Here is a 56416-nt window from a genome sequence, read left to right as displayed (position 1 = left end):
CGTCCCACTGGATTTCGCCGAAGTCGTAGTGGCCGCGCTCGGCGTTCCACTTCAGCTCGGGGTCGGGGGCGGTGCAGCCGAGCAGTTCGAGCTGCGGCACGGTCTGGTCGATGAAGCGCTGGCGCAGTTCATCGTTGGTCTGGCGCTTGATCTTCCAGGCCATGGACTGGGCGCTGTTGGGGGAGTGCTCGTCGCTGGGGCCGAACATCATCAGTGCCGGCCACCACAGGCGGTCGATCGCGTCCTGGACCATGTCGCGCTGGGCCTGGGTGCCGTGGCGCATCATGGTCAGGAGGATTTCGTAGCCCTGGCGCTGGTGGAAGCTCTCTTCCTTGCAGATGCGGATCATCGCGCGCGAATACGGGCCGTAGGAGGTGCGCTGCAGCACCACCTGGTTGACGATGGCGGCGCCGTCCACCAGCCAGCCCACTGCGCCCATGTCGGCCCAGCTGAGGGTGGGGTAGTTGAAGATGCTCGAGTACTTGGCCTTGCCACTGTGCAGCTTGGCGATTTCTTCGTCACGGTCGGCGCCCAGGGTTTCCATGGCGCTGTACAGGTAAAGGCCGTGGCCGGCTTCGTCCTGGATCTTGGCCATCAGCTGCAGCTTGCGCTTGAGGCTGGGGGCACGGGTGACCCAGTTGCCTTCGGGCAGCATGCCGACGATTTCCGAGTGGGCGTGCTGGGAGATCTGCCGGATCAGGGTCTGGCGATAGGCCTCGGGCATCCAGTTCTTGGCTTCGATCTTGATTTCGGCGTCGATCTTTTCCTGGAAGTTGCGCTCCTCGGGCGACATCTCTTCCAGCGACTTGACGCGCTTGACTCCGGTTTCCACTAGCTGTGCGTACATGTGTTCCGACTCCTGCTAAGGCATGAGTCATTTGTAAGCGATACAAAACATAACGTCAAACAGTTTTATGTGTATCGAATAAGATTTGTGTATCGCATTCCGGCCTCTTCGCGGGCTCGCCCGCTCCCACAGGGACCGCGCAGGCCTGGGCTTCACTTCATTTCCTGTGGGAGCGGGCGAGCCCGCGAAGAGGCCAGCCGAAAAAGCGCAAAAAAAAAGCCCCGGACGATGCCGGGGCCGAAAAGGCAGCCGAATGAATCAGCTGGCCAACCGTTTGTCGAACACGTGGCAGGCCTTGCCCTCGGAACGCTTGAGCGTGCCGCAGGGCTGCAGGCGCACCTGGGTGCTGATGCCGATGTAGGTCTTGATCTGCTTGGTCAGCTCCCCGGTCAACAGCTTGCGCTGGCCTTCATCAAGGTGCTGGCACTCCGCACGCAGTTCCACGTGCACCTCGACGCTGTCCAGGTTGCCATTGCGATACAGATGAATCTCATAAAGCTCGGAAAGCTGTTTTATTTTTAGCACCTGCTCCTCGATCTGGGTCGGGAACACGTTGACCCCGCGAATGATCAGCATGTCATCGCTGCGGCCGGTGATCTTGCCGATCCGCCGCATCGGCCTGGCGGTACCGGGCAGCAGGCGAGTGAGGTCGCGGGTGCGGTAGCGCACCATGGGCAACGCTTCCTTGCTCAGCGAGGTGAACACCAGTTCGCCCAGTTGGCCGTCCGGTAGCACCGCACCGGTGACCGGGTCGATGATCTCGGGGTAGAAATGGTCCTCCCAGATGGTCGGGCCATCCTTGGTTTCAATGCACTCCATCGCCACCCCAGGCCCCATGATTTCCGACAGGCCATAAATGTCGAGGGCATCGATGCCCAGCCTTTGCTCGATCGAGCGGCGCAGCTCATCGGTCCACGGCTCGGCGCCGAATATGCCCAGGCGCAGCTTGAGGTCTTGCGGGGCGATGCCCTGGCGCTCGATCTCGTCGGCCAGGTTGAGCATGTAGGAGGGGGTGACCATGATGATGTCGGGCTGGAAGTCGCGAATCAGCTGCACCTGCTTTTCGGTCTGGCCACCGGACATGGGGATCACCGTGCAGCCCAGGCGCTCGGCACCGTAATGCGCGCCGAGCCCGCCGGTGAACAGGCCGTAGCCGTAGGAGACATGCACCTTGTCCCCCTTGCGCCCACCCGCGGCACGGATCGAGCGGGCGACCACATTGGCCCAGGTGTCGATGTCGTTCTGGGTGTAGCCCACCACCGTCGGCTTGCCGGTGGTGCCACTGGAGGCGTGCAGGCGCACCACCTCTTGCTGGGGCACGGCGAACATGCCGTAGGGGTAGTTGTCGCGCAGGTCGTTCTTGCCGGTGAAGGGGAACTTCGCCAGGTCTTCCAGGCACTTGAGGTCGTCGGGGTGGGCGCCGCACTCGGCAAAGCGCTGGCGGTACAGCGGCACGTTGTCGTAGGCGTGCTTCAGGCTCCAGCGCAGGCGCTCCAGCTGGTGCTGGCGCAGGGCGTCGACACTGGCGGTTTCCATCGGGTCCAACAGGGCACGATCGGCATCATGGTACATGTTCATGGCTTCACTCAAATTGTTCTTGTACGCCGCGCGGTACCGGTTGCAGGCCGCGCGGTGAGTGTCATGGAAGCAGCATATACGGCTGCGTTCGGTTCGGTAACAAGCCGATGGTCTGAGCCGCTCAGAGGCGTTCGATGACCATCGCGATGCCTTGGCCAACGCCGATGCACATGGTGCACAGGGCGTAGCGTCCGGCGGTTTCTTCCAGCTCGTGCAACGCGGTGGTGACCAGGCGTGCACCGCTCATGCCCAACGGGTGGCCCAGGGCGATGGCACCGCCGTTGCGGTTGACCCGCTCGTCGTCGTCAGCCAGGCCGAGCTCGCGCAGTACCGCGAGGCCCTGGGCGGCAAAGGCCTCGTTGAGCTCGATGACGTCCATGTCGGCCAGCGACAATCCGGTAAGCTCCAGCACCTTGCGGGTAGCCGGCACCGGGCCGATGCCCATCAGCCGTGGTTCGACCCCGGCCACCGCCATGCCGACGATGCGGCCGCGAGCCTTCAGGCCATGACGGCGGGCGGCGGCGCTGCTGGCGAGCAGCAGGGCGCAGGCACCATCGTTGACCCCGGAGGCATTGCCGGCGGTGACGCTGCCGCCGTCGCGGAACGGGGTACCCAGCCTGGCCAGTTGCTCCAGGGTGGTGTCGCCGCGGGGATGTTCGTCGTGATCGACCACTTTGGCCGGGCCTTTGCGCTGCGGGATCTCGACTGGCACGATTTCCCGTGCCAGGCGCCCGCGTGCCTGGGCGGCGGCGGCCTTGTGCTGGCTGCGCAGGGCAAAGGCGTCCTGGTCGGCGCGGGAAATAGCAAATTGCTGCGCAACGTTCTCGGCCGTTTCCGGCATCGAATCGGTGCCGAAGGCCGCCTTCATCAGTGGGTTGACGAAACGCCAGCCGATGGTGGTGTCGAACAGTTCGGCCGCACGGCCGAACGCCTGCTCCGACTTGCCCATGACGAACGGTGCGCGTGACATCGACTCCACGCCGCCGGCCAGCATCAGCCCGGCTTCGCCGCAGCGCAGGGCGCGGGCTGCATTGCCGATGGCGTCCAGGCCGGAGCCACACAGGCGGTTGATGGTGGTGCCCGGCACTTCGATCGGCAGCCCGGCCAGCAAGCTGGCCATGTGCGCGACGTTGCGGTTGTCCTCGCCAGCCTGGTTGGCACAGCCGAGGATGACGTCGTCAATGGCTTTCCAGTCCAGTTCGGGGTGGCGCTGGATCAGGGCCTTGAGCGGGATGGCGGCCAGGTCATCGGCGCGCACGCCGCTCAAGGCGCCGGCATAACGGCCGATGGGGGTGCGCACGGCGTCGATGATCAAGGCATCGGCCAGGGTGTGTTCAGTCATCTTGTGTCTCCTGCGCCAGCACGGTGCCGCGCACTTTGTAGGATTTGCCATGGAACATCGCCACCAGCTCACCGCGCTGGTTCTCGATGCGGACGTGGTACAGGCCGGTGCGGCCCTTGCGGCTGACCTCGCTGGCGCGGGCGGTAAGCACGTCATCACGCAGCGCCGGGGCCAGGTAGTCGATGCTGCAGCCCAGGGCGACGGTGGCCTGGTCGTGACTGTTGCAGGCGAAGGCAAACGCCGAGTCGGCCAGGGCGAACAGGAAGCCGCCATGGCAGGTGCCATGCCCCTGGATCATGTCGGCGCGTACCGGCATGCGCAGGCGTGCCTGGCCCGGGCCGGCCTCCAGCAGGCGGATGCCCAGGCCCTGGGTGGCCTGGTCGCGGGCGTACATGGCCTCGGCACAGGCTTGTGCCAGTTCGACTTCAGTCATGCAGGGTGCCTCCTTTGGCTTCGCAGCGGCGTAACAGCAGGGAAGGGCGGTAACGGCTCTCGCCGTAGCTGCGCTGCAGGTTGTCGAGCACGCGCAGGGTGTGGGCGATGCCGATGTTCGCGGCCCAGGCCAGCGGGCCGCAGGGGTAGTTGACGCCGGCGCGCATGGCCAGGTCGATGTCGGCGGCGCTGCCGACACCTTGCAACACGGCATCGGCGGCCTCGTTGGCGAGCATCGCCACGGTGCGCAGCACCACCAGGCCGGGCAGGTCGGCGACCGCCGTTACCTTCAGGCCGGCACGCCGCAGCAAGGCCACCGCCTGGTCACGAGCGTTGTCGCTGGTGTCGGCCGACCAGCTGATGGCGAGGCGGGTGGCGGTGGTGTAGTCCAGGGCCAGGTCGAGCAGCACCAGGTTGCGCAGGCCGTCTTCCCGGGCGCGCTGGCTGGCCAGGCGGCCATCGGACAGCGCCAAGGTGGCATCGCCCACCTGGATCAGGCCGCTGCCGGCGCGCTGGGTCACGGCGACGCCGCTTTGGCGCAGGCGTTCGATTAGCGGCTGCATCACCCCCAGGTCGCCTTCGACGACGCAGGCATCGACGATGGCGGGGCTGTGCAATTCGGCTGGCTGCGGGCGTTCGGCGCCTTCGGCATAGCTATAGAAGCCTTGGCCGGTCTTGCGCCCGAGGCGGCCTGCGTCCACCAGTTCTTTTTGCACCAGCGAAGGCTGGAAGCGGAAGTCGCCGTAGAACGCATCGAAGACCGAACAGGTAACGGCGTAATTGACATCGTGGCCGATCAGGTCGGTGAGTTCGAACGCGCCCATGCGGAAACCGCCGGCATCACGCAGTAGCGCATCGAGGCTGGCGCAATCGGCTGCGCCTTCCTGCAGCAGGCGCAAGCTTTCGGCGTAGAACGGCCGCGCCACACGGTTGACGATGAAGCCCGGCGTGGAGCGCGTGTGCACCGGCTGCTTGCCCCAGGCCTGGGCGGTGGCATGAATGCACGCGGCAACGGCCGGGGCGGTGGCCAGGCCCGAGACCACTTCAACCAGGGCCATCAGTGGCGCCGGGTTGAAGAAGTGCATGCCAACCACCTGGTGCGGGCGTTGCAGCCCGGCGGCGAGGCTGGTGATAGACAGCGACGAGGTGTTGCTGGCGAGGATGCAGTCGTTGGCGCACAAGGCTTCCAGCTGGCTGAACAGCGCCTGCTTGACCTGGAGGTTCTCGACGATGGCCTCGATCACCAGGCGGGCATCGGCCAAGGATTCGAGGTCGTCTACCGGGCACAGCCGGGCGCTGATGGCTTCCCGCTCGGCAGCCTGCAACTTGCCTTTTTCCACCAGGCGGGCAAGTTGCCGGTCTATGCCGGCCACCGCCTGGGCGGCAGCGCCCGGGCGGTTGTCGTAGAGCTTTACCGGGTGGCCGGCCTGGGCCGCAACCTGGGCGATGCCTGCGCCCATGGCGCCCGCACCGATCACCGCCACCTGGGCATTGCTTGCGAGTGCGCTCATGATCAACGCCCCTTGAATGCCGGCGTGCGCTTGTTCATGAAGGCACTCACGCCTTCGCGATAGTCCTCGCTGCGCCCGGCCAGGCGCTGCAGGTCGCGCTCCAGCTCCAGCTGTTCATCGAAACCGTTGTCGAAACTGGCGTTCAGGCTGCGCTTGATCAGGGCCAGGCCGTAAGTGGGCTGGGTGGCGAGCTGGCGGGCGAGGGTGAGGGCTTCGTCGCGCAGCGCGGCATCGTCCACCACGCGGTGGATCAGCCCCCATTGCTGGGCCTGTTCGGCGCCCAGGCGCTCGCCCAGCATGGCCAGGGCCTTGGCCCGCGCCATGCCGACCAGGCGCGGCAGCAGCCAGGTGCCGCCGGAGTCGGGTACCAGGCCGATCTTGCAGAAGGCCTGGATGAAGCTGGCCGAGCGGGCGGCCAGTACCAGGTCGCAGGCCAGCGGGATGTTGGCACCGGCGCCGGCAGCCACGCCGTTCACCGCGCAGACCACCGGCAGCGGCAGGTCGCGCAGGGTGCGCACCAGCGGGTTGTAGAACTTGTCGATCGATTCGCCCAGGTCCGGCATCTCGGCGCCCGGGGCGACGTTGCGGTCGGACAGGTCCTGGCCGGCGCAGAATCCACGGCCTTCGGCAGTCAGCAACAACACCCGTGCTTCGCTGCTCTGGCGTACTTGCTTGAGTGCCTCGCGCACTTCCAGGTGCATGGCGGTATTGAAGCTGTTCAGCTGCTCGGGGCGATTCAACGAGAGGAGGGCGACGCCGTCCTCGATGGAAAACAGGATGTGCTGGAAAGTCATGACAGACTCGCTCCGTCAGTCGAGGGAAAGATGATCAGCGGCCTTGGAAGCGGGCATGGCGCTTCTCCTGGAAGGCACGGATGCCTTCGTCGCGGTCGGCGGTGCCGGCCAGCAAGGTGAAGGCATGGCGTTCGAAGCGCAGGCCGCTGGCCAGGTCGGTATCGCCGGCCTTGAGCAGCGCTTCCTTGGCCAGGCGCACCGCCAGCGGGGCCTTGGCGGCGATGCTGCGGGCGATGTGCAGGGCGCGTTCTAAGGTGAGTTCCGGCTGGGTGATTTCGCTGACCAGCCCGGCCTGCAAGGCATGTCGGGCGGTGATGGCTTCGCCGGTCAGCACCATTTGCATGGCCAGCGGCTTGCCTACTGCCCGCAGCAGGCGCTGGGTGCCACCGGCGCCGGGGATGATGCCGAGGTTGATTTCCGGCTGGCCGAAACGGGCGTCGCAGCCGGCGATGACGATGTCGGCACACATCACCAGTTCGCAGCCGCCACCCAGGGCGTAGCCGTTGACGGCGGCGATCAGTGGCTTGGCGAAGGCGGCGATGCTTTGCCAGTGGGCCACCCGGGGGTCGTTGAGGATGCCGACCAGGTCGCGTTCGGCCATCTCGCGGATATCGGCGCCTGCGGCGAATGCCTTGCGGCTGCCGGTGAGCACCACCGCACGGATCTGTTCGTCTCGCCCGGCCGCTTCCAGCGCAGCGGCCAGCTCTGCCAGTAGCTCAGTGCACAGGGCGTTGAGCGCCTCGGGCCGTTGCAGGGTAATGAGCTGGACGCCGTGTTCGGGCGCCTGCACATCGAGATATCGCGGCATGTCGGGTTCCTCTGGCTGCACGCACGGCACATCGTGGGGCCGGCATTTCTTGGAATTGTTTGCAGGGGCGTGATCCGGGGATCACGTCCAGTTGGAACCAGTATATGCATTACGCGATACAATTATGCAACATTCAAAATTGTTTCATGTATCTCTTTTTGCGTGAATGACAACTGCATCAGCAAAGGGTTTCATGATGTTGAATCGCTTCATCACCTCGCATTCAATGCATAATGCTGAATTTATGGGAGCGCGATGACCCCAGCAAAAGCGATACACGACCATGCTGATTGACGCATCACAATATTGTGATACAAGATCAGGGCGCATTTGAAATCATTTCAGGAGCTTTGCCATGCCTTGCTATCGACTGGACGGCCTGACGCCCGTGGTTCATCCGACAGCCTACGTGCACCCCAGCGCCGTGCTGATTGGTGATGTCATCGTCGGCCCTCGTTGCTACGTCGGCCCGCTGGCATCACTAAGAGGAGATTTCGGCCGAATCGTGCTGGAGGAGGGCGCCAACCTGCAGGACACCTGCGTGATGCATGGTTTCCCGGGTGGCGATACGGTGGTCGAACGCAACGGGCATGTTGGGCATGGGGCCGTGCTGCACGGCTGCCGCGTGGGCGAAGACGCCTTGATCGGCATGAACGCGGTGGTGATGGATGGTGCCCATGTGGCACCGCGCTGCATCGTCGCGGCCACGGCATTCGTCAAGGCGGGCTTCGAATGTGCGGCACAAAGCCTGGTGATGGGCTCGCCAGCCCAGGTCAAGCGCCCACTGACCGAACAGGAACTGGCCTGGAAGCAACGCGGCACGGCGGAGTACCAGCACCTGGCGCAACGCTGCATGAACAGCATGGTCGAATGCCCACCACTGACCGAGATCGAGCCCGAGCGCCCACGCATGGAAGACACTGGCGTCAGGCCCAAAGGCCAGGCATCGGCATGAGCCTGGCAGCGTCACGCAATGGTCAGGCGGCCCGCCGCGCAGGTATAGTCGGTGCTTTAACCGCGCACAGTTCGCCCATGAGCAATCTCGCCCCACTGAACAACCTGATCACCCGCTTCCAGGAACAGACGCCGATCCGCGCCAGTTCCCTGATCATCACTTTGTACGGCGACGCCATCGAGCCCCACGGCGGAACCGTCTGGCTGGGTAGCCTGATCAACCTGCTGGAGCCGATCGGCATCAACGAGCGCCTGATCCGCACATCGATCTTCCGCCTTACCAAGGAAGGCTGGCTCACCGCCGAAAAGGTTGGCCGCCGCAGTTACTACAGCCTGACAGGGGCTGGCCGCCGGCGGTTCGAGAAGGCCTTCAAACGGGTCTACAGCCCCAGCCAACCAGCCTGGGACGGCGCCTGGACGCTGGTGTTGCTCTCGCAACTGGAGGCCGGCAAGCGCAAGGCTTTGCGTGAAGAGTTGGAGTGGCAGGGCTTCGGGGCCATGGCGCCGAACCTGCTGGGCTGCCCACGGGCAGACCGCGCCGACCTGGCCGCCACCTTGCGTGACCTGGAGGCGAGCGACGACAGCATCGTCTTCGAAACCCACACCCAGGAAGTGCTGGCATCCAAGGCCATGCGCGCCCAGGTGCGGGAAAGCTGGCGTATCGACGAACTGGGGCAGCAGTACAGCGAGTTCATCCAGCTGTTCAGGCCGCTATGGCAAGGTTTGAAAGAGCAGCAACAGCTTGATGCGCAGGATTGTTTCCTGGCACGTACGCTGCTGATTCACGAATACCGCCGGCTGCTGCTGCGCGACCCGCAGCTGCCGGACGAGCTGCTGCCTGGGGATTGGGAGGGACGGGCCGCGCGACAGTTGTGCCGTAACCTCTATCGGCTGGTGTTTGCCAAGGCGGAAGAATGGCTGAATGCAGCGCTGGAGACGGCTGATGGGCCGTTGCCGGATGTGAATGAAGGCTTTTACAGGCGTTTTGGCGGGCTTGTTTGAGGATTGGGTGCAGAGGCGGGTTTTATATAACTACGCTAAATACTCATTTAGTGTAGTTATACCTTATTTGCATATATAGCATGGCAAATGGGGGTATCGCGCGGTCCTCATGTATCTTTTGTCGCTTGTACTGATCACATCGCTTGCAGGCCAGCACCCACAGGGATGGTTCGTGGCTTGAGGTCTGCAAGAGATGTAAACAACTGTCTTCTCAATCCTGCGGGCCCTTGTAGGAGCGGCCTTGTGTCGCGATGGGCTGCGCAGCAGCCCCCAAGGTTTCAAAGCAGACGCATAATTGCTGGGGCTGCCTTGCAGCCCATCGCGACACAAGGCCGCTCCTACAATTGACCGCGTTAACCGATCGACCGGGAGTTGGGTTGCCGGCGATGGGCAGCGTGGCAACAGTCGTCAGTGTGGTCATGCATGCGCCGAATTTGTACTGGTAAACAAGGTCGAGGGTAACCGTACCAGGTTTCTTTCAAGCACTCAGGGTACAGGTGCAAATGGCTGGCCTGATATCCAAGTCGCGGTAGCCAACAGTCCAAAAGGCAAGGCAACGCATCTGGCACCAGGTCGGCGCTTGTGATGGTAAGCGAGCGATGGATCAGGACAGATTATCTAGACCAGGGAGCTTTCCCTGGTCCCAAAGTGCCTCACTCGTGGTCCGGTGACCAAATATAGACTAGCGCATAATGAGTATTATGTTAAATCAGGTGCGATGTTAGAAATGTTCATGAGTTGTCCAATCCCACATACCTACGGTCAACCCCCCACAAACCCCCGTTTCCCAGAAATTCAAAAGCTTGGGTTCCATTCATAATCCTATCTCTGCGCATGGCCCTTCATTAACCTCCGGTTGACCCCACTCGACCCTGAACCCCATTCGACCACGACATCCACCATGGCAATGCTGCAGCTTTCTGCTACAGGTTAAAGGAGCCATCACTCATTCTAGCCCCCTGGTTCTGTCATGACTCGGTCGTTCATCCCATTCCCGATTTTCCCTCCCTACGTTTACGGGGGGCCAAATCAGCTTCGATCCTTTCCTACGAATCTGGCTGTGGCTGATCGGCTAGCCCAGATAGACCCGGCAGCCCATCCCTTCATCAACATCTGGTACGTCGACAGGAATGTGAATTGGATTGCTCACAGTTGGGGCGCAGAAAATCCTCACCGTCAGTACCACAGCTGCATTATGGGTCTGGAGAAAATGCTCAATTGGAGCTTTGCTCATGGCCTGTCACTCGTTGACTGGCGCCGCAACGACTTTGAGAACTACGCAGAGTTTGTGCTCAACCCGCCAAAAGCTTGGACTGTGTACGGCAAACAGGTGAACCACTTCAACCTAGGCGAGATAAGTGACTAAGGCAGGCGCCTCAAACGGCCCGGCCCTTGCCTTCCAACCTGACAATCAACTAACCGCGCTTCTGACTGGAAGCGCGGCTAACAGTGGCTGATTTTCAGTAATCACTCATCGGTTGAGGGAGGCAAAAACTCCTTGGATTTTCCGTTTGCCTCATTTTTGACCCATTGAGTCATCTTAGGTTTACCGCGATCAAGCCAAATCGCACCCTCAACACGTCTCCAGGCTGCGTTTTCATTTGCTCCGCCAGGCCAAACGCCCCTCTCAGCAATGAAGACCCAAACACAAGTAAGCTCATTTTGTTTGAGGTAGGCCTCAAACATTGACTTATCAATGAATGCATAAGACCCCTCACTACCAGCATCACTACTAATAAACTGAACTTTGCCATCATTGGTACCGTAGCGACCCAATGCACCGGGAACTGGATTCAGTGTAAGCTGCCGCGCAAGCCAAGGGGCAGGCAATATAGCACTCGCTCCATTTGGCAACGAGCAGTCCAAGTGTGACTCCCACAAGTACCTCACACAAGGTATCGCCGTCTTTACAGACTTTCCAGTTCTGAATTTATCCTCAGTGTACATTTCCTGAGGCCAGGTATGCCGCCATGGAGCCTCAAGAAGAAACCCGGCATCAGTACGCTGACTAGGAGACCAGGTGTCAACATCAATGCTTTTCTCGCCTTCAAGAATTTGAATAAATTTACGCTTATTCTTATTTTCCAGAACGACCGGAAGCAGGAAGCGCCACTCTTCCTGCCTTAATCCATGCTGAGTTACTCGACCATCGTCGTACCTGATACTGCTCGAGGCATGTTCGTACATCGTCAACCACTGCCGGCCGTCCTCACCAACTCGAGAAATATAGGTCGGAAACTCAGACGTAAAATCTGCAGAAAATGGCCATGCAGACAACTCATCTTCCTCTGTAAAGCCAAGATCTACCGAGCAGAGATCTATACCATAGATCTTTAAAGGAGCTGTCTGCTCGTCCGTTGGTGATGTGAGCATTGTAGGATCAATATCTCTATGAAAGCCTACATCGAGCGGATTCTTATAGGCTTTGGCGTCGTCGTTGAATGTTTCAGCGAGCCAGTAGTTATCTGAAATCCGGCAAAGCAATTCATCAAGAGCAATCCACTGATATTTCTTACCGATCCGTTCAGTTAACGCCCGCTGTCTCGTATGGCCGCCGTAGCTCCTAGAGCTATCATCTGGAAATAGCTCGGCTGTCCAGCCAAACTTGTAGGCTCTGTGAGCAACCCACCGTTGCGCGCCTTCTACATCTATTCTGGCCAGTTGACGAGTGCCTCTGAACTCAAAATCAAATTTGTGACTATATTCTGCAGTATATCTAGCTTGTTCCTCCTCGGACAAAAGAGCCAGGAGTTCTAGCTGACAGGCCTCCATAGCCTTCCTAGTTTCATCAAGCCTCCTCTTTTTATCACCGGGCTTTTCACTAGCGCGCTTAAGCAGGTCGACGAAGGGATTGCTACCCCACCTCAGCTCTTGCATCCTTTCAAGTATTTTAACCCGCTTAGAGTGCGGCGCTATAACCTCTGTTTCGAATGATTCTTCAATTTTCTTAGGTGACCGCGGTGCAGGAGAGCAAAGTGGAGCATCCAAAAAATCTCTAACTCTAGGTTTAACTTCGTAGCTTGCAAAATCTCCCATCAGACACGCGCACGAATAGTAGATTGTGTCGTCGCCGGCAGCAGAGGCTACACCCCTAAGCTTTGCGTCCGAAACATTTAGTTTTGCAGGTGAGGACGAATATGGAGGTTGGCAGGCCTCCAAGTCCACGCCTTCATCTAAACAATCCAGTGATACCGCCCGCTCTACTATTCCTAAAGCGTAGTCGCGCACAAGCAAAGATAGAGGGACATGCTCTCTGTTGAAGACATGTCCATACGCTGTTGCTGCGTAGGACTTGAGACGATGAATAGAGGGCTCAATACAGCACGCGCCGTATCCCGCCGCATGCAAGCGCTCCAAGACATACATGTCATCAACATCGGAAAGTGCCGCGCACAGTCTTTCATACAGTCGAACTTCAGCAACAAACAGAGAGGTCAGAGCCTTTGTACAGCAATCACGAACTTCACGATTGGAGGCCGTCGTAAGCCAGGCTAGAGCTAGAGCACACAGATACTGCACCTCTCCATCAGTCTTGGGCGTCTGATCTTGAATACTCCAACTCCAAAGTCTCTCGACGACACCGCCCTCATCAAGATGAAGCTCATTTACCCTGACCGTCCAGAAAGCATCTCGTTCAGCAAGCTTCCGCCGAATTAAATTTTTATGAAGAAACTCTGCGTTCCACGGATGCTTCTTACTGGCACAAAGCTCGATCAGAATGAAAAAATATTGCTCATCCTGTAACGCCAGATTGTTGAAAATCTCTAGAGTCCTATCGGTGAAGGCATCGACATCTCTCCAGCGAATGCTTTCAGCAAAGGACTGGCGAAGAATATGACTGAGCATCCATTTCTGCGATCCGCCAGGCATCACATCAATAAGCTCTACCCCGAACTTCTTTGGTATCTGGATAGATAGCGCCTCTATCAAGCCGCTCCATTCCCAATCGACTTGAGTACCATCTATAAAGAAGCTCAAAACCCCAGACGCAAGCTCAGCGGAGATGTCAGTAGTAACTCCAAGCAAAGAGTCTGCAATCAAATGATCCTGAAGCCGCTGAAAACTGAAACGAATGACATCATCTACCACAAGAAACGGGTCATCTGATTCATTTTCTGGGTCAGGGTCAAGGCGAACGAGCCCATTTCGCAGCAGCACTGTCAACCACGTAAGACCGGCAGGAATAGGGAAATCTTGGAAAGCCGCCTTGCTGATTGCCTCGGCATTTGACTTAGAAATAAAGTCCTTCCGACCAAACGCCATAGCCTTCGCAATTCCCAACAAAGCAGTCATCATAGACGGATATAGTTCACTACTCCCATCATAACCTGCCCCCAAATTCACGGCGACGCTTCTCAAGTAAAAACTGAAGATGCTTTTAGCACCATGAAGCCCTACAGGAAATTGCTTCGCACCTGTCTGCACAAGCGCTATACAAGCACTTCGCAGAAACAATGGATTCACAAATTCAGATGCCAACCAAGGGTTATTAGGATGGGAAATACCATACTTACTCAAATAGACCTTGGCTGCTCTGCGCTGCTCAGCAACGCTAGAAAAACCGTGAACGACAAACTTTTTCACACCACGCAATACAGCATCACTGACAATATACTTTGTATATTCTGTTCGACAACTTACCACAATGGCCAAGTTTGGATATTTACGAACTCGAGAGAAAAACTCTCCCAGCTCATTCTTCCACAACGCCGCCCCAGCCCCTTCATTTATTGCATCAACAAGTATCATCCCCCTGCAACTCTGCGCTTGCGCCTTCGAATTAAGAGCTTGCAACAACGCCTCTGCGGAAATATCAGCGAGCTCTAGGCGGGATGTAATTTGCTGCCAAATATTACCACCCCCTAATTGCTGCCCAAGCACCAGAAGTACAGGCTGATTATTCTGCAGACATTTTTCGGCTGCACTGCCTAGCAGGTGAGATTTTCCAGTTCCAGCTTTTCCATCTATTAGCGCACAACGATCACCTTCGGCCTTAAAGTAATTAGACGTCAACAGACCAACAAGACCATCTGCGGCATCAACAACTCCACTGCACTTTTCCAGCGCAAACTTATAGGTCTCCTTCCCCAGCTCTTGATTTCCAGCACCTGAATTTAACGATATCAGCTTACGCTGATACTCCCTAACACTCTCGGCCAGTTCGCGAGCAAGCCGAATGCACGTATCGATTGGCCAGGGATCAAAATCTTCTTTCAGATCAGCGATTTTGATAGCACCCTTTAATTCATCGAGTGCAGAACCTACTCCGGCCGCATCAGATTCTAGCCCCCGGATAAACCTTGAGGTTGTCGAAGAAAGCCGAGTAAAATTATCTTCAGCCACCAATACAAAGCTTTTAATTTCACCCCTTACGCTATCGCTACGACTTATAACCTCAAAAAGCCTTTCAATCTCTACCTCTACATGATCTTCTGGATGATATCGCTCTTCTAGAGATGTCAGCGCTCGTTCGACGTGGTCTTTGAACCAAGAATCAGAAAACTCAGCATCGCCAAACCAGTAACGGGTTACCCCCTCGCAATCTGGAGCAGTTAACCTGTCTGAAAGTTCGGACGCGGGCCATACGACAAAAACAATATCTTCCTGGCCTAATTCAGCGCGATGAGCATTCCACTTAGCCACACGCGCCTGCCAATGCTGCCACCCTGTAGCGCCCCTCCCCTTCACACCGGACTTATCGGTTAGATCACACGCAAGCGCGACAACATATTTAATCAGTGTCGGATGCGTTTTTATTGCCTGCTCAACGGACTCGTCAATCTGCGCCCAATCAATACTACCTGCGCGAGTAAAAAACTTTGCCTGATAGCCGATCTTTGAACCGTCAGTGAGCAGCCAATACGCTTCCACACCGCCGTCGCCACCAGCTCCCTCTATTCGCCTGAATTCTTTCGCCTCAACCGGCCTATCACTTTTAGCGAGCTGGCACATCAGCGACTCAAAAGATTGACGCTGACCTGCCTCCAAACCTCTTATCTTGGAGAAATCCATGCTTAAACCGCCTTCCATTCTTAACTGAGAACTGTTTTGCCTAGTAGCAGTAATTACTTGCCAGTATTGAAAATACTGCGCACAACACCTTCACTCAATCAATATGACTAAAGAAGCACGCCTGCCGACTCCACTTAAAATACAAATTTCTGCCATCCCAATAGCTGACCTGTCCTTGGGAGTCGACACTTCGCTTTGCTCGGAAGACAGTGGAGCCACTCCTTTGGGTGAGGATGCGGTTGTCCAGGATCGGCACCTCATGACCTTCAGGACCATGCCCATCCTGACCAACGATCCGCCTAGGTAGATACATCAACAAAGCGGCATGCCTGGTCTCTTTGAGCACGAGCGCGAAGGAATTGGTGATCGTGCGATACCCGGTATGTGCATGAACAACCAGGTCATGGTTCCCCCTCTCGAAACGGCTCAATGCCGATAGGAGGTTCTGATCTGATACGAGCACCGACTTGTCACGGATAATCCCTTGCTGGGCTTGCCCGCACCAGTCAGCTACGTCTGCAGAAGTATTTAGCTCCAGCCTCCCTTCGCACCGGCCGGCAAAAGCTTCGACACCTGGCAGATATCGCGAAGTAGTCACAAATATGCCGCTTTTGGCCTTTTCAAGAGACACGACGCCGAACAACGCTTGGACAGCCTCGAGACCTATTGGCCTTTTAGGGTCGTATCGTTTGGCTTGAACCAGTGTCAGGGTATCGCCTTGCGGCCCTCGCTGAAGGAGGCGAACGTCGACACCTCCATCACCAACCCCAGGCCCGACCTGTGACTCATATCCCAAGGTTTGGAAAACCCGGGACAGCAGTATCTCGAAAGCTCGGGGACTAATATTAAGGAGCTGCTCAGGCCGAGCTTGGAAATACTGGTAGAGCTCGGCGTAGACGTCGCCAACGTCCTCGACGATCAGGCTGCACACCCATTTCCAGTGAAAATACTGATCGTAGACAGCCTGCAGTTCGTCCGTCGTTGCGTAGAAATAGTAGGAGCAGCCGTCATTGTTCTCGAACCAGAAGCCATGCGACTTACAGACCTCATCCAACTCAGCCCTTAAAGGTGGGTTTAGGTCTTCATCCAGCATGTGGGCGAGATCTCCACTGCTATGGAGGATGAAGACCACCGCATCCTCACCTGGCTCTCCTTGCACACGCTCTGCGTAGGACGTGAAGCCGCTGTCATACCAGAGGTCATTTTTTTCCGCCCATGACTTGATGTCGTTCTGAGCGTTGAGAATACGTTGTTCGAGAACGTGATCGGAAAACGCTGACATTATCCCTTCCCTATTTCAGATCACTTCACTCAGGCCACGGGCACTCACAAATCAACATCGTCGAAAATATTCCAGCCAGTGAATGTGACCATTGCCTGCATCGGTAGGGGCTGCGCGTCTGCAGGCCTCACGACTCGCGCATGTGAGACTCGAGCTATCCATTTCTGTATCCATTTTTTCTGGATGAAGACCTCATCCTGGACACCTGGGCAATCCAGAAACTCGCTGGATAAATCGTCCAGTTGCTCCAAGAAGCCTGCGATGTAGTAGTCCGGACTTCTATCGCCTGTATAGCTCGCGATGTGCGCGTCTCGGATCCTACGAAGGTCGGTCTGCAAGAAGCTCTCAACCTCTAGATAAAAATCTTCCAGCGCCTGCGGTTCAAAGAATTGGTGCACGCGATGATCGCAGATGTAGGCAAGGTCATCGTGTTCAAAAACGGCTCGAGAGATTTGCAGCGCGATCTCTCCATGAAGCTTTACTGGAAGTAGGCCAAGATTCTCTAGGCGGATTGCTAGGTAAGCCACGCTTGAGAACGAGGTAGGCTGAAAATCTTCGATCAGGTTGTTCAGGAAGGATGTGTCCCTTTCCGAATACGCTAGCAGAAAGGCTTTATCAGCCCGTTGCAAAAGGAACCTGTACAAGTCCTCCTCATCGGGACTCTCCTCATCAAGCTCTAGGGCAAAATTGTAATAGAGCCTGTCTGCGATGAAGGAGAACATGCTCGCGGGCAGGATCGTAGCGTTTTTTAGCCCCATGTCGCCGCAAGTAACCATCTCCATCAACCGTTGAATGGAGGTACCCTCGACAAAGATCTGAAGGTGCTCGGGGCTCTGTGCGAGAATGATCGCGAACGCATCGCCAATGGTCGGATGCTTGTAGCGCCAGTGACGACCTTCCGGGGTGTCCACTAGCTGCACAAAACTGCCGTTGAGGCTATCGAGTGCACGGATGCAACCTCCTGGATCGCTACCTAACCTTTCAAGAGCCCTATCCTCCCCAGGTGTCAGCGTAAATGGGCTTTCAATAGAACCTTTGTTCATGTGGATCAGCGCAAGAGCCGCCTGACAGTGGCGATCCAAGCCCTGCATTGTCTCGACCAGCCAATCCTCTTGCTCCTCAACAAATCTGTCGATTGAGATTTGGTCAAGTAGAAGCCTTTTGGTGAACTCCTTGTTCCCCAACCGCCTGGCGGTCTCCGGGGCAAAGCGACTATGCGATACCACTCCTGGCAAGAAAGCCTTCAAGTCAGCGCGAATTTCAGGTGTCTGATTACCCAGCTTGATGTGGTTGTAAAGGATCTGCTCCCGCTCTGCTGTGCTGAGCCCGTGTACGTCGATGACCACCTGGCTTTCTTCGAGCAAAGGAAACGAAGACCTTTTCAGGTCAAGTCGAGCGCTCCTATAAATGTAATCTCGGCTGGTCAGCACCACGCGATGCCCGGCCCTGATCATAGAGGAGAGCGACGGCATAATCCGATTCCACTCTTGTGTCAGTCCAGACTCGTACTGCATTGCTCCGAATGCATCATCGATCCAAAAAAACTGAGACTGTTCCTCAGTATTCCAATGGTCTCTGATCTGCTCGGGCCTATCGAGCTTGAGTACCTGGCTGCCCCATCCATCCATGGCACAGATAGCCATCAAGGAAGCGATAGTGGTCTTGCCTACTGCTGGCTCCCCCACTAAAAGCACAAACCCATGCTGCTCGAGCGCTTTCAACGACTTGCGATATGCCTCAGTGACGACCATCTTCGAGAGATCAGGAAGCTGAGTCAGGAGTGCCTTTGTCTGCTTGTACTTTCGATCATCAAAAATCTGACTCAAGTCGCCCAGACCATAGAGCCGCGGCACGGTCATGCGAAGATTGCTGTTCAGCTGGATCTTGTCGCAGATCCAGGTAGAGCCCAGTAGCAAAACGTGCTTGACCCCTACGTTCTCGAATGCGGACTCGATCTTGCGGTGGCTCTCGCCCGTCCAATCTCCATTCGTCATGAGGACGTAAACGTCACATTGCCCCTCTGCCACGAGTCGGCGCACCTTTATGAGCTCATCAGCCACATCCGACAGAGTGAAATTATGATCACGGCGTGATGTGAATTTGCACTGGAAAACAAACTTGCCTTCGTACAGCTCATTTGGCTGCGGTGCCCACCTTCCAGTGAAGGCCCCATCGCGCCCCCGATCGTTGCCCTCAAGGAAGGTCGTCAACGTCTGCCCTAGTACGCTGGAGGCTACTGACGTGCACAACTGCTGAAAATTGTGCCATCCCAAGAGGTGAAGGTCGTATTTGGGGGAGCTCATCAATCGCTGGATCCTTGCAACCAAAGTCCTGAAACTGGACAAAGTGCCAGCATAGCGGAACTGCCGTAATGGCGTGAGAAGCAAACCGGACGCAGCACTGCACATCACCCTTTACACCGGCGTAGAGAAATGGCCAGAACACGACGGTCGGCAAGTGATATGGCAGATCGCTGCGCGACGCAGCACCTACAAGCACTTGAGCAAACGCAGTGTTCTCTACAAAGCCAAACGTCAGATCGAGAAGGCCAAAGCGCAGACACGGGCGAAAGTCGAGCATCCCTTTCGCGTGATCAAGCGCCAGTTCGGTTATGTGAAAACCCGCTTCCGTGGGTTGGCTAAGAACACGGCGCAACTGACTACGCTGTTTTGGCTGAAGTCGTAAACCACCGCCGAGGTTTCGCAAAACGAGCTGGTGGCTTAAGCCCAAACGTAAGATCGATGGGTTTTCTTGGTGCCCGGCATAAGCACCTGTACCGGCGTTTCATCCACATGGACGACCGGCTGCTCAAGCACCACCTCGCGCAGCGCATCGACCAGTGGCTGCAACTGCACACCACAGGCGCCCACCTATTGAGCAAGCGTCGAGCGCGGGATAGCAAGGCCGGCGCGGCCAAACATGGCCTCCTGACGGTACAACGGCAGATGATCGGCAACTTTGCGATCATGACGTGGGCCAGCAAGCCCGCTGTTGGGATGCCTTTGTCGATCATCTGCGCCGGCAGCCGAGCCTGGGTCAGCGTTTCACAATTGTCGCAGACCCACTTGCCACGGATATGGCGCTCGACGGTGAATACGCCCCGTTCATATTTCGTCTATCACGCCCCCACACGCTTCCACGAGCTCGCAAAACCAGGCCGCCATGGTCTCACTGGCTTGAGACATCTCATTTTGTACAGAGCCTAGAACTCCACCTTGCCCCGACCCGCCTTGACAGTGCTGCGCCTGGCTTTCCCTTCGAGGCGACGGGTCTTCGAGCCAAGGGTCGGCTTGGTGGGACGGCGTTTCTTCTCGGTCTTGCCGGCATTGATGATCAACTCGGCAAGACGCGCCAGTGCGTCAGCGCGGTTCTGCTCCTGTGTGCGGTATTGTTGTGCCTTGATGATCAACACGCCGTCGCCGGTGATGCGACTGTCACGCAGCGCCAACAGCCGCTCCTTGTAAAACTCGGGCAGCGACGAAGCGGGAATGTCGAAGCGCAGGTGCACGGCGCTGGACACCTTGTTGACATTCTGCCCGCCTGCGCCTTGCGCGCGGATGTAGGTCAGTTCGATGTCGGCATCTGGCAGATGCACGTTACTAGAGATGGTCAGCATGGCATGGCCCTTGTGATTCCCCTCCATTATCACAGCCTTCGCCGCTCACCCACAGAACAAAATACGGTTAACCTCAACCACACTGATCGAGGCACCCCACTCCGCCATTGTGAATGGCGGCCGCGTTTCGCGGACCGCCACGGGTGGAGTGAACTCAGCGCATCATACCCAACTCGGCATCGTCCATCAGCGCCTTGGCCAACGCGCTCAGGTAATGCGCAGCCCAGATCATCATCGGCTTTTCATCCATCAACCCGACAATCGTCAGTTCCCGCACGTACCCCATCAATTCCGAAGACTGCTCCCGAGCGCTCTTGCAAGGAATGCCGGCTTCGATGCGAAACAACGGATGGGTCTGGTTTTCACCTTGGTAGAACGTGGTCTTGCCTACGGTGGTTTTCTCGTTCGATTCGTCAGTAGTCATGGGTCCATCTCCCTGATCGTCTAGCGCCTGGGCGGACAGCTTCGCGGGTGATCAGCCCAGCCCAGGCAATACCTGGTTTAGGCTCAGTGCAGCGTTCGCGGTTCGTTCGGCAACTGTATCTGGACGTAGTACGTGGCCTGGATGAGGGTGTCTTCGAGGGAGTGGAGGCTTTGGGGTGGATCGGGGACCATCTTCAACATTCCTATATCTCCAAATGGGCTGCACCGATCCCGCTGTCAAACAGGTTGGGTGGCAGCTGTGTGCGGGTTGACAGACCGGCGGACATAGGAAGTTCCGGCGCACGCAAGCGTGCCCCACACGCAGCTGCCATTAACAGCGCTGCAGAACCTACATACCGTTACGGCCTGTCAAAGCCGTGTCACTGATGAGCAGCGACAGGCCCAGACTAGAGCCCTGCCAGGGCACCCGCAACGGAAAATAGGCGGCAACAGTATCTTTGGGAAATGCCCTACAAGAAAGCGAAAAAATCTGATTTTTCGAGGCTAGTTGTAATCAATGAACACCGAACGATTCACCATCACATCAGGCAATAGAATTCCCTAACCTCTGCCACAATCTCTCCCTTCGCATCATAAAGCCTCGCCTCTGGCGTCATGGCCATGGAGCGGGCCTCGAGCACGTAGCGCTGCCCAGCCTTGAAATGCTCGTAGTCGAGGGTCAGGTAGCATTGCCTTACCGTGGTACCTCCCATCAGGCTGATGCCACCGCCACCATTTACTTCGTAGTCGAACCTGACGACCAATTCATGGCTGCCGGGGCTGACCTCAAAGAAGCGCCCGTCGCGCAGGCGTTGTTTATCCAGGCGTTCGGCCAACAGCACACGGTCATTCGGGAATGGCGTCGAGAGATCGACCCAAGCCATCTGTGGGTTGGCAGTGGGCATCGGCGCCTGGCAACCCGCCAATGCAGCGATCGCGAACAACAGTGTCAACTTGCGCATGGGTAGTTCCCCAAAGGCTCCTGGGCTCACTATTCAGGATAACGCCGACAAGTGTCGATGTGCGCATGAAGGGACGACCGAAGCCCCCTCCTTCGCCTTCATGCTGATACTTGGTTCACGCAGCCCCTTCTCGTATGATCGTCGCAATCTGATCTGGAACGGATTTCGTGAAGTCGTTACCTGGAAATGTCCCAATTACCCCGGTTGCCCCCAAGGACGTGAAATGGAACGTGGGCGAGGCTGCCAACCAGCTCTCATGGGACGACCTGCGGATCATCAAAACGCTCAGTGAGTGTGGCAATCGCGCTGCCACGGCCAAGAAGCTCGGCATCAACGTGTCCACTGTCTCCCGCAGGGTCTCCCAGGTTGAAAAAACACTTGGCGTAGCCTTGTTCGATCACCGCAAATCAGGCTATCTGCTCACCATCGAGGGCGCGGAATTGCGTGCCCTCGCCGAGCGCGTGGAGCTGGACATCGTCAGCGTGACGCGGCGGGTCTCACGTGCCGGCCAGGGGCCACTCGGAAAGCTTCGTATCACCACCAGCGACTCACTGCTGCTTTACTTCCTCACCCCCATCATCGCGGACTTCAAGGCCCTCAATGAAGGCATCACGATCGAGGTGCTGGTGGGCAACGAATCACTGAGCCTTGCGCGAGACGAATCGGATATTGCGGTTCGGGCGACCAGGAAACCCGCCGAAAGCCTGGTGGGCCGCAAACTGGCCACAATCGCCTGGGCTCCCTACGGCAGCAGCAACCACACATCGCCTACTCCTCTGTTCACTGAAGGCCAGGCATGGGTTTCCTATTCCGCGGCGCTACGCGGGCTCAAGGCAACGAGCTATGTCGAAAACAGGGTCGCTGCCGAGTGCATCTCGTACCGCACCGATTCGGTCGCGGCGGCTAGTGTTGCAATCGCGGCAGGCCTGGGGGTGGGGTTTTTGCCCTGCATGCTGGGTGATATCACGCCAGGGCTTGAACGCGTCGGCCCGGTGGTGCCGGAGCTGCAGGATGAGCTGTGGCTGCTGACGCACCAGGACATCCGCAAATCGTGGCGGGTCAAAGCATTCATGACTTTCTGTGCAGCTGCCGTTGCCAACCAGAAGCCGTTGATCGAGGGCCAACTGGTACTCCCGGTCACGTAGAGCGAAACCGGGAGTGCGGGTCACTCAGCGTGTGAGCCAAGTACCGCTTTGCAGGCGATTTCGATCAGCTGTGGGCGCTGGGCAAGCCTCGAGACGCCGATGATGTTGCTGGCGCATTGAGGCCGTTCCGTGCCGTAGGCGGCCTTGCGCACCTTGCCTACCACGGCAAAGGCCGCGTCCATGTCCAGTACGTAGAGCGTCTCTTCCACGACATCTTCAAGCGTCGCTCCATACAGCGCGAGCAGCTTGGCGATATTGTCGTAGGCGGCGCGCATCTGATCCCCCATCGAAGAGAAATCACAGGGCCTGCCGTCACGATCCAGGGGTGCCGGCGCGACCAGGTTGCCTTCTTCGTCATGATTGAACTGGCCCGATACGTAGATCTCGTTCCCTACCCGCCGGGCCTGCGGATACCCGTAAGAATTCTCCCACGGCACGCCCCAATAGGCGGTTAGTCTGTTGAGTGGTTGTGAAGCTGCCATCGCATTCTCCTGGCGTAAACCGGATCAGGTAGATCCGCGTTTGCGTGCGAATACTAGCAACAGGATGAACAAACGAAGGGCGCATTAATGCGCCTTTGAGAGCGCAAAGGTGCGCCACCGCTTCGCTCTGCGATTGGCTATCTTGTTCTCGGACTCAAGCAACGGGCATCACTGAGGACGTCATCCAGTGCCTCAGCACAGCCTGCGAAAAGCAGGCGCCGTGACTTGTGCGATGACCATCATCCAGCTGACAGGGAACACAAATGAACAATCCAAAAACTGAAGTACTGACCCCATTCAACAGCCAACTGATCTTCATCGATCAGCAGCCACAGATGGCCTTCGGCGTTCAGAGCATCGATCGCCAGACCCTGAAAAACAACACCGTAGGCCTGGCCAAGGCAGCCAGGATCTTCAATGTGCCCACCACCATCACGACGGTCGAGACTGAAAGCTTCTCTGGGCACACCTACCCCGAGCTGCTCGCCGTCTTCCCCGACGCTCCGCTGCTGGAGCGAACCTCCATGAATTCCTGGGATGACCAGAAGGTGCGTGACGCGCTGAAGAAAAACGGGCGCAACAAGATCATCGTTTCCGGCCTGTGGACGGAGGTGTGCAACACCACCTTCGCGCTGTCGGCGATGAACGATGCCGGCTATGAAATCTACATGGTTGCCGACGCCTCCGGTGGCACCACCAAGGAAGCCCACGACTACGCCATGCAGCGCATGATTCAGGCAGGCGTGGTTCCGGTGACCTGGCAACAAGTGCTGCTGGAGTGGCAGCGCGACTGGAAAAACCGCGACACCTACGATGCCGTCATGGAACTGGTGAAAGAACACTCCGGCGCCTACGGCATGGGTGTCGACTATGCCTACACCATGGTGCACAAAGCACCAGAGCGCGTTCAGCACGGCCCAACCCTGGCCCCGGTCGCTGCCGCTGTCTGACCATTGCCAGCCCCTGCATCCAGGGGCTGTTCATTGACCCGCTGATGGGTACGCCGGCTGGCTGAGCCAGGCCATCGAATCGAGCGTTATCGTCTGTAGCCCGCCCGAGGCTGCAGTGGCCTGCTCTGCCCACTCGAAGTGTGCGTGCCCACTTCATTGATTAATGGATTTGTATGAACAGCGATCACTGCACTGTGCTGGCGACTGTCGCACTGAAAACGACCGGGCTGCTCAAGCCCTGGCAGGTCACGACTGCCAAGAGGTTGATGCTGGAGAACCTGGACACCGGCATAACTGTTACGGAACTCGCCCAAGCCTGCTCGCTGTCGCGTAGCCATTTCACACGAATGTTCAGGGATACCCTGCATGTGCCCCCGCAGCAGTGGATGCGTGAACAACGGTTGCGCAAAAGCAAGGAACTACTGGGGGGCTCGGGAATGATGCTCGCTGAGATCGCACTGGAGTGCGGTTTCTGCGATCAGTCCCACTTCTGTCGCACATTCGTGAAGGCCGAGGGGATGTCGCCGCAGGCTTGGCAGCGACAGGCGTCCATGCTGGCTGAGCCTTTGCTCAATTAGGGAGCACATTTGTACTCTATCGATGCCGCCCTACCCTCATGGTCAAGGCAGTCGCTACCAAGAGCATCATCCCACTGGTGATGAAGGTCGCCTGGTACCCAACGCCGTCATATAGCACCCCACCTAAGGTCGCACCTACGGTGATCGCCAGTTGTATCACCGCGACCATCAGGCCTCCCCCGGCCTCGGCGTCCTCGGGCAGCATCCTGGCCAGCCAGGTGAACCAGCCCACTGGCGCACAAGTGGCAATCAAGCCCCAGCCACCAAGCAGCACCGCCGTCGGGACGACCCAGGAACCTGTCGAAATCACAGCGAATGCGATGACGGCCATGAGCAGTGGAATACCGGGCAGCACTCTGAACAGATGCCGGCCTACGAGCGAACCTACCATCATCGTTCCCACCAGCCCCGCGACGCCGATGATCAGCAGAAGCAGCGACAACGTGGGCACGTCCACCTGTGTCACGGTTTCCAGGAACGGGCGAAGGTAGGTGAACAGCGTGAACTGCCCCATGAAGAGGAATGCAACTGCAGCCATGCCAAGCGCAACCTTGCTGTCCAGCAGCAAACGCAGGGATGCGGTCGCCGAAGCCGTACCACGCTCGCCAGGCATCGCCGGCAGCGTGAAGGCCTGCCAGATCAACGCAATTGCGGCCAAAGGTACGACGCAGAAGAAGGCCCCTCTCCAGCCGATCAGGCCGCCCAGGTAACTGCCGACCGGGGCCGCGATCGCCGTAGCCAGCGCAGTACCGCCCTGCATCACGGCAATGGCCTTGGGAACGAGGGCTTCAGGCGCGATACGCATCATCACTGCGGTGGACATCGACCAATATCCACCGATGGCGATCCCAAGCACGGCCCGCCCCAACATCAAGGTCGGGTAGTTCGGGGCAAACGCCACCATTGCACCGGAAACCAGCATTAGCGCCGTGGTGGCCAACAGGACAGGTTTTCGATCAATACCCTGCGTCAGGGTGGACAGCAACAAACTGGTGACTACGGCGAAAAAGCCCGAGATCGAAATGGCTTGGCCGGCATGGCCTTCGGTAAGCGACAAATCAGTTGCAAGTGGTGTAAGCAGGCTCACCGGCAGAAATTCGGACGCTACCAGGGCAAAGGCGCAGAGTGACATTGCCAGCACGGCGCCCCAGACCTGCCTGCTGGAATGTTGAAGGGGGATCGCTGAGCTGGTCATGGTGGTTCTCGTGCAGCAGGTTATGAAAAAGCGGGTGCCCTCGCGTTACTCGAGCACTTTGGCAACATTGCCTGCCGCCCATCTTCCTCGCGAAAAACGGCGTATCAGTAGATCAAACGACCAGTTTTCTTGCCTGATTCTCCAGACCCTGTCGACGGGGCATGGACAGCGTAAGTTACCCACGAGTAGTGTCTTTCCAAGAGATGACCTGAGGCTTCCTATGTCCGCCACCACACAACCGACCTCACACGCGCACCCGATGGCCACGCTGTGCAAGGTCATCGGCGCGCACGCGCCAACGGCTGGCGATTTCGCGACACGCATCGCAGACCTCAGCGTCTATCGACGCAACGCACCGGCCCCACCGATCACCTGTATCGTCGAGCCAAGCATCGTGCTGGTCGTGCAGGGCGCCAAGGAAATGGTCATCGGCGGCGACGTGTTCCCTTATGACTCGACCCGGTTCCTGGTCACCTCGCTGAACATCCCTGCCCATTCGGCAGTGACGATGGCCAGCGAAGGCGCACCTTGCCTGGGCCTGGTGTTCAAGCTCGATCTGCGCACACTGGCAGAGTTGATCGCGCAAGACGGCCGCCTGCCGGCGGGCAGCCAGTCTGTTCACACAAGCGCCGGCGTGGGTTTGCTAAGCCCGAAGCTGCAGGAGAGCTTCAGCCGACTGATCGAGCTTTTGGAAGAGCCTGATGCGATACCCGTGCTCTGGCCGCTGATTCAGCGAGAAATCCACTATCGGTTGCTACAGAGCGACCAGGCGCCCCTGCTCCGCTACATCGCCTCGGTCGGCAGCAAGGGGCATCGAATCGCGAAGGCCATCGACTGGCTGAAGCTGAACTACGCCGCGCCGTTGCGGGTAGATGAATTGGCCTCTCGGGTGCAGATGGGGCTTTCAACCTTCCATCAGCACTTCCGCCAGCTCACCGCGATGAGCCCGCTGCAGTATCAGAAATGGTTGAGGTTAAACGAGGCAAAACGGCTGATGCTCAATGAACACCTGGATGCTGCCACGGCAGCCTTCAAGGTCGGCTATGAAAGCCCTTCGCAGTTCAGTCGCGAATATGGGCGGCAATTCGGTACGCCGCCGAAACGCGATATTTCGGAATTGCGCCTGGGTGCAGAAAGAATGGAACAGGGCGACTGCCTTCCTTGGCCTTTGACTACGAAATAGCTTCACTTGCGGGCATGCGTGCCTTGCAACAATCTTCTGGCCTGCGCGGGTCCTTGTAGGAGCGGCCTTGTGTCGCGAAAGGGCTGCGAAGCAGCCCCGGCAATTGGTGCATCTGCGCTGAAACCCTGGGGCTGCCTTGCAGCCCTTTCGCGACACAAGGCCGCTCCTACAGCTGACCGCGTTGCGCTGCCATGGCTTTCTGTCAGGCATCGACAGCCTGCTGCAGCCCTCCTCCCAGCGGCAATTCATACGATTTCTTCACCGTACGCACCACCAACGTCGAGGAATAAGTGCGAATCGGAATATCCCGGTAAGTGTCGAGAAACCGGTAGATATAGTCGGTGTACTCTGTGGCATCGCGAAACTTGGCAATCATCACGAAGTCGAACTCGCCTGTCATCAGGTAGCAGTCCTGAATCTCCGGGTGGCTGGCCAGGATGTGCTGCATCTTGCGGTCAATGTCGTTGCTGTCGCGGTCTAGCTTCACCAGAAAAAAGGCAGTCACCTGAATGCCAAGCTTGCGCTCGTCCAGTATCGCGACCTTGGCCTTGATGATGCCTGCGCTCTCCAGGCGCCTGATACGCCGGTAGCAACTGGTGGAAGACAGCCCGACGCTGTCACTCAGCAACTCCAGATTCTGGCTGCAATCCTTTTGCAGCTTTCCCAGAATCTTCAGATCCATGGCGTCTGTCATTTTTCACGTGTCTTCCTTGAAAAACTGCAATGAATCCGCCGCAAGGACGCGCCAATTTGCACGATTCCCTGCGTGCCAGCTCTTTACCATCAACTGAGCTTAGCAGCCCGCCTGCGGGGCGCATGAGAGGGACCTTATGATCATCGCGAAACCGACATGGGCCGCGGACATCCACGGCCTTTTTACCGCTCCCTACTGGATCCCCGCTGCGCAGCGCGCGGCCGTGGCAGCCTCCTGGACCGGGTGCATGAACGCCTATTTCGTCTACCTGGACGACCCCGAGTCGGTCAAAACCTGGTCAGAAACCATCTACCAGCACCTGGCCTCGCGCAACATGCCGCTGACCCTCGACCAGCAACAGTTCTGGCCGATCGATGCCCTGGAAACCTTCAGGTTGTGGGTCAACCAGGGCTGGCGCCTGGACGCCGATTCTCCCTTCGATCTGGCCGAACGCATCCCGCCACCAGACCTGCCCCAATCGGTCAGGCGGGTGAGAAAGGACATCCGCGCCCTGAGCCTTGAGGAACTGAACCTGTACCGCGCCCGCCTGGACGACGTGATGCAGGTGGGCGACCCCGACAGTGGCTCGCCCTGGCAACGTTACGCCTACATCCACACCAACTGGTGCCTGCATTACCAGGAGGCGTTTGCCCTCTGGCACCGGGCCTACCTGTTGTACCTGGAACAACTGATCGACTGCGCCATTCCTTACTGGGACTGGATGGCCGAAGATGCCAGCGTCGACGGCAGCCCACAGGCCGGCCTGCCCCAGGCGTTTCTCGATGAAACCTATGTGCACCCGCACACCGGCGAAACCCGGCCCAATCCCCTGCGCTACGCGGCCGCCAAGGACGGTTGTTCCAAGGTGTGCGCCAGCGGCGCGGCCAAGGGGGTGGACTGCCGCTATGTGCAACGCGACCGGTTGTTCTACACCCACGGTGACGACTCGCGTTCGGAGCGCGCCCGTTTGTACGGCATGAGCCGGATTTTCCAGCAACAGGTGGTGGATGCCCTGAAGTTCACCACCTTCAGCCAACCACAGGGTGTGCCCGGTTATCCGTGGGCCAACATCCCGGTGTTCGACCCGCCCCAGAAGGACAGCCTGTACCCCAATCGTGCCCTCAACTTCGACGGCCTTTACGAGCAACCCCACGACAACTATCACGGCTGGATCGGCGGCGACATGGCCGACAACGCCTACACCGCCTTCGACCCGGTGTTCTGCTCCTACCACGCCAACATCGACCGCATGCTCGAGGTCTGGATCAGGGCCAACCCCGGGGCGCAATACACCACGCAGTGCCTGCTCCAGCCGTTCTCCGGCCACGACGCCACGCAGCTTACCTTCACCAGCGCCGACGCCTGGCGCTACACCACCATCGGCGACATGGCCCAGGACAGCCGGCACATCGGCTACGACTACGGCGTGCCGGTGGCCCCACAGTTCGGCGCGCCCAAGGCGGCCACCGGCGCCTGCTGCAAGCACAGCGCAAAAGCCGGGCCTGCCGCGGGCAACGCCGCAGGGCCCGGGCCGTGGGTGGTGTTCGATCATGTGCGCTGCACCCATGACACCTATCTGATCGATGTCTTTCTCGACCAGCCCGACGCTGCCACGCAGCACGTCAGCGCCGACAACCCCCATTACGTGGGGCGCTTCAGCCGTATCGGCATGGGGCTGGTGGACGACAAGGGCCGCTGCATCACCCACGGCGTGTCCCGCGCACTGAATGCGGCCCGCAACGCCGCTGCGCTGGGCCTTGGCCGCGGCGATGCGGTGCAGTTGTCGCTGGTGGTGACTCACCTCGACAGCGGCCGCGTGCTGACGCCTGACGAATACACGACCCTGCCCGGTTTCATCGCCCAACTGGTGTGGGACGACCCGCGCCAGACCCTCGCCGGCCCGCCCCCGGTCGCCGGCTGCTGCTCTGCTTCCACCTCACGCACACCAGGAGAACCGACATGAGCACGCCCTTCAAGCAGTTCACCTCTCCCGCCGGCCAAGCCCCCAAGGACTACAACAAGCTGGGCCTGGAAGACCAGTTGCCGCAGTTTGAAACCGACTGGAACAACAACCTCACCGGCTGGACCGAATCGTCCATCATCGGCAACCCTTGGTCGGGCCTGAACGACGCCCCCCGCTCGGGTTACTACAACCCGCTGGTGGAAGGTTTCGGCGACGTGACCGCCCCGGCGATCACCTGGGCGCCCTTCCCCAACCGGCTCTGGACGTTCTTCTACAACAACGGTGCGGCGGTCATTCCCCAGTTGGGAGGCAAGGCCATGACCCTGGACCAGGTGATGGAGTTGACCGACCACGGCCAGATCACCCTCGACAACACCCTCTACATGCTCTACGACCCCAACAAACAAGGTACCGTGCTGCAACTGCCGGCCAAGCGCTGCCCGAGCATCGACTGGAACGGCAAGTACACGGCGTTCTCGCCTTCCGGCCCACGGGGCTGGCTCGACGAGTACTGCGAGTGGTCGATCGTGCGCGATGCCAACGGCAACATGCGCAAGATCACCTTCACCTGCGAAAACCCCGCGTACTTCCTGACCATGTGGCGTATCGACCCGAACGCAGTACTGGGCCTGTACCGCGACTACATCGACCCGAACGTGCAACTCGAAGACCTGTACCTTCGCTACACCGCCGACGGCCCGACCGGCAAGGCCGGTGACCCGGTCATCGACCCCACCACCGGCAAGCCGGCCTATGACACCGTCAACAAATGGAACGCCGGAACGGCCTGTGTGCCCGGCCAGTTCGGCGGTGCGATGCACCTGACCTCCGGCCCCAATACCCTCAGCGCCGAGGTGTACCTGGCCGCTGCCGCCACCATCCTGCGCCCGGTGAGCAGCAGCCAGAACGCCCAATCGTTGATCTGCTGCGCGCAGTACGGGCAGAACTATCGCAACTCTGATCCGCACATCGGTTTCATGGCCAATACCACGGCGGTGAACAACCGACTGTCGCTGACCAACCCCATTGGCCTGTACTTGCAACAGCCCACCGATTTCAGCGCCTGGAAGGGCCCGCAAGGCCAGGACGTGAGCCAGTACTGGCGCATCACGCGTGGTACGGCCAAGTCGGCTGCCAACGGTTCCGACCAGATCCTGCAGGCGGTGTTCGAGGTGCCGGAAAGCGCCGGCTTCTCGATCAATGACATCACCATCAACAACCAGAAGGTCAACTATGTGTGGGTCATCGCCCAACAACTGCTGGTTGGCCTGAGCGTCACCGTCAAGCCGCTCAGCACCACGCCTCAAGCGTTCCCATGCGTGCAGGACCGGGTGGGCGGCCTGCAACCCTGGCCAGTGCAGCTTCTGCCGCTGGACCTGTTCTACGGGCAATCCCCAACCGACCTGCCCGCCTGGCTTGCACCGGGCAGCAGCAACCAGTTCGTGCTGGTGGTGCAAGGCGCCGACCCGACTACCACGGCGCAGAATGCCAGGGTGCAATTCTCCAACCCTGGGGTGACGGCGCAGGTCACCCAGTACCTGCCCGACGCGTCGGCCATTCCCGGCCAGACCAACTCGGGCGGCACCCAGGCCTACATTCTGACCATCACGGTCAGCCCCTCCGCAGCACCCGGCCTGGTGACAGTGCGTGCCCTCAACCCGGGTGAAGATGTGAACGTGAGCGCGACAGACCACCCTTGGGAGTCCGGCCTGGCGCTGGTGCCGGGGGCCTGAGTCACGCCAGTCACCCCACTTACGCCCCTCTACCGCCGCACCTTCGGGTGCGGCTTCACAGCTTGCAAGGAGCGCAATGATGTCCAGGTCACGCTTGAGTCTTCTGTCGCTGCTGTGCGGCATTCTGCTGTGCCTGTCGACCCTGCAACCCGCCAGGGCGGCCACGCTGTCGGACGCCGATACCTGTGTGCAGCAGCAATTGGTGTTCAACCCGGCCAGCGGGGGATTCCTGCCGGTCAACAACTTCAATGCCACCAGCCAGGCGTTCATGAACTGCTTTGGCTGGCAGCTGTTCATTGCCTTGAACTGGCCGGTGAACCCCGGTTGGCCGGCCACCGCCAGCCTGGCGGGCGAACCCGACATGCAAAGCACGCTGGCGCAGTTCGGGGTCCCCTCCGCACCGGGTCAACCCATGAGCGTGGCGCCGGTATGGGCCAGCTACAAGGACGCCAACGACATCTTCCTGCCCGGCGCACCCACGCCCACCGGCTGGGGCGTGCAAACCCTGGTGCCATCCGGCTGCAGCACCCAGGGTAGCCTCAAGGCCCTAAAGGTCGGCGCCCGCAAGTTCATGAACGCCACCTCCGAAGGCGCGATCAATGCCTTGCACGGTTTCCACCTGTCGACCGGGACACTTGCGTCCATTCCCGACCCGGTCATGGAGGCGTCCGGCGGCTGGCTGACGGACCAGGCGGGCAAACTGGTGTTTTTCGAACGCAAGGTGGGCAAGGCCGAGTTCGACTACATCGTCGACAAGGGGCTCTACGACGCCGCCAACCAGTTGAAGGTCGCGCAAAACCTCGACGGCCAGACACCGGAGGGCCTGTCGCTGCCCATCGGCGAACCGATGCGCTCACTGCCGACCTCCCCAGTGCCACAGGAGCAACTGGGCGCGATCGAGCTCAAGGCCGCCTGGCGGGTGCTGACCGGCAAACCCGAGCTGTTCGGGCGCTACCTGACTACCGTCGCCTGGCTCAAACGCCCCGACACGCTGGAGTGTACCCAGGAGGTGGTGGGGCTGGTGGGCCTGCATATCATCAACAAGACCCAGGCTTCGCCCAACTTCATCTGGACCACCTTCGAGCAGGTGGACAACGTGCCCGAACCGGCCCAGGTCCCGCCGCAACAAACCCCGCCGAACGGGTTTGCCTTCAACAACCCTGACTGTGGCAACGGCCCCGAGTGCACACCAAACCAAGCCCGTATCCAGTGCAAGCAAACGCATCCCGACAAGGACTGCACCGATCTCTTCCCACGCGACCAGCCGGTACAGACCACCCGCGAACACCCCGTGCCCGGCGACCTGCAAGCCCTGAACAGTGCGGTACAAGCCAACTTCGCGCAGCACAGCCAAGGCAAGTCGGTGTTCCAGTACTACAAGCTGATCAACGTACTCTGGACCCTCGCCCCCAATCCGCCCAGCCCGGAACCGGGCGCCAACGCGCAAGTGCCGTTGTCGTACGGGCCGTTCATCAGCCAGGGCAATGTGCCGGTGGCCAACACCACCATGGAGACCTACGTGCAGGGTGACGACTGCAACCAGTGCCATCAGTACGCGACGATTGCCGGCAGCCCCTCGTTGGCCTCGGACTTCTCCTTCCTGTTCAACAGTGCCGGCTCCGCCAGCAACAAAAGCCTGATCAAAAGCGTCAAGGCTTTCGAAACCCTCAAGGACCGCCCCTGAACCGCAAAAGGGGCGATCACCGATCGCCCCGAACAGGGGTTCGCCTATCGCGCTTTGCCCTTCAAGTAGGTGCCTGGCCTCACACCAAAATTTCGCACCCTTGAAATTAATGCGTTTAGTCAGCTTGCCAAATATTCCTTGCACACCGCGGGAACGGGCTTCGGTCATAACAGTACACACAGACCTTCCTGTGTCTGACCTGAGGTAAGCGATCATGGCAAACAATCAAGACAAGGGTGGCAACCAAGGCAATGCTGACACCGGCATGGGTAACAACACTGCCGGCACCGGCCAGCAAGGCGGCCAGGGTTCGGGCGGCCGGATGCCCGGCCAACAGCAGCAAGGTGGCAGCCAGTCCGGCCAGAAACCTGAGGACAAGATGAACAAGGACTGGGAACGTTCCCGTGACACAGGGAGCCAAGGCGGCCAACGTACGACCGACAAGCAGAACCAGAACCTGACAGACAAGGACCGCATGGGCGGCCAGCAAAACCAGGCAGATGACCAGCAGTGGGATAAAGATCGCTGATCATCCGCAGCCGGCATCAGGGTGAGTTTGCCCTGATGCCACCTCCAACGTACGGGAGGTTCCTGATGAACAACCCCAGAGAACGGCATTCGACGGTCATTTGCCTGCAAGCAGGACGCATCCTTTTCGTGCGCAAGCAAAGCGCTGAATGGTCGTTGCCAGGCGGGAAAATAGATCCAGGCGAGCATCATCTGGACGCCGCGCAGCGCGAGCTGATGGAGGAGACTTGCCTACCCTTCAATGGTGCTCGATTCCTCAACCACTATGTGCTCGCTGGCGAGGAACACTATCTCTATCAACTGCCTGTCGAAACTGGCGCAAAGCCTACCGCAAATCACGAGATCGTGGAGTGCCGCTGGTTTACAGCGCCTGAACTTCACGAAGTGCAGATCAAGCCGTCCAACATCCAGCTGCTTGAACGAGAGCACCTGCTCCCTGTGTACAGGTACCCGATTATCAGCGAAACGCGGAAAGTGTTCCGGCACCAACCTGGTTTTTCAGGGGGCTCGACGCGATTAACCTGCCACCACTGCTCACCTGAAAGGTCACATCTCAATGAAAGCAATCGTCTATGACACCCCCGGCCTCCCGATCCAGGATTCCCGATCGTTGTACGAGCACGAACTGCCCAAGCCCACACCCGGTGCCAGGGACCTGTTGGTGGAAATCAAAGCCATCGCGGTAAACCCTGTCGACACCAAGGTCAGAGCCAGCCGCAGCGGTGACCACCCTCAAGTGTTGGGATGGGATGCCGTGGGGATCGTTCGCGAAGTCGGCGCCGAGGTGTCGTTGTTCCAGCCTGGCGACGAAGTGTTCTACGCCGGTGCAATCGACCGCCCGGGCAGTTACAGCGAATATCACCTGGTCGACGAGCGAATCGTCGGGCACAAGCCTCGTAGTCTGGACAATGCCAGCGCCGCAGCCTTGCCGCTCACATCCATCACCGCCTGGGAATTGCTGTTCGACCGCCTGGGTGTGGAGGAAAATGGCGGCGCTGGCAAGAGCCTGCTGATCATCGGTGCCGGCGGCGGTGTTGGTTCGATCCTGGTACAGCTTGCACGCAAGCTTACCCAGCTCAAGGTGATCGGTACCGCGTCACGCCCTGAAACCCAGGCCTGGGTCAGCGAACTCGGGGCACATCATGTCATCGACCATTCGGCATCCTTTGCCCTGCAACTGGAACAACTTCAGTTCAACTCGGTGGATTACGTCATCAGCCTGACCCACACCGATGCGTACCTCGCGCAGATCGTCGAAGTGCTGCGCCCACAGGGCAAGCTCGCGCTGATCGATGACCCTCAGCATCTCGATATCGTGCCGTTCAAGCGCAAATCGCTGTCGGTGCACTGGGAGCTCATGTTCACACGCTCGCTGTACCAGACCGAGGACATGATCAAGCAGCACCACCTGCTGGAAAAGGTATCGGCGCTGGTCGACGAGGGGGTCATCAAGACCACCGTTGGCGAGCACTTCGGCAGCATCAGTGCCAGCAACCTTAAACGCGCCCATGCCCTGATCGAAAGCGGCAAGGCAAAAGGCAAGATCGTTCTGGAAGGCTTCTGATCACTCGCCCGGTCAACGCAACGAAGGCGGGGCCATGAGCCCCGTCACCTTATCCATCAGCAGCGATGAGCTGCTCGAAACGCTCCGCCAGAAACGCTCTGAGCACCTGCACAGCAGGCGTGAGCGATGTTCGATGCGCGCACACCAGCTGCAACGGCGCAGGTTGACCGTAATCCCCGGGAAACAACTCGATCAGCCGCCCGGCACGTATGTCCGCCAGCACGTCCAGCCTGGATTTGTAAACGACCCCCAATCCGTCAACACCCCAACGCCGAACGATATCGGCGTCATCGCTCACGCGGTCGCCTGTGACTTGCACGGTCTTGACGCCATCGGGCAAATGGAAGCTCCATCGCTCGTAGGTTTGCTCGCCCATCACATAACGCAGGCAATTATGCCTGCCCAGATCTTCCAAGGCCCCTGGTGCCCCATGTCGTGCCAGGTAATGTGGCGAGGCGCAGACCGTTCTGCGATTTCCAGGGGCAAGCATCAGTGAAACAAGGCTGGAATCTGCCAGCTGCCCATATCGGATACTCGCATCCAGTTGCTGGCCGACAAGGTCGGCCACCTGATCGCTGATCCGCAGTTGCAGCATCACCTTGGGGTGCAATCGCTGGAAATCGTCCAACCAGGGCAGCAGCAGATTCCTGCCAATATCCGAGGGCATGGACAGGCGAAGTGTACCCGCGATCTCATCTCGCCCCTCGGTCAGCGCCACCTCACCGTTGTCCAGTGCCTCCAAGGCCTGACGGGCATGAGGCAGGTATCGCTCGCCATCATCCGAAAGCCGCAAACGCCTCGTGGAACGCACGAACAACCTGGCACCCAGGCAGCTTTCCAGGCGCTGGACTGCGCCGCTGGCCAAGGCCGGTGAAATATCCAACAACCTGGCCGCTGCCGAGAAGCTGCCGGCAGAGGCTGTTGTGACGAAGACCTGAAGATCATCAACCCGAACTGTTTTCTTCACTGTGGAAAATTCTTGACCTGGCGCGAGGATCAAAGGGTAGCGGCAATGCTGATACGTGCCCAGCGTCGGCTTGCAGGAATTGCAGCGCGCCAGGTGTATCCCGTCATCCAGGCGAAAAAGCAAAAAAGATTTCAGCGCACCGCTGCGGTCAGAATCGTAGATAGCAGTGGAGATAACACCATGAAATTCGCGCTGTTCTGCCAATGGCTCGCCAAGCACGCTGGTAAACCCAGTACCTTCCTCATCGCCGTGGTGCTCATCACCCTGTGGGCTGCGTCCGGGCCCTGGTTTCACTACAACGACACCTGGCAACTGATCGTCAACACATCGACGACCATCATCACTTTCCTGATGGTCTTTCTGATTCAGAACACCCAGAACCGTGACAACGACATCATCCACGTGAAGCTCGACGAACTGATCCGCGCTACAAAGTCCGCAGAGCAATCGGTACTAGGTCTCGAATCTCTCGACAACCGAGAGATCCATCAACTTCGCAAGGAGTATCAGGCGATGGGCCGAAACTGCGAAACGGCCCCACAGTCGCCTCGCGAACAGCAGGCAGACGATGCCGCTCGGGACAACCTGCAGCGCTAGAGGTCCACGGGCATTGAGGCGTTCGGTCAACAACGCGTCGATCTTCAAAGCAGAGCCTCCCTGATTCAAGCTGCAAGCGATTGTCCTGCACACAGATAGCCGCCGGCCCTCTGCCGGGGCAGTCGGGCCGACGACGAAGATGCCGCAGGATCAGGAATTGAAGCCCAACCCCGAGGAAAGGTCGGAGTCTCCAGGCCTGCGCTCTGCCTGTGTCGACGCTTTACCACCCGCCTGATCGAGCGACTCTTCGACCGACGCCTTCACCTCGCGGCCCTTGGCCTTGAGTGTGTCGGTCAAGCGATCGCTGCTGGCGCCCATCAGCTGGTCTTCCTTGCGGGTACTGGGTAGCGCCGCCCCCAATGCCGCACCCAGTGCTATCCCCAAAGCGGCCAATACCAGCGGTTGCTCCTGAAGCAGATGATCGAACTGGCCTTTCAGAGCCGTGGCCTGGTCTGCGGCCTTGTGTGCCGAATGGCGCAGGGTATCCGCAGAAGCCCCCACGGAGTCGCGGGCGCCGCTGCCAAGTTCGCTGGCCCGATCGCGCATGTCATGGGCTTTCATGCGCACCTTCTGGCTGGCGTCGTGCACTGCCTCCCCTGCCTGCGCGAAAGCGCCCTTCACCGTGTCCACCGCGTCGCCGAGCTTTTCGCCCAACCCCGGGCCCTGGTGCGCAGGCCCGGGGTTGAAGGGGCGGTTCTGGTTCAGGCCCAGCCAGGCCAGGCCCAGTACCGTCAGGGTAGTGGGTACGGGGTTGTTCTTGAGGGTGGTGCCCAGGTTCTGGAAGAACTCGCCGCCATTGCCTTTGGCATAGGCCAGGACTCGGTCGACCATCTGGCCCGGGCTCAGGCGCTGTTCGAGGGCGTCCACCAGATCGCTGATGTGCTCGCGCTTGGCGTTGATTTCCTGCTCGAGCAAGTCAGGGTCTTTGTGCGCTTCATGTTCGAAGGAAGTGGTCATGGCAGTTTCCTCTTCAGCGTGTCCTTGTCCTGCTGCATGGCATGCAAGGTGCGGTCAGGGGCCAGATGCGTGGGTTCGAACCGTTTCTTGCCCGACTGCAACATGATGAACCCGATCACCAAGGTGACCGCGCCCACGATCAAGGCGGCCAGCCAAGGCTCGACCACCATCGCCAGGGCGTAGACTGCCGCCAGCAACAGGATGACGAAGCCCGCCAGCATTACGATCGCGCCCGCTGCCACTGCAGCCGTGCCGGCCTTGAGGGTGGCGAGGTTCTGCTGCAGCTCCGCCTTGGCCAGCGCCAGCTCTTTGGTGAACAGGTCCGGTACTTCCCGCATCAGCTGGCGCAACAAACCGCCAACACCGACGGCGTCGTCTTCCACCGTGTGCAGGCCTGGGGTGGTATGCAAGGGGTCTTTGTTCATCATTCACCTCCTTTGAGTGGATCGCGCTCGAACGGGCTGCCACTGACCGGCGTGCCTGCACCGGGGCCGACTGGGTCGACGGGGGTGAAAGGTTCACGGGTGGATACGTCGCTACCACGATCAGGCACTGGCTGCGCGGGGCCGGACTGTTGCCAATCAGCGGACGACGCAGGGGTGGTGGACTCATGGCTGGTGCTGGCTCGCATGAAGCGCGACACAGCAAACCCGATGGCGACGCTACCGGCCAAAAAGAGCGCCGGGTTGCTCCTGGCCAACTGAGCACCACGCTGCAGCAGGCTTTCGGCACTTTCATGGCGTACCTGCTCGGCAAACTCACCCACGCACTCTGCTGCCTGGTTCAGGTACTGCGACAGCCCGAGACTGTCGTTGCCTTGCAGCGCAGCAGCCGCCGAACGCGCTCCTTCCTCGAGCGAATCAAGCTGATCGGCTGCGTTATCACGGTAGTGTTCGAACTGCTCGGTACCTTTGTGCCTGGCCTCGCCAAGCAGCGCACCGGCGTCATCGATCAAGGCATGTTCCTGGGTGCTGCCGGGTGGAGAGGTCGAGCTTTGATTGGTCTTGTCCATCGTTTCGCCCTCGAAGCTGATAGTTGGGTGAGTGCCGCCTTTACTGGGGCATTCATTCGAGGGACGCAGGTGAGGCGGCAGGAGTTCAGCGTTTGTGATCTATGACATTTGCTTGGAGGCCCAGAGAAAATGGCGCAATCAAACCTAGTTATTGGTACCGGAGCAAAGGCTTTGAAGGGGGCGGTAATCAGAGTCGACAACGATTGGAGCACCGCGTTGTCTCGGGGATGCAGCCGCGCTGCTCAGGCCAGCTGGATGAATACCGCGTAAATACCGAGAATCATCCAGAAGACCAGGAATATCCAAGGTGTACGCAGCGAAAACAACAACGACTTGCGGTGCCCGGCCAGGGAGGTTTCCGCCTCGCTGAACAGTGGCGATTCGTCATATGCCAGCCCCATCAGTGGCTCGCTGCGCAGAAGGTGGCTCTGTTTCAATTGCCAGTGCTCGATGATCTTGTAGGCCGCGCGAATGCCCGGCCACGCATTGAGTGAACTCAACACGCCCAGCAATGCGAGAAACGGCGGAACCACCAGCGTGAACATCTCGCCCCAGCTCTGATTGAGGTTACCCATCGACGATACGAACGCGATCACCAGAAACGACTGCGCGGCAAGATAGGCGTCAGTGCGGTTGGCGAGGATGCTGGTCTCGTACTGGATTTCACGGCGGTAGAAATCAAGGCGCTCTTTTGGCGAACCGAACATGCGGGCGTTCCGCTCGCTGATCTCGTGTTCAGGGGTGCCTGGAGTGATGATTCGCGGCACGTACTGGCTCCTGAAAGTGAGAATGATGGTGCCTCGAAACTTGAGAAGCGAACCCATGAGTGAAGGCCTGCCTGAGGATTTCAGGCAGGCCCTGGTCACATCAAGCTTCAGGTACCGCCGGTACCGCTATTGGAGAATTTCTTTACATCAATGGTCGGTGCGACGAACTCCGGCCCGTCGCCCGATACCCGCCAGCGCACATTGTTGATGCCGTAGCGCTCAGCCATCGGCCGGCTGACCTTCTTGATCTTGTGCTGGCCGAACCGCGGGATGATACCCACGCCGGCATCGCAACTTGCCCAGTGCCAGGCTTCGGCGTTGTCCATACGCTCGAGCCGGATGATGAAGGTGCGAAATTCCCCATGAAGCTCGTACTCGATCACATACAACTGCTGTCCAGCCATTGCACTCTCCTTCACCAATTCAGACTAATGGAGCGAGCAACGTGTAAAAAGATTCATTTATTTTGACTGGTTGGTCATCGCTCTTTTCCACGGCGGTGCCGCAAGCGTTCAGCCAGACGCTGCAGCGCTTCCAGCCGGTTCGCCACGCAACGCCTCGCCCTCACCCGCGACGCGCCGGGCATACCCCACACCCCACAGCAGCGCCCGCCTCATGGTTTCCCCCGCGCGCTGGTCGTAGATCCGTTCGCACAGCACGGAACCGTCGGTGCGATAGACACCGATGAACAACTGCGTGGCGCCTGTGCGTGACAAGCGTGTCTGCACCTCCAGGCAGGTGCCGGTGCCGAGCGTTTCTTCATGTGTTTGATGGTGCAGGATCGGGTCGCACCACCGTCTGTAGGTTTCACCTCTTCGTTTCATCTGCCAGCCCTCACCTTTTCATGGCTGCTGATAATGCCCCGGCGATGTACCTGGCTCATGGTCGTGCTCAAGACGCTGCACCTGCACGTCAGTGAAAGATGACGCTTCGTTGCGGTGCATGCCTTGCAGGTAATCGCGCGCCGCTTCGCGGCTCAGGTCCTCCTGGTCGCTGCGCAACTCGCAGGTGCCGGGTTGGTTGTCGAGGATGTAGCTGATCAGGTACAGGTACTTGGCCATCGCTGTAACTCCTGCTGGCTGAATGAAATCGGGCGACTCAGCTCGATTGATCCTGGCTTGAGTGCAGCCGTTCAGCAGCGACGACGACCGGCTCAGGAACTCAGCGCCAGGCCGTCATCAGGGCGCCACGCGTGCCGTTGACCGGGTCTTGTGCGGGGTCGGGCACGGAAGCGATTCGCGCCAGCGCCTGCTGGTGCGCTGCGCTTTCTGGGCGCTGGATATCGTAGTTTTCCTGCCCCTTGGGATAGGCGCCGACCACCAGAAAATCATCGCTGCTCTCGACGCAGCGATGGCCAGTTCCTGCCGGCAGTACCAGTACGTCGCCGCACTTCACGCTTATTGTCTGCCCCGCTTCGCCGCCCAGCGTCACCCGCGCCCGGCCGCATGCGACGCCCAGAACTTCATGAGCATTGGGGTGGAAGTGATGGTAATCGAAGATCCCGCCGCGCCACAGCGGCACCCACTGGTGTGCGGTGAACAGCGCCTCGAAGGCACTGGCGCAGTCTTGCGACGGGTTGAGTTGCAAGCGGTACAGCAATACCGGGAAACGGCTGTTCGGCGTTGCGCCGTCGTCCTTGAAATACAAGGTCTGCACGGTGGCACCCGCAGTGTCTGTCGCATTCATGTCGAGCATCCTGATCCTGTTGTCCGTTCACTTGCGAACCCGATGGCCCATGCAAGGTTCCAGTCGGTAGACCAGTGCGCACACGCTTGAAACTTTCCCGATCCGCGCCAAGTCCAGACCCTATCGGTCACAGGACGGGAGAAGGCAATGACCAGCACGGTAGGCGACTTTCTGGTGGAGCGCTTGTATCAATGGGGGGTGCGGCGCATCTTCGGTTACCCCGGCGACGGCATCAACGGGGTATTCGGGGCGTTGAGCCGGGCCGAGGGCAAGATCCAGTTCATCCAGGCACGCCACGAGGAAATGGCAGCCTTCATGGCCAGCGCCCATGCCAAGTTCACCGGCGAATTGGGCGTGTGCATTGCCACCTCCGGCCCCGGCGCTTCACATCTGCTTACCGGCCTGTATGACGCGCGCATGGATCACCAGCCAGTGCTGGCCATCGTCGGCCAGCAGGCGCGAGCAGCGCTTGGCGGGCATTACCAGCAGGAGCTGGACCTGCTGTCGATGTTCAAGGACGTCGCAGGTGCCTTCGTCCAGCAGGCTTCGACCCCGGAACAGGTGCGCCACTTGCTCGATCGCGCCGTACGTACCGCCGTCGGCGAACGCCGGGTCACCGCCATCATCCTGCCCAACGACCTGCAGGACCTGCCCTACCACGAACCACCGAAAGCCCATGGCACGGTGCATTCCGGCATCGGCTACAGCAGGCCCAGGGTGGTGCCTTTCGAGCGGGACCTGCAACGTGCCGCCGAGGTACTCAACGCTGGACGAAAAGTGGCGATCCTGGTCGGAGCCGGTGCACTGCAAGCCACCGAACAGGTGATCGCGGTAGCTGAAACGCTTGGTGCAGGCGTGGCCAAGGCGCTGCTGGGCAAGGCCGTAGTGCCAGACGACCTGCCCTGGGTCACCGGCGCCATCGGGCTGCTAGGTACCGAACCGAGTTATCGGTTGATGAGCGAATGCGACACCTTGCTGATGATCGGTTCCGGCTTCCCCTACGCCGAGTTCCTGCCTGAGGAAGGCCAGGCCCGTGGCGTGCAGATCGATTTGCAGCCAGACATGCTCAGCCTGCGCTACCCCATGGAGGTCAACCTGGTCGGTGACGCCAGCGAAACGCTGCGGGCACTGCTGCCATTGCTCGAACACAAGACCGAGCGCCGTTGGCGCGACAAGGTCGAAGGCTGGCGCACAGACTGGGACAAGACCTTGCAGAAACGCGCCTTGGTCAAGGCCGACCCGATCAACCCCCAGCGCGTGGTGCACGAACTCTCCCCTCGCCTGCCCGACCACGCCATCGTCACCAGCGACTCCGGGTCCTGCGCCAACTGGTTTGCCCGCGACCTGCAGATACGCCAGGGCATGCAGTGCTCGTTGTCCGGTGGCCTGGCCAGCATGGGCGCGGCGGTACCCTATGCCATCGCCGCCAAGTTCGCCCATCCGCGGCGCAGCGTGGTGGCATTGGTGGGTGACGGGGCGATGCAGATGAACAACCTGGCCGAGCTGATCACCGTCGCCAAGTACTGGCGCCTGTGGGAAAACCCACAGTGGATCTGCGCGGTGTTCAACAACGAAGACCTCAACCAGGTGACCTGGGAGCAACGGGTAATGGAGGGCGACCCCAAGTTCGAGGCCTCACAGACGATTCCTGATGTGCCCTACCATCTGTTCGCCATCTCCATCGGCTTGCAAGGCATCTATGTGGAACGCGAAGAAGACATTGCCGACGCCTGGGAGCGAGCCCTGGCGGCTGACCGGCCGGTGTTGATCGAGTTCAAGACCGATCCGGACGTACCGCCCTTGCCGCCGCACATCAAGCTTGAACAGGCGAAGAAGTTCGCCAGCAGCCTGCTCAAGGGCGACCCGGACCAGGCTGGGGTCATCGTGCAGACGGCCAGGCAAGTTCTCGGTTCGGTATTGCCGGGCAAGAAATGAGACGTGCGCGGCAGCGGGGCCTTACACATCTGCCCGGCGAAACACCAATACCCTTGAAACAGTGGTTTGGCATATGGCATCGCAGGCAGCGACGGCAAAGCGAAACGCGCTGGAACTGGCGCCAGTTTAGCCCTTCCCTACCTGCCTCCAAAAGCCACGCTCACGCTAGCGTTGCTCCCGTACGAACTCGATGAAGGCCCGCAACGCCGCAGGCACCTGGCGGCGGCTCGGGTAGTACAGATACAGCCCCGGGTAGTAGTGACACCAGTCCCCCAGCACCTGCTGCAGATGGCCACGCTCCAGGTGCTCCTTGGCCATGTCTTCGAACACATAGGCCAGGCCGAGCCCTTGCAAGGCAGGCGCCAGCATCAGGCTGACGTCACCCAATACCAAGGGCCCCTGGACATCGACCTCCAGTTGCACGCCCCCGCGCTCGAATTCCCATCGATAAAGTGCGCCACCAGGGAAGCGGTGCCCGATGCAAGGTAGCTGCTTCAAGTCTTGCGGGTGCTGTGGAACAGGATATCGATCAAAGAACGCGGGCGCCGCTACCACCACCGAACGAAGGTAAGGGCCGATGGGCAGCGAAACCATGTCCGCCTGGAGTCGCTCCCCCAGGCGCACGCCGGCGTCAAAGCCGGTGCCCACCATGTCGACCAGTGCATCGTCACTGACGATTTCCAGGCGTATATCCGGATACGCCTGCAGAAAGCGATTGGCCAGTGGCAGTAGTGCGAGCTCTACTGCGGCGCGCCCGGCGGTGATGCGCAGGTTGCCTGACGGTTTGTCGCGGAAGTTGTTGAGGTCCTCCAGCGCGTCGGCGATGTCCCGAAAGGCCGGTTGCAGCCTCTGGTAAAGACGCTCCCCTGCCTCGGTAAGCGCCACACTGCGCGTGGTGCGGTTGAACAGGCGAACATCAAGACGGGTTTCCAAAGCCCGCAGCGCATGGCTGAGGGCCGAAGGCGTAAGGCCCAGCTCGACCGCCGCGCGGCTGAAGTTCAGGTGGCGGGCAATACACAGGAACAGGGACAGGTCGGCGGTGCTGGTTGGCTTCATTGCTGAAAGCTACTCAAAGGCCTATGTAATATTCATGGGATTATCACATCAATCCGAAGATTTTAAAGTTCGCTCAACTCATCGAGAAGGCCCGCATGGTGCAGGGTCGGATACAGGAGGAGTTGACATGCGTACCTGGCTCATTACTGGCGCTTCCCGCGGTTTCGGCACCCTGATCGCCCAACAGGCCCTGGCAGCGGGTGACGCCGTCATCGCAACGGCGCGTAACCCGGAAGACATCGAGGCTCGCCTTGGCCGGCACCCGAATCTGCTGGCCGTGCGGCTGGATGTGACCCGCGAAGAGGACGCCCTTGCGGCGGTCGCTGCTGGCATCAAGCATTTCGGGCAAATCGACGTGCTGGTCAACAACGCCGGTTTTGGCGTGCTCGGCGCGGTAGAAGAAACCAGCGCCAGCGAAACCGAACGGCTGTTCGCCACCAACGTTTTCGGGCTGCTCAACGTAACCCGCGCCGTACTGCCCCACATGCGTCGCCAACGCAGTGGCCACGTGATCAACATCTCGTCGCTCGGCGGCTACCAGGCCTACATGGGCTGGGGGGTGTACGGTTCGACCAAGTTCGCAGTCGAAGGCATCAGCGAAGCGATGCACCAGGAACTGGCCCCCTTGGGGATCAAGGTGACGGTGGTCGAGCCGGGCTTCTTCCGTACCGACTTCCTGGATGACCAATCGCTGGTGAAGACAGCCCTGGAGTTGCCTGACTACGCAGCCACCGTTGGCGTCATGCGCCACTACGCCGAGGCGGCCAATCATGCCCAGCCCGGCAACCCTGCGAAGCTGGCCGAAGCCCTGCTGGCCCTGGCCAATGCAGCGAACCCGCCACTGCGCCTGGCGCTGGGCAGCGACGCAGTCGCGCGCATCGAGGCCAAGAACAGCGCGGTCGAGCAAGAACTGGCCCAGTGGCGGGACCTGTCGCTCTCTACCGACTTTGCCGCGTAGCCGTTACACCGCATGCGCTCCCATAGAACTGCACATAACTCATTGAATTAGCAGGGACCCTGTGGGAGCGGCTTTAGCCGCGAACACCGGCGCAGCCGGTGCCATGCACCGCGTTGGATTTTTCGCGGCTAAAGCCGCTCCCACAGGGTACGAGGATCGCTTGCGAACTCCGTTATCTGTGCGACAGCGCGGCCCAAAGGGCTGGGCAATCTCCCACAGGACCTGTGTATGCCTTCAGGGCTTACAAACAGCCAACATGCTCGCAGCGTCGCTGCGCTCGAATTTGCCAGGTGTTTCAACCGCGATGTGCCTGACCACCAGGTCGTCGACCAACATGGCATAGCGTTGCGAACGCCGGCCCATGCCGCGTGCCGAGAGGTCCTGGATCAGGCCCAGCGCCTCGCTGAACTCACCATTGCCATCGCCAATCATCCTGACCTCCTCGCCCACCTGCAGGCTCGCGCCCCAGGCATTCATGACGAATGCATCATTGACCGAAACACAGAGAATTTCGGCAACCCCGGCGGCGAACAGGTCCTGGGCCGCAGCCACGTAGCCCGGGACATGCCGCTCCGAACAGGTTGGCGTGAAGGCACCAGGCAAGCCGAAGATCACCACTTTTTTCTGCTTGCAGCGCTCGTGCAGGGAAAACGCGTTCGGGCCGATCGCACAACCGCCCTCGCCGTTGCTGTACTGGTAAAGCGTTACGTCGGGCAGTGTATCGCCGGTCTTGATCATCGCTGTCTCCCTGGGGCGGTAAATGGCCAGGCATGATGCAGCATCCTCCGGGGTACGTCAGCTACCACCGCGAACAGGCCAGCCCCCAGCCCGATCAACACACTGAAGCACGCCATCGATCTCGGCCACTACCTGCCTAGTTGCATCCTCGATGGCCCCTTCATTACGGCACAGTACCCAGCCGTGTTCCGCTACCGCACGTTCGAACGCCTCGGTACAGGCAACCTGCTCGTCCAGGCTATGGATCACCGTACTACCCAACCCGCGCGTTCGTGCCGCGGCCCTTGCCCATGAAGTATCAGGGGCCGTGACAACGCCGACATGCAAATCGGGCACTTGCACATTTCGCTCGAGGTTCAGACGCAGGATCTCGTCGAACGCCACGCTGCGGCGAAATGCGGCATCGGACGGGTACCAGCGATCAATCAGGATGATGCTGTCTACTGGCTGCCTCGGCAGCACATGTCGGGAAATCCAGGCACGGCTTTCGGCGAAGCGCTCGCATACCCTCAATTCCAGGTCCCGGGAGGGGTTTCTGACCAGTTGGTTGACGAGGGCCATGGTTTCTCCCCGGTAGGGGTCGCTTTTTTTCTCGCAAAGCCGGATCACTTTCTTGTTGTCAGCCCTCAGGGCCTTGGTAACCGCCTCCAGAAGCGTGGTCTTGCCGGTGCCCTTGGGCCCATCGATGGAAACAAACAGCGGGCGGGTCATTTCTGATTACCAGTCGAATCTGAAAATACAGCGCAGGCCTGGGTGCCAGCGCGGTCTTTGTGGGAGCGGGCATGCCCGCGAAGCAGGCGACGCGGTGGATGGCACCGGCCAAGCCGGTGTTCGCGGGTAACCCCACACACAGGGTCCCTGCCAAAGCAACAAGTCATGTGCAGCCCCATGAGAGGGGGCATGCAGTTGGCCGGAATCAACCCAGCTGGGCCTGAAGAAACAGCGAAAAAAGCTCCGACTGCGATTTGATACCCAGCTTGCTGTACATATGCTTGCGGTGCACTTTCACTGTCTCCACGGAGATTTCAAGCTTGCGCGCGATCTCTTTGCTGGAACACCCGCTGAGCATCAGCCGGCCCACCTCCAGCTCACGCCCGGTCAGCGGCGACTCCATCTGCTCGACCCTGTCCTCCATGCGGCTTTGCCAGTGCGGCGCGGGCTTGGTGGCCTCTTCCAGCAACTCCCGCTCGAACGTCATCCGCTGGCGCATCAGCGCAGTGACCCAAGGCCGCAACAGTTCCAGCAGGGTGACCTGCTCGATGCTGAACCGGCGCTTGCTACCCAACGAGAGGCACAGCGTGCGCTGCGCATCCAGCTGCACGTTGAACTGAATTTCATCGGCAACCACGTTAAGCCGGAAATAGCGCTGGTAGTAGTCCGTCTGCTCGAAACACTCAGGGGCCACATCCGCCAGGCGCACAAGGCCGGACACCGCAGCCTCTCGGCTGGCCACGTAGAACGGGTCCAGCAGGTACAGGCCGTTCAGGTAGTCCTGGAACAGCGGGTCAGGGTTGCCGTCTGCACTGGGGCATTCGGCGAACACCTGCGGGCGCCCTGCGGAAAACAGCAGCGCAACCCAGCTGTCGCAGGCAACGTACTCGTTCAGCAACCGCACCAGGGCTGTCCAGAAGTGGTCCTTGTCGAGGGTTTCGATCAATTGGCCTACCGATCGGTGCCAGGCGATGTCGTGCAGCGTAAAATTCATCCTCTACCCCTGTTGGGTTACCACGTGGGCGTAATACCCCCCGCCATGATGACCACCCCATAATCCGGGCTAGCTTACGCTGAGCGAACCTGTACCGGGATCGTTTTTTACACCCCATGCCGCCAGGGCATGGCGGTCGAAGCCGTTAGTCGAGGATTGGAAATGAAGGTAGAGCTTGTCCAACTGTCCGGTCGCGATGGCGATACCGCGTACAACCTGCAGCGCACCATCGAGGCGATCGGCAACTGCGGCGCCGATACCGATCTGCTGGTCTTCCCGGAAACCCAGCTGATGGGCTTCCCAACCGAAGAAAACATCGGCCGCATCGCCGAGCCACTGGATGGCCCGAGCATCACGGCAGTCCAACAGGCCGCACAAGCGCAAAACGTTGCCGTGGTCGTCGGGATGGCCGAAGCCGCAGACGACGGCCGTTTCTACAACACCACCGTGCTGGTCACGCCTGAAGGCGTAGCGCTCACCTACCGCAAGACCCACCTTTGGGCATCGGACTGCGGGGTTTTCACCCCAGGCGACCGTTTTGCGACAGCCCTGTTCAAAGGCATCCGTGTCGGCCTGCTGATCTGCTTTGACATCGAATTCCCCGAAACCGCCCGTGCCCTGGGGCAGCTGGGCGCAGAACTGATCATTGTCACCAACGGCAACATGGACCCGTACGGGCCCACCCACAGAACCGCCATCACCGCACGCGCCATGGAAAACCAGGCCTTTGCGGTCATGGTCAACCGCGTGGGTGACGGTGATGGCGGCCTGGTCTTCGCTGGCGGCAGTGCCGTCGTCGACCCGTACGGCCAGTTGCTGTGCGAAGCCGGCCGTGGCGAGTGCCGCATGACCGTCGAGCTGGCCATGGAGCAACTGCAGCAGTCACGGCGCGACTACACCTACATCGCCCAGCGCCGCATCCAGCTGCCGGGTGAACAGGTCGAGCACGCCAACGGCCTTCGCGAACTGATCATCCCCTCCTGAATATTCCACCCTTCCAGGCTCTCTTACTGGAATGCAAGGCCGCCAGGGACGGCAGCGTGTTCGACTCTGAATAACAATCACAAGCTGGAGCAAGCAGTAATGGCCACACTCAAGCGAACGCTTTCGCTGGGCTCGGTGGTGCTTTTCGGCATCGCCTACATGACCCCCATCATCGTCCTGGGCACATTCGGTATCCTGGCCGAGACCACGGGAGGGAGGGTACCCGCAGCCTACCTCGCTGCTGCCATCGCCATGCTCTTTACCGCCTTGAGCTACGGCCACATGGCGCGCGCCTTTCCGGTCGCCGGGTCCGCCTATACCTACGTGCGCAAATCGATCAGCCCGCAGCTGGGCTTCATCACCGGGTGGGCGGTGTTGCTCGACTACCTGTTCCTGCCCATGGCGATCTGGCTCATTGGCGCGGCCTATCTGCACTCGGCGTTCCCGGGCGTGCCACAAGCCATTTGGGTGCTGGCATTCATCGGCATCACCACAACGATCAATGTGATCGGCCTGCGGCTGGCCAAGACCGTCAATGGCCTGTTGATGTTCATCCAGCTGCTGGTGCTGGCGGCTTTCGTTGCGCTCGCGGTGCACTATGTCTGGGGCGACCCCACGGTGCCGCTGTGGACACTCGAGCCGTTCTACAAGGAAGGCACCCAGTTGCCGCTGATCATGAGCGGTGCGGCGATTGCCTGCTATTCCTTCCTGGGCTTCGACGCGGTCAGCACCCTGACCGAAGAAACCAGGGAACCACGCAAAAACATCCCGAAAGCCATCCTGCTGATCACCCTGATCGGCGGCGGGCTGTTCATCGCCTGCAGCTACTTCGTTCAGCTCGCTCACCCGTCCACCGACTTTGCCAACGCCGACGCGGCGGCTTATGAAATTGCCCAGAACATCGGTGGCGACATCTTCGTCAGCATCTTCCTGCTGGGGCTGATCGTCGGCCAGTTCACTTCGGGCCTGTCGGCGCAAGCCAGCGCCTCCCGCCTGCTGTATGCGATGGGGCGTGACGGTGTGCTGCCCAGGTCATTCTTCGGCAAGCTGAGCGAGCGCTTCAGCACGCCGGTGCCCAGCATCATCCTATGCGGGCTGGTCGCCCTGCTCGCCTTGCGCATGGACGTGACGACCTCCACCTCGTTCATCAACTTCGGTGCCTTTCTCGCCTTCAGCCTGGTCAACCTGGCGGTGATCTTCCACTACTGGGTTGCCATGCAGCAGCGTGGTGCCAACGCGCTGCTGATGTACCTCGCATTCCCCCTGGTGGGCTTTGCCTCCACCTTGTGGCTGATGGCGAGTCTCGATCACCTGGCGATCTACCTGGGGGCAGGCTGGCTCTGCCTCGGCGTGCTCTACCTGACCGTGATTACCCGTGGTTTCAAGCGCAAGCCACCGGAGATGCACTTCGAGGAAGCCTGAGCGGCCCTCTAGACCACTCGCCTGGCATCCCTGCGCACCGCCTGCGGCGGCACCCCAAACCCGCGGATGAACACCTCGCGCAGGTGCCGACGGTCTCTGAAGCCGGTCTCCCTGGCCACCACGTCCAGGCTGTGCCGGCTTTGCTCGATCATCAGGCGGGCAGCCTCCAGGCGCAGGTACTCCACGGCCTTGGCCGGGGACTGCCCGGTTTCGGCAGTGAACACCCGGGTGAACTGCCTGGGGCTCAGGTGCACCACACCGGCCAGCTCTTCGACACTGAGCGGGCGGTTCAGGTGCTGGCGGGCGTATTCCAGGGCGCTCTGGACGCGGTCCGACTTCGGCGCCAGGGCGAGCAGTTCGGAATGTTGCGACTGCCCGCCCGAGCGCCGCTGATGCATCACCAGCTTGTGCGCCACTGACCTTGCCAGCTCGGCCCCCAGGTCTTTCTCCACCATGGCCAGCGCCATGTCGAGGGCCGCGGTCATTCCCGCCGATGTCCAGACCGGCCCATCGATGATGAAGATCCGGTCATCGTCGACCTCGACCTTGGGGTGCAGGGTGCGCAGTGCCTTGGCATAGGCCCAGTGGGTGGTGGCCCGGCGATTGTCCAGCACGCCGGCCTGCGCCAGCACGAAGGTGCCGGTACAAAGCCCGGCGGTCCTGCGCGCACTGGCAACAAAGCCTTGCACGCACGCCAGCACCTCATCGGCCGGGGGCGTCTCGGGGGTCAGGGTACCGCTGACCATCCAGGTGTCAGCCAGGCCTGGTGCAGCCAACGGCAGGGTTTCGATGGGCATGCCCAGCGATGAGCGGACCATGCCGCCACCTACCGAGAAGTTCTGCACCCGGTAAAACGCCTCCCCGGCGACGAGGTTGGCGACCTCGAACACCGTCTGCGTGGCCAGGCCCATGATTTGAAAACCTTCGGTGATCAGATAGCCGATGCGATGCATGACCGGGCTCCGTCTGGTAGTGTCCTGAAACACTACCATATACGTCATTTGAGCCAGTGAAAATCTACCGCATCATGGCCCCAGTCCCCAATCACTGGAGCTTGAATCATGACTCACTCGCACAAAGGCACCGCCCTCATTACCGGCGCTTCCTCGGGTATCGGCGCGGTATACGCCGAGCGCCTGGCCCGCCTCGGCTATGACCTCGTGCTGGTCGCACGCAACCGTGACCGCCTCAATGCACTGGCCAGCCGCATCAGCCAGGAAACCCGGCAAAGTGTCGAAGTCTTCCCGGCAGACCTGGCAAGCCCCGATGAACTCGCCCGGGTCGAGCGCAAGTTGCGTGAAGACGCGAGCATCACCCTGCTGGTGAACAATGCCGGTATCGGCACCCATACCCCCCTGCTGGAAAGCGATGTCGAACGCATGGCCGAGATGATCAGCCTCAACGTCACCGCCCTCACCCGCCTTACCTATGCCGTGACGCCAGGCTTCGTTGCCCGCCAGCAAGGTGCAGTGATCAATATCTCGTCGGTCGTCAGCCTGGTCCCGGAGCTGCTAAATGGCGTTTATGGCGCCAGCAAGGCGTACGTCACCGCCTTCACCCAGTCGCTGTACAAGGAACTTTCGCCACACGGCATCCAGGTCCAGGCCGTGCTGCCTGGCGCCACGGCCACCGACTTCTGGGCGATTGGCGGCTTGCCGGTGGAGAACCTCGACCCAGGTATCGTGATGTCGGTTGACGACCTGGTCGAAGGCGCCCTGCAGGACTTCGACAACAAGGTACTGATCTCCATCCCTGCCCTGCATGACCTGCAGCGCTACACATCCTACGAGAGCAACCGTCAGGCCCTGTTCGGTGAGCTTTCCAGCAACCGGCTGGCACCTCGCTACAGCGCCAGCTGAAACTGATTGCCTGGTCGAAGGCCCGCGCGGGGGTTACCGAGCACGGCGCTCCAGTCGCTGTCCCTGTAGGAGCGGCCTTGTGTCGCGATGGGCTGCATGGCAGCCCCGGCGATTGTTGCGTTGACGCTGAAATCCGGGGGCCGCTTTGCGGCCCATCGCGACACAAGGCCGCTCCTACACAGGTTCGGCGCCAGCCTTGAGGTGGCGCCGATCCTGTCAGGCCTTATACCGCCAGCGCGCGCTCACGCAGCTCGCTGTTGAGGATGCGGTCGTTCTCGCTGTAATCGACCGGGCAGTCGATCACGTGCACGCCCGGGGTCTTGATGCAGTGCTCGAGCAGCGGCAGCAGGCCTTCGGCGCTTTCCACGCGGTGGCCGTTGGCACCGTAGGCTTCGGCGTACTTGACGAAGTCCGGGTTGCCGTAGTCCAGGCCGAAATCGGTGAAGCCCATGTTGGCCTGCTTCCAGCGAATCATGCCGTAGCCGTCGTCACGCAGGATCACCACGGTGATGTGCATGCCCAGGCGTACCGCAGTTTCAAGCTCCTGGCTGTTCATCATGAAGCCGCCGTCGCCGCAAACCGAAATCACCGGGCGGTCCGGGTGCACCAGGTGCGCGGCCATGGCCGATGGCAGGCCGGCACCCATGGTCGCCAGGGCGTTGTCCAGCAGCACGGTGTTCGGCTTGTGCGCCTTGTAGTTGCGGGCGAACCAGATCTTGTAGATGCCGTTGTCCAGGGCAACGATGCCTTCGGAGGGCAGCACGCGACGGATGTCGGCGACCATGCGCTGCGGGTAGACCGGGAAGCGGTCGTCATCGGCACCTTCGGCGATCTGCGCTTCGTTGGCTTCACGGATGGCCATCAGGCGGGTGAAGTCCCAGTGCGAAGTGTCGTTCAGCGCTTCGCTGATCTGCCATACGGCGTTGGCGATGTCGCCGATCACTTCAACCTGCGGGAAGTACACGGCGTCGACTTCGGCAGAGCGGAAGTTGATGTGGATGACTTCGGTGCCGCCACGGACCATGAAGAACGGTGGCTTCTCGATCACGTCGTGGCCGATGTTGACGATCAGGTCGGCGGCTTCGACGGCGCGGTGCACGAAGTCACCCGACGACAGCGCGGCGTTGCCCAGGAAGCGCGGGTGACGCTCGTCGACCACACCTTTGCCCATCTGGGTGGTGATGAACGGGATGCCGGTCTTGTCGATCAGCTGCTTGAGGACCTTGGCGGTCATCTTGCGGTTGGCGCCGGCGCCGATCACCAGGATCGGGTTGCGGGCGTTCAGCAGCTTTTGCACGGCAGCGTCGATCGCCACGTGCTCGGCCAGCGGACGGCGGTGCAGGCTTGGCGGGATCGGCAGTGCGTCGGTCTGCTCGGCGGCGATGTCTTCCGGCAGCTCCAGGTGCACGGCACCCGGCTTTTCTTCTTCAGCCAGGCGGAAGGCTTCGCGCATACGGGCCGGGATGTTGTCGGCGGAGGCGAACTGGTGGGTGTACTTGGTGATGGGGTCCATCATGCCGCACACGTCGATGATCTGGAAACGGCCCTGCTTGGACTTCTTGATCGGCTTCTGGCCGGTGATCATCATCATCGGCATGCCGCCCAGGTAGGCGTAGGCGCTGGCGGTGACCAGATTGGTGGCGCCAGGGCCGAGGGTCGACAGGCTGACGCCGGTCTTGCCGGTCAGGCGACCATAGGTGGCAGCCATGAAACCTGCGGACTGCTCGTGACGGGTAAGTACCAGCTTGATCTTCGACTTGCGCAGGGATTCGAGCAGGTCGAGGTTTTCCTCACCAGGAATGCCGAATACATACTCGACACCTTCGTTTTCCAGGCATTGCACAACGACATCGGCGGCCTTGGCCATTTGGGGTACTACCTCAAAATCTTTGTGGGATTGCAGATTTATTAAGCTGCGTGACTGAGATGTTGCAGGATGTCTCAGTGGCGCGCATCGTAGGCCCTCTGGTTAATAATAATAAATATATTGTTATGATGCTTGGCATCACAGTTTGTTATAAACGGTAAACCCCCTCAATGAACCTCAAGGCATTGCGCTGCTGCGTCGAGATCGTGCGCCAAGGCAGCTTCACCAAAGCCGCGCAGCACCTGCATATCGCCCAGCCGGCACTGAGCATGGCCGTTACCCGCCTGGAAGAAGAACTGGGCGTCACCCTGTTCAACCGCACCACGCGCAAAGTCATCCTCACAGCCGAGGGCGAACGCTTCCTGCCACGTATTGCAGCGGCCCTGCGGGAAATGGATGTGGCCCGGCAAGAACTGCGCGACATGGCCGACCTGAAGCGCGGCGAAGTGCGCCTGGGTATCCCGCCGATGTTCGGCCTGCACTATGTGCCCGGCTTGATGAACGCCTTCCGCCAGCTGTACCCGGGTATTGCCATGACCGTGTTCGAAGGCAGTGCCGAGGACATCGGCCATCGCCTGGAACAACGGGAAATCGACCTGGCGCTGCTGGAGTCCAGGCGCGTGCCGCCCGACAAGGAATCGATCCTGCTGGGCAGCGACGAGATGCTGGCGTGCATGCACCCTGACCATCCCTATGCCGGCAAGGCCTTCCTCACGGCCGAGGACCTGCGCAATACCGACATGGTGGTATTCGACCGCACCTTCGTGCAGCGCCACCTGCTGGATGCGTTCTTCGCCGAACATGGCATCACGTACCAGGTAGCACTGCAGAGCAACTTCGTATCGCTGGTGGTACAGGCCGCGCTGGACAACATGGGCGTGGCGACCCTGCTGCGCTCGGTGCAACAACGCACGCCGGGCATTGTCGGCGTACCGTTCCAGCCAGCGCAGCAGATGAGCTTCCGCTTGTGCTGGCGGTCGGGGGAATACCTGTCGCTGGCCAGCAAGCGCTTCATCGATTTTGCCGCGCAGACCCATTACCTGGAGCGCTGATTCCACCCTGCTCCGGCCCTTTCGCGGCTAAAGCCGCTGCCACAGTCATCACGCAGATCTACTGTGGGAGCGGGCGTGCCCGCGAACACCGGCACAGCCGGTGCCATCCTCCGCGCTGGATTCTTCGCGGGCATGCCCGCTCCCACAGGTGCTGCTCAAGCCGCAGGTCCAGGAAGCTGGCCAGCTTCCTCGACGTCACCGTCACGGATTGACTATGATCCCGCCTTGAACGTTTCAGCATGTTTCAACAAGGATCCAGATGTCAGTTCAGGAATTACCCCCTCTCCCTAGCAAAACTACCGTCGCCAAGATGGAAGCCGCCATGGCGCTGGGCAGCTTTGCCATTGGCACCGGCGAGTTCGCGATCATGGGCCTGATGCCCGATATCGCCAGCAACCTGCAATTGAGCGAGCCCCAGGTGGGCCATGCCATCAGCGCCTATGCACTGGGGGTGATGGTCGGCGCCCCGACACTGGCGATCATCGGTGCCCGGCTTTTGCGCAAGCACATGCTGCTGTTGCTGATGGCGCTGTATGCCCTTGGCAACCTGGCTACCGCCTTCGCCCCCTCGTTCGGTGGCCTTGTCGCCTTCCGCTTCATCAGCGGCCTGCCCCATGGCGCCTACTTCGGCATCGCGGCGGTGGTGGCGTCGAGCATGGTGGCCAAGGACCAGCGGGCGGGGGCCGTGGCCCGGGTGATGATGGGCCTGACCCTGGCCATGTTGCTCGGCAACCCGGTTGCCACCTTGCTGGGCCAGTACTTCGGCTGGCGCTCGGCGTTCGTGCTGGTTGGCGCGATCGCCCTGTGCACCATCGCCCTGGTCTGGCGCTTCGTGCCCCAGCGCCACGATGAAGTGCGCAGCGACCCGCGCAAGGAACTGCAAGCCTTCACCCTGCCGCAGGTGTGGATGGCGCTGGGCATCGCCTCGATTGGCTTTGCCGGCATGTTCTGTGTGTTCAGCTACCTGGCGCCAACCATGTTGCAGGTGACCCAGGTGTCGCCGCAGTGGATTCCGTTCGGCCTGGCGGCGTTCGGCGTCGGTGGCATTGTCGGCAACATCGCCGGAGGCAAGCTGTTCGACCGCCTGCAGTTCCGCGCCGTCGGGCTGGTGCTGGTGTGGTCGATTGCCGTGCTGCTGTTCTTCAGCTTTGCTGCCCAGGCGCTGTGGAGCCTGCTGCTGGGCATTGGCCTGGTCGGCACCATGATTGCCCTGGCGGCGCCGTTGCAAATCCGCCTGATGGACATTGCCCATGAAGCGCCAAGCCTGGCGGCGGCGTCGAACCATGCGGCGTTCAACCTGGCCAATGCGCTGGGGCCGTGGCTGGGTGGCATGGCGATTACCGCAGGCATGGGCTGGACCAGCACCGGGTACATCGGCGCGGCTACGGCGCTGGTCGGGCTGGGGATCTACCTGGTGGCACGGCGGATGAAGGGTGGGCACTAAGGCCCGGCTTTTCGCTTGATACTGGCGCCTAACGTTGGTTTGGCACGATCCCTTGTAATCGATGGACTCGCCCCCGCCGAGGCATCACAGTGCCACGGTGGCGTTCTAAGAAGCCAACGGCAGCGAGGGCGAGACCATGAAAAAGCAT

General features: G+C 60.1%; 52 protein-coding genes and 2 pseudogenes (1 of these 54 cut by a window edge). 22 read left to right on the top strand and 32 right to left on the bottom strand.

Annotated elements, in window-relative coordinates; all coding sequences use genetic code 11:
• The 7 genes from paaA to paaF all read right to left on the bottom strand — a co-directional run.
• Positions 1–847, bottom strand: the 5' portion of a protein-coding gene (gene paaA / locus ABIB24_RS24215; protein WP_025339109.1) for a 1,2-phenylacetyl-CoA epoxidase subunit PaaA. It extends 143 nt beyond the left edge of the window; only the first 847 of its 990 coding nucleotides appear in the window; its start codon is at positions 845–847; its stop codon lies beyond the left edge, outside the window.
• A gap of 258 nt (positions 848–1105) precedes the next feature.
• Positions 1106–2425, bottom strand: coding sequence for a phenylacetate--CoA ligase PaaK (paaK, locus tag ABIB24_RS24210; protein WP_354317395.1), 1320 nt, complete (start codon positions 2423–2425; stop codon positions 1106–1108).
• 121 nt (positions 2426–2546) lie between these two features.
• The gene (gene pcaF / locus ABIB24_RS24205) at positions 2547–3767 is read right to left on the bottom strand and encodes a 3-oxoadipyl-CoA thiolase (RefSeq protein WP_354317394.1); all 1221 of its coding nucleotides are present in this window, start codon (positions 3765–3767) and stop codon (positions 2547–2549) included.
• Positions 3760–4200, bottom strand: a complete 441-nt coding sequence (gene paaI / locus ABIB24_RS24200; protein WP_137163934.1) for a hydroxyphenylacetyl-CoA thioesterase PaaI — start codon at positions 4198–4200, stop codon at positions 3760–3762. The genes pcaF and paaI overlap by 8 nt, the downstream gene beginning before the upstream one ends.
• Entirely contained in the window at positions 4193–5710 is a 1518-nt protein-coding gene (gene paaH / locus ABIB24_RS24195) for a 3-hydroxyacyl-CoA dehydrogenase PaaH (protein ID WP_354317393.1), read from the bottom strand. Before paaH ends, paaI begins: the two co-directional genes overlap by 8 nt.
• 2 nt (positions 5711–5712) lie before the next feature.
• Positions 5713–6504: a 2-(1,2-epoxy-1,2-dihydrophenyl)acetyl-CoA isomerase PaaG gene (paaG, locus tag ABIB24_RS24190; RefSeq protein WP_013972608.1), complete on the bottom strand. Its 792-nt coding sequence runs from the start codon at positions 6502–6504 to the stop codon at positions 5713–5715.
• Between the two features lie 34 nt (positions 6505–6538).
• Complete coding sequence (paaF, locus tag ABIB24_RS24185) at positions 6539–7312, bottom strand: 2,3-dehydroadipyl-CoA hydratase PaaF (protein WP_354317392.1); 774 nt, start codon at positions 7310–7312, stop codon at positions 6539–6541.
• 355 nt (positions 7313–7667) lie between these two features.
• Here paaF and paaY point away from each other — a divergent pair, with 355 nt between their 5' ends.
• The 3 genes from paaY to ABIB24_RS24170 all read left to right on the top strand — a co-directional run bounded on the left by paaY (position 7668) and on the right by ABIB24_RS24170 (position 10634).
• Positions 7668–8267, top strand: coding sequence for a phenylacetic acid degradation protein PaaY (paaY, locus tag ABIB24_RS24180; protein ID WP_025339114.1), 600 nt, complete (start codon positions 7668–7670; stop codon positions 8265–8267).
• 77 nt (positions 8268–8344) lie between these two features.
• Positions 8345–9268, top strand: coding sequence for a phenylacetic acid degradation operon negative regulatory protein PaaX (paaX, locus tag ABIB24_RS24175; protein WP_286918787.1), 924 nt, complete (start codon positions 8345–8347; stop codon positions 9266–9268).
• A gap of 970 nt (positions 9269–10238) precedes the next feature.
• Positions 10239–10634, top strand: coding sequence for a hypothetical protein (locus ABIB24_RS24170; protein WP_354317391.1), 396 nt, complete (start codon positions 10239–10241; stop codon positions 10632–10634).
• Positions 10635–10735: 101 nt separating this feature from the next.
• Here the strand turns inward: ABIB24_RS24170 and ABIB24_RS24165 are convergent, their stop codons facing one another.
• From ABIB24_RS24165 to ABIB24_RS24155, 3 genes are all read right to left on the bottom strand, one after another.
• Positions 10736–15280: an NACHT domain-containing protein gene (locus tag ABIB24_RS24165; RefSeq protein ID WP_354317390.1), complete on the bottom strand. Its 4545-nt coding sequence runs from the start codon at positions 15278–15280 to the stop codon at positions 10736–10738.
• Positions 15281–15374: 94 nt separating this feature from the next.
• Entirely contained in the window at positions 15375–16562 is a 1188-nt protein-coding gene (locus tag ABIB24_RS24160) for a restriction endonuclease (RefSeq protein WP_354317388.1), read from the bottom strand.
• A gap of 44 nt (positions 16563–16606) precedes the next feature.
• Entirely contained in the window at positions 16607–18865 is a 2259-nt protein-coding gene (locus ABIB24_RS24155; protein WP_354317387.1) for an nSTAND3 domain-containing NTPase, read from the bottom strand.
• A 112-nt stretch (positions 18866–18977) separates the two neighbouring features.
• Between ABIB24_RS24155 and ABIB24_RS24150 the strand changes: the two are divergent.
• Positions 18978–19247: pseudogene (locus ABIB24_RS24150) on the top strand (transposase); the annotation flags it as partial.
• 38 nt (positions 19248–19285) lie between these two features.
• Here the strand turns inward: ABIB24_RS24150 and ABIB24_RS24145 are convergent.
• The 4 genes and pseudogenes from ABIB24_RS24145 to ABIB24_RS24130 form a co-directional block, all read right to left on the bottom strand.
• Positions 19286–19671, bottom strand: a pseudogene (locus ABIB24_RS24145) (IS66 family transposase); the annotation flags it as partial.
• A gap of 93 nt (positions 19672–19764) precedes the next feature.
• The gene (gene arfB, locus ABIB24_RS24140) at positions 19765–20178 is read right to left on the bottom strand and encodes an alternative ribosome rescue aminoacyl-tRNA hydrolase ArfB (protein ID WP_286099910.1); all 414 of its coding nucleotides are present in this window, start codon (positions 20176–20178) and stop codon (positions 19765–19767) included.
• Positions 20179–20332: 154 nt separating this feature from the next.
• Positions 20333–20602, bottom strand: a complete 270-nt coding sequence (locus ABIB24_RS24135) for a DUF3077 domain-containing protein (RefSeq protein WP_025339172.1) — start codon at positions 20600–20602, stop codon at positions 20333–20335.
• Positions 20603–21140: 538 nt separating this feature from the next.
• Positions 21141–21563, bottom strand: coding sequence for a PA0061/PA0062 family lipoprotein (locus ABIB24_RS24130; protein WP_075045247.1), 423 nt, complete (start codon positions 21561–21563; stop codon positions 21141–21143).
• 218 nt (positions 21564–21781) lie between these two features.
• Here ABIB24_RS24130 and ABIB24_RS24125 point away from each other — a divergent pair, with 218 nt between their 5' ends.
• A complete protein-coding gene (locus tag ABIB24_RS24125) occupies positions 21782–22708 on the top strand; it encodes a LysR family transcriptional regulator (protein WP_354317402.1) in 927 nt (308 codons plus the stop codon).
• 20 nt (positions 22709–22728) lie between these two features.
• Here the strand turns inward: ABIB24_RS24125 and ABIB24_RS24120 are convergent, their stop codons facing one another.
• On the bottom strand, positions 22729–23190 hold the full coding sequence (locus tag ABIB24_RS24120) for a Rid family hydrolase (RefSeq protein WP_354317386.1): 462 nt from the start codon (positions 23188–23190) through the stop codon (positions 22729–22731).
• A 263-nt stretch (positions 23191–23453) separates the two neighbouring features.
• Here ABIB24_RS24120 and ABIB24_RS24115 point away from each other — a divergent pair, with 263 nt between their 5' ends.
• Complete coding sequence (locus ABIB24_RS24115; RefSeq protein ID WP_085625137.1) at positions 23454–24140, top strand: hydrolase; 687 nt, start codon at positions 23454–23456, stop codon at positions 24138–24140.
• A gap of 173 nt (positions 24141–24313) precedes the next feature.
• On the top strand, positions 24314–24718 hold the full coding sequence (locus ABIB24_RS24110) for a helix-turn-helix domain-containing protein (RefSeq protein WP_085589795.1): 405 nt from the start codon (positions 24314–24316) through the stop codon (positions 24716–24718).
• A 16-nt stretch (positions 24719–24734) separates the two neighbouring features.
• Here the strand turns inward: ABIB24_RS24110 and ABIB24_RS24105 are convergent, their stop codons facing one another.
• Positions 24735–25913 carry an MFS transporter gene (locus tag ABIB24_RS24105; protein ID WP_354317385.1) on the bottom strand — a complete coding sequence of 393 codons (1179 nt, stop codon included), beginning with the start codon at positions 25911–25913 and terminating at the stop codon, positions 24735–24737.
• A gap of 220 nt (positions 25914–26133) precedes the next feature.
• On the opposite strand from ABIB24_RS24105, the gene ABIB24_RS24100 reads away from it, so the two are divergent.
• Entirely contained in the window at positions 26134–27096 is a 963-nt protein-coding gene (locus tag ABIB24_RS24100; RefSeq protein ID WP_274121100.1) for an AraC family transcriptional regulator, read from the top strand.
• 202 nt (positions 27097–27298) lie between these two features.
• On the opposite strand, the gene ABIB24_RS24095 is transcribed toward ABIB24_RS24100, so the two are convergent.
• Positions 27299–27778: an Lrp/AsnC family transcriptional regulator gene (locus tag ABIB24_RS24095; RefSeq protein ID WP_274079894.1), complete on the bottom strand. Its 480-nt coding sequence runs from the start codon at positions 27776–27778 to the stop codon at positions 27299–27301.
• A gap of 148 nt (positions 27779–27926) precedes the next feature.
• Here ABIB24_RS24095 and ABIB24_RS24090 point away from each other — a divergent pair, with 148 nt between their 5' ends.
• From ABIB24_RS24090 to ABIB24_RS24065, 6 genes are all read left to right on the top strand, one after another.
• Complete coding sequence (locus tag ABIB24_RS24090; RefSeq protein ID WP_354317383.1) at positions 27927–29753, top strand: tyrosinase family protein; 1827 nt, start codon at positions 27927–27929, stop codon at positions 29751–29753.
• Positions 29750–31486 carry a DUF8225 domain-containing protein gene (locus ABIB24_RS24085; protein ID WP_354317382.1) on the top strand — a complete coding sequence of 579 codons (1737 nt, stop codon included), beginning with the start codon at positions 29750–29752 and terminating at the stop codon, positions 31484–31486. The genes ABIB24_RS24090 and ABIB24_RS24085 overlap by 4 nt, the downstream gene beginning before the upstream one ends.
• Positions 31487–31565: 79 nt before the next feature.
• The gene (locus tag ABIB24_RS24080) at positions 31566–33170 is read left to right on the top strand and encodes a hypothetical protein (protein ID WP_274079891.1); all 1605 of its coding nucleotides are present in this window, start codon (positions 31566–31568) and stop codon (positions 33168–33170) included.
• A gap of 214 nt (positions 33171–33384) precedes the next feature.
• Positions 33385–33699, top strand: coding sequence for a hypothetical protein (locus tag ABIB24_RS24075; RefSeq protein ID WP_075045255.1), 315 nt, complete (start codon positions 33385–33387; stop codon positions 33697–33699).
• A gap of 65 nt (positions 33700–33764) precedes the next feature.
• Positions 33765–34274: an NUDIX domain-containing protein gene (locus tag ABIB24_RS24070; RefSeq protein WP_353479402.1), complete on the top strand. Its 510-nt coding sequence runs from the start codon at positions 33765–33767 to the stop codon at positions 34272–34274.
• Positions 34255–35262: a zinc-binding alcohol dehydrogenase family protein gene (locus ABIB24_RS24065; RefSeq protein WP_085692643.1), complete on the top strand. Its 1008-nt coding sequence runs from the start codon at positions 34255–34257 to the stop codon at positions 35260–35262. The genes ABIB24_RS24070 and ABIB24_RS24065 overlap by 20 nt, the downstream gene beginning before the upstream one ends.
• Before the next feature lie 49 nt (positions 35263–35311).
• On the opposite strand, the gene ABIB24_RS24060 is transcribed toward ABIB24_RS24065, so the two are convergent.
• The gene (locus ABIB24_RS24060; protein ID WP_177325779.1) at positions 35312–36262 is read right to left on the bottom strand and encodes a LysR family transcriptional regulator; all 951 of its coding nucleotides are present in this window, start codon (positions 36260–36262) and stop codon (positions 35312–35314) included.
• Between the two features lie 147 nt (positions 36263–36409).
• Between ABIB24_RS24060 and ABIB24_RS24055 the strand changes: the two genes are divergently transcribed.
• On the top strand, positions 36410–36826 hold the full coding sequence (locus ABIB24_RS24055) for a low affinity iron permease family protein (RefSeq protein ID WP_137164011.1): 417 nt from the start codon (positions 36410–36412) through the stop codon (positions 36824–36826).
• Positions 36827–36976: 150 nt separating this feature from the next.
• Here ABIB24_RS24055 and ABIB24_RS24050 read toward each other — a convergent pair whose 3' ends face one another.
• From ABIB24_RS24050 to ABIB24_RS24015, 8 genes are all read right to left on the bottom strand, one after another.
• Positions 36977–37783, bottom strand: a complete 807-nt coding sequence (locus ABIB24_RS24050; protein WP_137164012.1) for a DUF3618 domain-containing protein — start codon at positions 37781–37783, stop codon at positions 36977–36979.
• Entirely contained in the window at positions 37780–38208 is a 429-nt protein-coding gene (locus tag ABIB24_RS24045) for a phage holin family protein (protein ID WP_085615792.1), read from the bottom strand. Before ABIB24_RS24045 ends, ABIB24_RS24050 begins: the two co-directional genes overlap by 4 nt.
• Positions 38208–38795: a hypothetical protein gene (locus tag ABIB24_RS24040; RefSeq protein ID WP_137164013.1), complete on the bottom strand. Its 588-nt coding sequence runs from the start codon at positions 38793–38795 to the stop codon at positions 38208–38210. Before ABIB24_RS24040 ends, ABIB24_RS24045 begins: the two co-directional genes overlap by 1 nt.
• A 242-nt stretch (positions 38796–39037) precedes the next feature.
• Positions 39038–39562 (bottom strand): hypothetical protein, encoded by a 525-nt coding sequence (locus ABIB24_RS24035; protein ID WP_025339189.1) that lies wholly within the window; start codon positions 39560–39562, stop codon positions 39038–39040.
• 107 nt (positions 39563–39669) lie between these two features.
• Positions 39670–39966, bottom strand: coding sequence for a DUF6555 family protein (locus ABIB24_RS24030; RefSeq protein ID WP_025339190.1), 297 nt, complete (start codon positions 39964–39966; stop codon positions 39670–39672).
• Between the two features lie 108 nt (positions 39967–40074).
• Positions 40075–40386 carry a hypothetical protein gene (locus ABIB24_RS24025; RefSeq protein ID WP_137164014.1) on the bottom strand — a complete coding sequence of 104 codons (312 nt, stop codon included), beginning with the start codon at positions 40384–40386 and terminating at the stop codon, positions 40075–40077.
• Positions 40387–40404: 18 nt separating this feature from the next.
• Positions 40405–40623: a hypothetical protein gene (locus tag ABIB24_RS24020; RefSeq protein WP_003258752.1), complete on the bottom strand. Its 219-nt coding sequence runs from the start codon at positions 40621–40623 to the stop codon at positions 40405–40407.
• Positions 40624–40723: 100 nt separating this feature from the next.
• Positions 40724–41257 carry a cupin domain-containing protein gene (locus ABIB24_RS24015; protein WP_085589826.1) on the bottom strand — a complete coding sequence of 178 codons (534 nt, stop codon included), beginning with the start codon at positions 41255–41257 and terminating at the stop codon, positions 40724–40726.
• Between the two features lie 138 nt (positions 41258–41395).
• Between ABIB24_RS24015 and ABIB24_RS24010 the strand changes: the two genes are divergently transcribed.
• Positions 41396–43183, top strand: coding sequence for a thiamine pyrophosphate-requiring protein (locus ABIB24_RS24010; protein ID WP_274121108.1), 1788 nt, complete (start codon positions 41396–41398; stop codon positions 43181–43183).
• Between the two features lie 165 nt (positions 43184–43348).
• On the opposite strand, the gene ABIB24_RS24005 is transcribed toward ABIB24_RS24010, so the two are convergent.
• Complete coding sequence (locus tag ABIB24_RS24005; protein WP_137164016.1) at positions 43349–44239, bottom strand: LysR family transcriptional regulator; 891 nt, start codon at positions 44237–44239, stop codon at positions 43349–43351.
• A 127-nt stretch (positions 44240–44366) separates the two neighbouring features.
• Here ABIB24_RS24005 and ABIB24_RS24000 point away from each other — a divergent pair, with 127 nt between their 5' ends.
• A complete protein-coding gene (locus ABIB24_RS24000; protein ID WP_274079885.1) occupies positions 44367–45197 on the top strand; it encodes an oxidoreductase in 831 nt (276 codons plus the stop codon).
• 234 nt (positions 45198–45431) lie between these two features.
• Here the strand turns inward: ABIB24_RS24000 and ABIB24_RS23995 are convergent, their stop codons facing one another.
• The 3 genes from ABIB24_RS23995 to ABIB24_RS23985 form a co-directional block, all read right to left on the bottom strand.
• On the bottom strand, positions 45432–45935 hold the full coding sequence (locus ABIB24_RS23995) for a peroxiredoxin (RefSeq protein WP_274121110.1): 504 nt from the start codon (positions 45933–45935) through the stop codon (positions 45432–45434).
• Between the two features lie 57 nt (positions 45936–45992).
• On the bottom strand, positions 45993–46646 hold the full coding sequence (locus ABIB24_RS23990) for a dTMP kinase (RefSeq protein WP_075045268.1): 654 nt from the start codon (positions 46644–46646) through the stop codon (positions 45993–45995).
• Between the two features lie 205 nt (positions 46647–46851).
• Entirely contained in the window at positions 46852–47640 is a 789-nt protein-coding gene (locus ABIB24_RS23985) for a helix-turn-helix transcriptional regulator (protein ID WP_075045269.1), read from the bottom strand.
• Positions 47641–47802: 162 nt separating this feature from the next.
• Here ABIB24_RS23985 and ABIB24_RS23980 point away from each other — a divergent pair, with 162 nt between their 5' ends.
• Positions 47803–48624 (top strand): carbon-nitrogen hydrolase family protein, encoded by an 822-nt coding sequence (locus tag ABIB24_RS23980; protein ID WP_354317377.1) that lies wholly within the window; start codon positions 47803–47805, stop codon positions 48622–48624.
• 99 nt (positions 48625–48723) lie between these two features.
• Positions 48724–50046: an APC family permease gene (locus tag ABIB24_RS23975; protein WP_354317375.1), complete on the top strand. Its 1323-nt coding sequence runs from the start codon at positions 48724–48726 to the stop codon at positions 50044–50046.
• Positions 50047–50054: 8 nt separating this feature from the next.
• Here ABIB24_RS23975 and ABIB24_RS23970 read toward each other — a convergent pair whose 3' ends face one another.
• On the bottom strand, positions 50055–50999 hold the full coding sequence (locus ABIB24_RS23970; protein WP_354317374.1) for a GlxA family transcriptional regulator: 945 nt from the start codon (positions 50997–50999) through the stop codon (positions 50055–50057).
• Between the two features lie 108 nt (positions 51000–51107).
• On the opposite strand from ABIB24_RS23970, the gene ABIB24_RS23965 reads away from it, so the two are divergent.
• Positions 51108–51905 (top strand): SDR family NAD(P)-dependent oxidoreductase, encoded by a 798-nt coding sequence (locus ABIB24_RS23965; RefSeq protein ID WP_354317373.1) that lies wholly within the window; start codon positions 51108–51110, stop codon positions 51903–51905.
• Between the two features lie 223 nt (positions 51906–52128).
• On the opposite strand, the gene ABIB24_RS23960 is transcribed toward ABIB24_RS23965, so the two are convergent.
• A complete protein-coding gene (locus tag ABIB24_RS23960; RefSeq protein WP_354317372.1) occupies positions 52129–53772 on the bottom strand; it encodes an acetolactate synthase large subunit in 1644 nt (547 codons plus the stop codon).
• Between the two features lie 170 nt (positions 53773–53942).
• Between ABIB24_RS23960 and ABIB24_RS23955 the strand changes: the two genes are divergently transcribed.
• Positions 53943–54824: a LysR family transcriptional regulator gene (locus ABIB24_RS23955; protein WP_061302335.1), complete on the top strand. Its 882-nt coding sequence runs from the start codon at positions 53943–53945 to the stop codon at positions 54822–54824.
• 259 nt (positions 54825–55083) lie between these two features.
• Positions 55084–56268: an MFS transporter gene (locus tag ABIB24_RS23950; RefSeq protein WP_025339214.1), complete on the top strand. Its 1185-nt coding sequence runs from the start codon at positions 55084–55086 to the stop codon at positions 56266–56268.
• Positions 56269–56416: the final 148 nt, after the last annotated feature.

Origin of the sequence: Pseudomonas sp. UYEF17 (assembly GCF_040546125.1) — a bacterium.
Lineage (GTDB): Bacteria > Pseudomonadota > Gammaproteobacteria > Pseudomonadales > Pseudomonadaceae > Aquipseudomonas > Aquipseudomonas putida_Z.
The sequence above is the reverse complement of the archived record's forward strand: the minus strand, read 5'-3'. Positions and strand labels throughout refer to the sequence as shown.

Coding starts and splice junctions, on each gene's coding strand:
- ABIB24_RS24085 (WP_354317382.1), top strand. CDS start 29,750: ATGAGCACGCCCTTCAAGCAGTTCACCTCTCCCGCCGGCCAAGCCCCC.
- ABIB24_RS24065 (WP_085692643.1), top strand. CDS start 34,255: ATGAAAGCAATCGTCTATGACACCCCCGGCCTCCCGATCCAGGATTCC.
- ABIB24_RS24090 (WP_354317383.1), top strand. CDS start 27,927: ATGATCATCGCGAAACCGACATGGGCCGCGGACATCCACGGCCTTTTT.
- ABIB24_RS24170 (WP_354317391.1), top strand. CDS start 10,239: ATGACTCGGTCGTTCATCCCATTCCCGATTTTCCCTCCCTACGTTTAC.
- ABIB24_RS24120 (WP_354317386.1), bottom strand. CDS start 23,190: ATGGCAGCTTCACAACCACTCAACAGACTAACCGCCTATTGGGGCGTG.
- ABIB24_RS24160 (WP_354317388.1), bottom strand. CDS start 16,562: ATGTCAGCGTTTTCCGATCACGTTCTCGAACAACGTATTCTCAACGCT.
- paaK (WP_354317395.1), bottom strand. CDS start 2,425: ATGAACATGTACCATGATGCCGATCGTGCCCTGTTGGACCCGATGGAA.
- ABIB24_RS24030 (WP_025339190.1), bottom strand. CDS start 39,966: ATGGCTGGACAGCAGTTGTATGTGATCGAGTACGAGCTTCATGGGGAA.
- ABIB24_RS24080 (WP_274079891.1), top strand. CDS start 31,566: ATGTCCAGGTCACGCTTGAGTCTTCTGTCGCTGCTGTGCGGCATTCTG.
- ABIB24_RS24025 (WP_137164014.1), bottom strand. CDS start 40,386: ATGAAACGAAGAGGTGAAACCTACAGACGGTGGTGCGACCCGATCCTG.
- ABIB24_RS24100 (WP_274121100.1), top strand. CDS start 26,134: ATGTCCGCCACCACACAACCGACCTCACACGCGCACCCGATGGCCACG.
- ABIB24_RS24110 (WP_085589795.1), top strand. CDS start 24,314: ATGAACAGCGATCACTGCACTGTGCTGGCGACTGTCGCACTGAAAACG.
- paaI (WP_137163934.1), bottom strand. CDS start 4,200: ATGACTGAAGTCGAACTGGCACAAGCCTGTGCCGAGGCCATGTACGCC.
- paaF (WP_354317392.1), bottom strand. CDS start 7,312: ATGCCGCGATATCTCGATGTGCAGGCGCCCGAACACGGCGTCCAGCTC.
- ABIB24_RS23990 (WP_075045268.1), bottom strand. CDS start 46,646: ATGACCCGCCCGCTGTTTGTTTCCATCGATGGGCCCAAGGGCACCGGC.
- ABIB24_RS24135 (WP_025339172.1), bottom strand. CDS start 20,602: ATGACTACTGACGAATCGAACGAGAAAACCACCGTAGGCAAGACCACG.
- ABIB24_RS23950 (WP_025339214.1), top strand. CDS start 55,084: ATGTCAGTTCAGGAATTACCCCCTCTCCCTAGCAAAACTACCGTCGCC.
- ABIB24_RS24095 (WP_274079894.1), bottom strand. CDS start 27,778: ATGGATCTGAAGATTCTGGGAAAGCTGCAAAAGGATTGCAGCCAGAAT.
- paaY (WP_025339114.1), top strand. CDS start 7,668: ATGCCTTGCTATCGACTGGACGGCCTGACGCCCGTGGTTCATCCGACA.
- ABIB24_RS24000 (WP_274079885.1), top strand. CDS start 44,367: ATGCGTACCTGGCTCATTACTGGCGCTTCCCGCGGTTTCGGCACCCTG.
- ABIB24_RS23970 (WP_354317374.1), bottom strand. CDS start 50,999: ATGCATCGCATCGGCTATCTGATCACCGAAGGTTTTCAAATCATGGGC.
- ABIB24_RS23975 (WP_354317375.1), top strand. CDS start 48,724: ATGGCCACACTCAAGCGAACGCTTTCGCTGGGCTCGGTGGTGCTTTTC.
- ABIB24_RS23995 (WP_274121110.1), bottom strand. CDS start 45,935: ATGATCAAGACCGGCGATACACTGCCCGACGTAACGCTTTACCAGTAC.
- paaX (WP_286918787.1), top strand. CDS start 8,345: ATGAGCAATCTCGCCCCACTGAACAACCTGATCACCCGCTTCCAGGAA.
- ABIB24_RS23980 (WP_354317377.1), top strand. CDS start 47,803: ATGAAGGTAGAGCTTGTCCAACTGTCCGGTCGCGATGGCGATACCGCG.
- arfB (WP_286099910.1), bottom strand. CDS start 20,178: ATGCTGACCATCTCTAGTAACGTGCATCTGCCAGATGCCGACATCGAA.
- ABIB24_RS23960 (WP_354317372.1), bottom strand. CDS start 53,772: ATGGCCAAGGCCGCCGATGTCGTTGTGCAATGCCTGGAAAACGAAGGT.
- pcaF (WP_354317394.1), bottom strand. CDS start 3,767: ATGACTGAACACACCCTGGCCGATGCCTTGATCATCGACGCCGTGCGC.
- ABIB24_RS24115 (WP_085625137.1), top strand. CDS start 23,454: ATGAACAATCCAAAAACTGAAGTACTGACCCCATTCAACAGCCAACTG.
- ABIB24_RS24020 (WP_003258752.1), bottom strand. CDS start 40,623: ATGGCCAAGTACCTGTACCTGATCAGCTACATCCTCGACAACCAACCC.
- ABIB24_RS23965 (WP_354317373.1), top strand. CDS start 51,108: ATGACTCACTCGCACAAAGGCACCGCCCTCATTACCGGCGCTTCCTCG.
- ABIB24_RS24165 (WP_354317390.1), bottom strand. CDS start 15,280: ATGGATTTCTCCAAGATAAGAGGTTTGGAGGCAGGTCAGCGTCAATCT.
- ABIB24_RS24010 (WP_274121108.1), top strand. CDS start 41,396: ATGACCAGCACGGTAGGCGACTTTCTGGTGGAGCGCTTGTATCAATGG.
- ABIB24_RS24055 (WP_137164011.1), top strand. CDS start 36,410: ATGAAATTCGCGCTGTTCTGCCAATGGCTCGCCAAGCACGCTGGTAAA.
- ABIB24_RS24130 (WP_075045247.1), bottom strand. CDS start 21,563: ATGCGCAAGTTGACACTGTTGTTCGCGATCGCTGCATTGGCGGGTTGC.
- ABIB24_RS24050 (WP_137164012.1), bottom strand. CDS start 37,783: ATGACCACTTCCTTCGAACATGAAGCGCACAAAGACCCTGACTTGCTC.
- ABIB24_RS24015 (WP_085589826.1), bottom strand. CDS start 41,257: ATGCTCGACATGAATGCGACAGACACTGCGGGTGCCACCGTGCAGACC.
- ABIB24_RS24040 (WP_137164013.1), bottom strand. CDS start 38,795: ATGGACAAGACCAATCAAAGCTCGACCTCTCCACCCGGCAGCACCCAG.
- ABIB24_RS24005 (WP_137164016.1), bottom strand. CDS start 44,239: ATGAAGCCAACCAGCACCGCCGACCTGTCCCTGTTCCTGTGTATTGCC.
- ABIB24_RS24045 (WP_085615792.1), bottom strand. CDS start 38,208: ATGAACAAAGACCCCTTGCATACCACCCCAGGCCTGCACACGGTGGAA.
- ABIB24_RS23955 (WP_061302335.1), top strand. CDS start 53,943: ATGAACCTCAAGGCATTGCGCTGCTGCGTCGAGATCGTGCGCCAAGGC.
- ABIB24_RS24155 (WP_354317387.1), bottom strand. CDS start 18,865: ATGAGCTCCCCCAAATACGACCTTCACCTCTTGGGATGGCACAATTTT.
- ABIB24_RS24105 (WP_354317385.1), bottom strand. CDS start 25,913: ATGACCAGCTCAGCGATCCCCCTTCAACATTCCAGCAGGCAGGTCTGG.
- paaG (WP_013972608.1), bottom strand. CDS start 6,504: ATGACTTTCCAGCACATCCTGTTTTCCATCGAGGACGGCGTCGCCCTC.
- ABIB24_RS24075 (WP_075045255.1), top strand. CDS start 33,385: ATGGCAAACAATCAAGACAAGGGTGGCAACCAAGGCAATGCTGACACC.
- ABIB24_RS24070 (WP_353479402.1), top strand. CDS start 33,765: ATGAACAACCCCAGAGAACGGCATTCGACGGTCATTTGCCTGCAAGCA.
- paaH (WP_354317393.1), bottom strand. CDS start 5,710: ATGAGCGCACTCGCAAGCAATGCCCAGGTGGCGGTGATCGGTGCGGGC.
- ABIB24_RS23985 (WP_075045269.1), bottom strand. CDS start 47,640: ATGAATTTTACGCTGCACGACATCGCCTGGCACCGATCGGTAGGCCAA.